The following is a 54,712-nucleotide window of genomic DNA, read 5'->3' as shown; positions in this document are numbered from 1 at the left end:
TCGGCGGCGTCCGCGGCGAGCCGGTAGCCGACGCGGGGCAGGGTGTGGATGAGCTTGACCGGGAAGTCGCCGTCGACGCTGCGCCGCAGCTCGTAGATGTGGGAGCGCAGCATGTCGCCGTCGGGCGGTTCGTCGCCCCACAGCGCCTCCTCCAGGCGCTGGCGGGTCACCGCGGCTGGACTGGCGAGCATCAGCACCTCGAGGAGCTTCCGGCAGGCCGGGTACAGGTGCAGGCGCCGGCCGGCCCGGCGCACCTCGAGCGAGCCGAGGTCGAAGCGCAGGTCGGCCACTTCCAGCACGCGGGCGCGGTGCCGGCCGCCGGCCCGCGCCACCAGCGCCTCCAGGCGCACCTCCAGCTCCGGCAGGGCGAAGGGCTTGGTCAGGTAGTCGTCCGCGCCGGCGCGGAAGCCGGCGATCTTGTCCGGCAGTTCGTCGCGGGCGGTCAGCATGAGCACGGGCACGGTCGAGCCGGCCTCGCGCAGGCGGTGCAGCACCGCGCGGCCGTCGAGCCGCGGCAGCATCCAGTCGAGCACGACGGCGTCGTAGCGCTGCGCGAGCGCCAGGTGCAGGCCGGTCTGCCCGTCCGGCGCGGCATCGAGCGCGACGCCGCGCGCCTCGAAGTAATCGAGCAGGTTGGCGACCAGGGCGCGGTTGTCTTCGACGATCAGCAGGCGCATCGGGAAGCAGAGGCGAAGGGGCGGCAGCATGCCATGCCGTGGGGCGGTCAGCGCGCGCCCTGCCGCTCCGAGTAGCGGTCGACGAGGGCGTCGCGGTGCCCGCGGGTGAGCAGGGTGAACTTCAGCAGTTCCTCCATCACGTCGACGATGCGCTCGTAGTACGGCGACGGGCGCATCCGACCCTGTGCGTCGAACTCCTGCCAGGCCTTGGCGACGGAGGACTGGTTGGGGATGGTGAACATGCGCATCCAGCGGCCGAGGAGGCGCAGGGCGTTGACCGCGTTGAACGACTGCGAGCCGCCGGAGACCTGCATCACCGCGAGCACGCGGCCCTGGGTCGGGCGGATGCCCTGGCTCTCCAGCGGCAGCCAGTCGATCTGCGCCTTCATGACGCCGGTGAGCGTGCCGTGGCGCTCCGGCGAGCACCACACCTGCGCCTCCGACCATGCCGACAGCGCGCGCAGTTCCTCGACCGCCGGATGCGCCGCCGCATCCGGATGGTCGGGCAGCGGCAGGTCCACCGGGTCGTAGATGCGCGTGTCCGCGCCGAGATGGCGCAGGATGCGCGCGGCTTCCTCCACCGCCAGCCGCGAGAACGAGCGCGTCCGCAGCGAGCCGTACAGCAGCAGGATGCGCGGCGGCGTGGCGCCGGCCGGGACCGAATCCGGCGGCAGCCGCGCCCGGTCGAGCGCGGGAAGGTGGTCCGGGTCGGGGAGCGTCCGCAGCGGCATCAGGCGCGCGCCTCCGCGGCATGCCAGCGCGTGCCGAGCCGGCGCGCGACGTGGACGAGCGCGATCAGCACCGGCACCTCGACCAGCGGGCCGATGACGGTGGCGAAGGCAACCGGGGAAGCCAGGCCGAAGGCGACGATGGCCACGGCGATCGCGAGCTCGAAGTTGTTGCTGGCGGCGGTGAAGGCGATGGCCGTGGTGCGCGGGTGGTCGGTCTGGATCCAGCGCCCCATCGCGAAGCTCAGCACGAACATCGCCACGAAGTAGATCGCCAGCGGCAGCGCGATCCGCAGCGCGTCGAGCGGCAGGCGCAGGACCTCGCCGCCCTTCAGCGCGAACATCGCGGCGATGGTGAAGAGCAGCGCGACCAGGGTCACCGGCGCGATCTTCGGCAGGAAGCGCTCCGCGTACCAGGTCTCTCCCTTGCGGGCGACGAGCGTGCGTCGGGTGAGGAAGCCGGCGAGGAAGGGCAGACCGAGATACACCAGCACTGCCTGCGCGATGGTGCCCACGCCGACGTCGATGATGCCTGCCTCCAGCCCGAGCACCGGCGGCAGCACGCTCAGGAAGAACCAGGCGTACGCACCGAAGAACAGGATCTGGAAGATCGAGTTGAAGGCGACCAGCCCCGCGACGTACTCGTTGTCGCCGCCGGCCAGTTCGTTCCACACCAGGACCATGGCGATGCAGCGTGCGAGTCCGATGAGGATGACGCCGGTCATGTACTCCGGCTGGTCGCGCAGGAAGACCACCGCCAACACGAACATCAGCACCGGGCCGATCAGCCAGTTCTGCACCAGGCTCAGCAGCAGCACGCGCCGGTCGGCGAACACCCGCGGCAGGGCCTCGTAGCGCACCCGCGCCAGCGGCGGGTACATCATCAGGATCAGGCCGGCGGCGATGAGCAGGTTGGTGCCGCCGACGGAGACGGCGTCGAGCGCGGCAGGCAGGCCCTCGACGGCGCTGCCGAGCAGGGCGCCCAGCGTCATCGCGAGCAGGATCCACAGGGTCAGCCAGCGGTCGAGGACGCCGAGGCGGCGCGGGGCGGCGATGGCGGACACGTCAGCCGGCCCGCCCGATGGCAGCGAGTTCCTGCTGGAGCGCGTCGCGCTCCAGGCTGGCGACCGGCAGCGCCGTGAACAGGCCGATGCGCGTCCTGAGCTGGCGCAGCGCGGTGGCGAACGCGGCGCGCTTCGCCTCGTCGCTGCCCTCGACCGCGGCAGGGTCGGGGATGCCCCAGTGCGCCGTCATCGGATGGCCGGGCCAGTAGGGACAGGTCTCGCCGGCCGCGTTGTCGCAGACGGTGAAGATGAAGTCCATCGGCGGTGCCGCTTCGCCCTCGAACTCGTCCCAGGATTTCGAGCGCAGCCCCGCCGTCGGCAGGCACGCGCGTTCCAGCGTCTCGATGGCGAGCGGATGCACCTGGCCCCTGGGCTGGCTGCCCGCGGAGAAGGCGCGGAAGCGGCCGTGGCCATCGGCGTTGAGGATGGCCTCGGCGAGGATGGAGCGGGCGGAGTTGCCCGTGCACAGGAACAGGACGTTGAACGCGCGCTCGGTCATCGTTCGCTCGTGGGGCAGCAGGGGAGGAGGTCGGCCACCACCGGCGCGCAGACCTCGGCGCGACCACGGCAGCAGTCCTTGAGCAGGTAGAGGGTCAGTGCGCGCAGCGTGCCCAGCTCTGCGCGGTAGACGATCGAGCGGCCGTCCCGCGTCGCCGCGACCAGCTTCGCGGCGGCCAGCACGGCGAGATGCGCCGACAGGGTGTTCTGCGGCACCGCGAGCCGGCGCGCGACCTCGCCGGCCGGCAGGCCGTCCGGCGCGTGCTCGACGAGCAGGCGGAAGGCGGAGAGCCGTGTCGGCTGCGCGAGGGCGCCGAGCACGTCGATGGCGGTCTTCGAATCCATATATCCAGAATTAACGAAATAATCGACGCGCGCAAGTGCGGGAGCGACGCTCCCGCCCCCGTGCCGTGCGCCGCTCAGGACTGCGGCACGCCCGTCATGTGGACCAGCTCCCAGATGTGGCCGTCGGGATCGACGAAGCCGTGTCCGTACATGAAGCCGTGGTCCTTGGGCTCGCCGTGCGCGCGGCCGCCGGCGTCGATGGCCCTGGCGACCAGCCGGTCGATCTCCTCCCGGCTGTCGGCGGACAGGCAGACCAGCACTTCGCTGTGCGTGCGCGTGTCCGCGATGCGGCGTTCGCCGATGAAGCCTTGGAAGAAGGGCTCGACCAGCAGCATCGCGAAGAGGTTCTCGCCGACGATCATGCAGGTCGCGTTCTCGTTAGTGAAGGCGGGGTCGAAGGCGTAGCCCAGGGCGCCGAAGAAGCGGACCGAGCGGTCGAGATCGCGGACGGGCAGGTTGACGAAGATCTGCTTGTGCATGCGGACGGGTTCCGGTGGGGAGTCGGCTCCTGGTCGAGCGGGCGGCCCGGGTTTCGACATCGAGGACGCGGCCTTCGCGCCGCGGATGGCACTTGGGCGGCGGGCGCGCGGGGCGATGCACGTCGGCCCGCCGGCACGCTGGCATCCGACGCGGCAACGCTGGTATTCATACGCGCCCCGTGGGCGCCGCGCCCACGGAACCGGGATCGAGGCCCATGAGCTACATCGTCGTCTCCAGCTACGAACGCGTCGACACCGGCGGCCTGCAGAAGGAGGGCGAGGCCGTCGCGCTCTTCTCGCGCGAGGAAGCCGCCATCGAGCACCACGCGCGGCGCATGGCCGCGCTCGAACGCGCCGCCCGCAGCGCGCGCGAGGGCGCGGAGGGGCAGGCGCTGCCGGACCACATCGTCTGGGCCGCGGTCATCGAGATGCCGCTCGAGGTCGACAGCGTCGACCAGGCGCTGGAGGACCTCGAGACCATCATCGAGGAGGCCGAGGACGTCGAGGCCGACTTCGGCACCTTCATCATCGACTACGCCGGCACCCGCTTCACCGCCGCCGGCGAGACGCCCTATTCGCGCAAGGACGCCATCGAGTCGCTGCTGGCCTGGCTGACCTGAGGGCCGAAGCCCTCCTGGATCGCGGTGGCCGGCCTGGGCCGCACCCCCTGTCTCTGTGGGAGCGGCTTCAGCCGCGACAGCCCCGCGGCATCGTTCCGGACAAGGCCGAAGCCGCCCCCTGCAGGGGCGGCCTGTGCCGCGTCCCCCCGGATCAGCGCTCCCGCGACGCGCCGGCGATGTACTCCTTGCTGAAGTCGTCCGTCCGCAGCGCCTCGACGCGCTCGGCGTCGTACTCGGCCACGAGGTCCGCCTGCGCCTGGTCCAGCACGCCCTTGGCGACCGCGTCGGCGAGGCGTGCCTGCAGGTCGTCGCCCTGCACCTGGCCGCGCGCCGCCGCCTTGAGGAAGGTCTCGTAGGCCGGCTCGGCGCGCAGGCAGAGCTGGAAGGCCCGTTCCAGCTGGGCGTGCGGATCGGCGGGGTCCTGCGGGCGGTAGACCAGGTGCGAGATGCGCTCGCGGAACTCGGTCTGCTCCAGCATGGCGTCGGCGAGCGCGGCGTTGTCGCGGTCGGAGACGGGCAGGTAGGGGTTGCCGGTCGGGAAGATCACCAGCCGCAGCAGGGCCGCCGCCGGACGCGAGGGCAGGTTGCGGATGAAGCCGTCGAAGGCCACGCCGATCTCGTTCAGGCAGTCGTCCAGCGCCCAGCGCATGGCCACCACCTCGTCCTCGCGGGCGCCGTTGGCGTGGAAATGGTGGAGCACGGCCGAGCCGATGTAGAGCCGGCTCAGCACGTCGCCCAGGCGCGCCGAGAGGCGCTCGCGGCGCTTCAGGCTGCCGCCCAGCACGCCCATGGCGACGTCGGCCGCGAAGGCCAGTGCCGCCGACATGCGTTCCAGCTCGCGGAAGTAGTACGCGGACGGGCCCTCGACCGGCGCCTTCGCCAACCCCGTGCCGAACAGGCCGAAGGTGAAGGCGCGCACCGCGCGGTTGATCGTGGTGCCGATGTGGCGGAACAGCAGGTCGTCGAACTTCGGCAGGTCGTCGGCATGCGCCGCCGCCATCTCCTCCAGGACGAAGGCATGGCAGCGGATCGCGCCCTGGCCGAAGATCATCAGGCTGCGGCCGAGGATGTTCGCGCCCTCGACGGTGATCGCGATCGGCACCGCCTGGTAGGGCACGGCGATGGGGTTGCGCGGGCCGCGCTGCACGCCCTTGCCGCTCAGCACGTCCATGGCGTCGCGCAGCACGTCGCGCATCATCTCGGTCATGTGGTACTTGGCGATGGTGGTCACCACCGACGGGGTGCAGTGGTCGACCGCGGAGGCGGTGAGCGCGCGCATCGACTCCAGCATGTAGGCGTAGCCGGCGATGCGGCCGGTGGCCTCCTGCACGCCCTCGAAGCGGCCGACGGGGGTGCGGAACTGCCGGCGGATGCGTGCGTAGGCGCCGACGAAGCGGTAGCTGGCCTGGCCCGCCGCGGTGGCCAGGGCCGGCAGCGAGATGCCGCGCCCGGCCGAGAGGCATTCCACCAGCATGCGCCAGCCCTGGCCGGCCATCGGCAGCCCGCCGATGATCCAGTCCAGCGGGATGAAGACGTCCCTGCCCTGGATCGGGCCGTTCATGAAGGCCGAGCCCGGATAGTGGCGGCGCCCGATGCTGATGCCGTCGTGGTCCGCCGGGACCAGCGCGCAGGTGATGCCGTAGTCGCGCTTGCCGCCTTCGATCAGCCCGTCCGGGTCGCTGAGCTTGAACGCCACGCCGATGACGGTCGCCACCGGCGCCAGGGTGATCCAGCGCTTGGAGAAGTTCAGCCGCACGCCGAGGACCTCGCGGCCCTCGTGCATGCCGCGGCAGATCACGCCGGTGTCGGGCATGGCGGTGGCGTCGGAGCCCACCTCGGGCCCGGTGAGCCCGAAGCAGGGGATCTCGGTGCCCGCGGCGAGGCCGGGCAGCCAGCGCTGCTTTTGTTCCGGCGTGCCGTACTTCATCAGCAGCTCGCCGGGGCCCAGCGAGTTCGGGACCATCACGGTCACCGCCAGCGCGTTGGAGCGCGTGGCGAGCTTGGTGACCACGCAGGACTGCGCCAGCGCCGAAAAGCCCAGGCCGCCGTGCTCCTTGTGGATCAGCATCGAGAAGAAGCGCTTCTCGCGCAGGTAGTCCCACACCGCGTCGGGCAGGTCGTGGCGCTCGAACTCGACGTTCCAGTCGTCGACCATGGCGCACACGGTCTCGACCTCGTTCTCGAGGAAGGAACGCTCCTCCGGCGTCAGCTCGGTGTACCGGAAGGACAGCAGCTTCGACCAGTCCGGGCGCCCGCGGAACATCTCCGCCTCCCACCAGGGCTCGCCCGCCTCGATGGCCTCGCGCTCGGTGGCGCTCATCTCCGGCAGCACCTGCTTGAACCATCCCAGCGCCGGCCGGGTGACGACGGCCTGGCGCAGCGGCCGGACCGCCAGCAACGCCAGCACCGCGAGCGGGATGCCCAGCAGCACCGCGCCGAGCGGGCCGATCAGGCCGGTCGCCAGCAGGAGGATCCAGGCGGCGGCGAAGGCGCCGACCCAGCCGAGCAGGGGAACGCCCACGAAGGCGAGGACCCAGGCGAGGACGAGGAGGGCGAGGACGACGAACAGGGCGGTCATGCGGGGCTCCGGACGGGCGCGCGACGCAGCGCCGCGCGCGGGGCGACGGGAAGCATAGGGCCGTACGCAGCGGTACGGTAGGGCCGCGGACACGCCGCGGCGGAATCCGTCAGACGGCGGGGGTGGCGCGGATGCCGACTTCGCTCACCCACGGCAGCGCCTGCTCGCGCTCGGTCGTGTCGAAGGCGCGCATCTCGATCCGCGGCAGCACCGGGTTGGTCATGCGGATCAGGGTGCGCAGCCAGTCCTTCGGGGTGACGACGGCCACGCGCGGGAAACGGCTGAGCTCGCCGAGCTTGCCCAGCGAGTACTTCAGGTCCTTGGCGATGGCGTGGGCGGTGATGTCCTCGAAGCCCTCCAGGTCGACGTAGATGCCGATGCGGTCGTGCGCGTCGAGCTTGGCGTCGATGGCGGCGATGATCCGGTCGTAGTCGTTGCTGGTCGCGCAGCCGGTGACCTTCATGGCGATCACGTGGTCGGCGGCGGGCAGGATCTCGATCATGCGCGTGTCCTCGCGGAAGGGGCAGGGCGCATCCTGCGGGGAGGCCGGTCGTTGCCGCGTCATCGCCGGGCGACGGCCTCGGGCGGCCGCGCACGGCAGCGGGATTCATGGCGCATGTGCGACCATTGCCCGTCCACGTTCCACGAACCGCCCGGAGTCATCGATGAAGCGTTCCAAGGCCGCCGTCCTGCTCGCCATGGGCACCGCGCCCGTCCTGCTCGTCGCCTGCCAGCCCAGCGCCGAGGAGCAGCTGCGCGAGGGCCTCTACACCTCGATCGAGGCCTGCACCGCCGACGGCAACGAGCTCAACGCCTGCCGCGACGCGATGGGCCAGGCCCAGGCCGCCGCGGTCGAGGCCAGCCCGCAGTTCGCCAGCCAGGCCGAGTGCGAGGCCAACTTCGGCGAGGGGCAGTGCGAGGAGCGCCGCACCCAGACCGGGCATTCCTTCTTCGGGCCCTTCGTGGCCGGCTTCTTCCTGTCGCAGATGATGCGCGGCGGCCAGGCCGCCGGGCTGGCGCAGGGCAGCCCGGTCTACCGCGACGCCCAGGGCCGCTTCGCGCGCCCTGCCGCGCCGAACGGCGGGATCTACCGGCCGGGCGCCGGCGGCCCGGCGGGCTTCACCCAGGTCACCTCCACCCCGAACAGGGCGGTGACCACCGCGCGCGGCGGCTTCGGCTCCACCAGCGCCAACCGCGGCGCCGCCAGCTGACGCGTGCGCCGGATCGCCATCCCCGAGCGCCCGGACTGGCGCCGCACGGCCGAGGAATACGGCTTCCGCTTCCACACCATCGACGGCGAGCCGTACTGGGAGGAGCGGGCCTTCTACGCCTTCACCCTGGAGCAGGTCGAGAAGGACATCGAGGACCCCACCGCCGAGCTGCACGCGATGGCGATGGACCTGGTGGACGGCATCGTGACCAGCGAGTCGGCGCTGCGCCGGCTCGCGATTCCGGAGAACTACTGGGACTGGATCCTGCGCAGCTGGCGCGCGCGCCAGCCGCACCTGTACGGGCGCATGGACTTCGCCTACTCGGGCACCGGTCCCGCCCGGCTGCTGGAGCTCAACTACGACACGCCGACCTCGCTGTTCGAGGCGGCGTTCTTCCAGTGGGAATGGCTGGAGGACGTGCGCCGCCGCAGCCTGCTGCCGATGGGCGCGGACCAGTACAACGCGATCCAGGAGGCGCTGGTGGAGGCCTTCGCCACCATCGCGCCCAGCCTGCCGCGTCCCTTCTACCTGTCGAGCGTCTCCACCTCCGAGGAGGACGCCGGCACCGTCGCCTACCTGCGCGACTGCGCCCTCCAGGCCGGCCTGGACTGCGACACGATCGCGATGGAGGACATCGGCCTCGGCGACAACGGCGGCTTCACGGACCTCCAGGACACCGTGATCGGCACGCTGTTCAAGCTGTATCCGCTCGAGGACCTGTTCGTCGAAGAGTTCGGCAAGCACCTGCCGTTCTCCGGCATCCAGCTGATCGAGCCGCCGTGGAAGGCGGTGCTGAGCAACAAGGGCATCCTGCCGCTGCTCTGGGAGGCGCATCCGCGCCATCCCAACCTGCTGGAGGCGCACTTCGACGACGGCAGCGGCTCGCTCTCCCCGGGCTGGGTCCGCAAGCCGCTGCTCTCGCGGGAGGGCGCCAACGTCGAGCTGCGTCGTCCGGACGGCAGCGGCGAGACCAGCGACGGCCCCTATGCGGGCGGTCGCTGGATCCGCCAGGCCTATGCGCCGCTGCCGGAGTTCGACGGCAACCACGCCCTGGTGGGCAGCTGGGTGGTCGGCGACCGCGCCTGCGGCATGGGCATCCGCGAGGACGCCTCCGCCATCACCCGCGACACCGCCCGCTTCGTCCCGCACGCCATCGTCGACCCGGACTGGGTCCCCGGCGCCGAACCGCCCCCGCCGCCTCCCGCACCGCCCCGCGGCGGCCGCGACGACGTGCTGGTGGCGTAGGGCACAGGGCACGGGCACGGGGCACAGGGCACAGGGCATCACTGTTTGCCCCAAGCCCCAAGCCCCAAGCCCTAATAAGCCCCGAGCCCCGAGCCCCGAACTCCAAGCCCCAAGCCCCAAGCCCTAACCCCTAACCCCCAAGCCTCGCCCACACGTGGATCATGCCGTCGAAGATGTCCGGCATGGCCTGTTCGAGTTCTTCCCAGGCGTCGAGGTCGCGCAGGCTGACGTGGGGGGCGAAGTGGGCGCGGAAGGCGCCGCGCTGGGCGGCGCTGGCCTCGATGCCGAGCAGGTCCATGTCGGCGGCGGCGACCAGTTCCGCGATCGACGCCAGGTCGAAGGCGTGTTCCCGGGCGGGGAACAGCAGATGCCGGCAGGCGCTCGTCGAATGGAAGTCGGCGAGCGCGACGACGCCGCGTGCGGGCGCGTCCTGCGGCAGGGCGAGCAGGCGTTGCCGGAGGGCGCGCAGGCTGTCGGGCGCCGCGGTGAACCCGCCCTCGGCCGCGATCGCGCGTGCGGCGAGCACCGGGCGCCGGCCCTCCCTGCTGAACAGCGCGAGCCGGAGCAGGCCGTCGGGTTCGAGCAGGCCGCGCAGGATGCGCAGCCCGCGCAGCGGGTCGTCCAGGTAGTGCAGCACGCCGCAGGCCTCGATGAGGTCGTAGCGCACCTTCCAGCCGCCCATCTCGAGGATGTCCGCCTGCGCGAAGTTCAGGTTCGGCAGCGCCAGTGCGCTCGCGGCCCGCGCCGCCCGTCCCAGGCTCGGCAGGCTGAGGTCGATGCCCAGCACGTCCATGTCGGGGACCAGCGATGCGAGCTCGATGGGATGGCGGCCCGTCCCGCAGCCGGCGACCAGCGCCTTCCGGCGCCGCGCGACACTCTCGTCCACGGTGCCGACCATGCCCAGCCGCCCCGCGACGTAGGCGGCGAAGCTGCGGGGCGTGCGGCGCGGCGCGGCCGCTTCCGGCGGATGCGGCCCGGCCTCGAATTCCGTGCGGACCGCCTGCGACGTCGCGTCGCGGATGGCGGTGAGGCGGGGGATGCGGGCGAGCTGGCTGCCGAGCTGCTGCCGGTTGCGGATGTGCAGGTCCAGCAGCGCGCGGAGCTCCGCGGGCCAGGCGTGTGCGCGGAGCAGCAGGCCGGCGGGGTCGAGTTCGCCGAGTTCGCCGTAGGCGGCCAGTGCGCAGACCCATTCCGGCGGCACCACGGCACCCGACGCGAGCGCCTCGTGCAGGCGTGCCGAAAGCGTGCCGAGCAGCGTGCTCTCGCCGGCCGAGCGGGCGTAGACGAAGCCGTTGAGGTGGCATTGCCGCGCGAGCGCGATGCGGAACGCGAGGTCGGGCAGGCGCAGGCCGGCGACGCTCGACGGTGCGCTGGTCGCGACGAGCAGGCGGTGGCGCAGCAGCGTGAGCACGCGCTCCACGTCGGGATCGGGGACGACGGTGGAGACCAGCAGCGCGTGCAGCACCGGGTCGCGCTGCAGCGGGTCGATGTCCGGCGCCGCCGCGAACGCGTCCGGGCCGGCGTTGGCCGCGCGCAGGCAGGCGGCGAAGTGCGGCCGGTCGCGCAGCACCCGCAGCAGCAGCGGTGCGATCACTTCGGGGGCGCCCCAGCACTCGCGGAGCGCACGGACCAGCAGGTCCTCCAGCGCGGGCGGCTGGCCCTCGGGAGCGATCCGCAGCTCCAGCACCAGCTGCACGAAGTACTCGCCCGCGCCGGCGGGCGCCTCGGGATCCGCGAGCAGGCGCCGGAAGCCCTCGATGCCGTCGGCCGTGTGCCCCAGCTTCAGCAGGACGCCCGCGTAGCGCGTGGCGGTGGCGAGGTCGTCTGGCAGCGCGATGCAGGCGGCGCGATAGCTCTGCAGGGCGTCCTGCAGGCGTCCCTGGGTCTCCAGGAGCAGGGCGTGCTCGCGGAGCAGGCCGGCCTCCTCGGGACGCATCGGCGCATCGCGCCCGGCGGCGTCGCGCGCCTGCTCCACGGCCAGCATGCGCAGGCAGTAGGCCTGTCCTTCGCGCGCGTTGTCGTTGGTCGGGTCGAGCGCGAGCACCCGCTCGAACAGGCTCTGCGCCTCGGCGAAGCGGAGCTGCGAAAGGACCGTCGCTGCGAGATTCTGCAGAACCGAGACGCGCGTGGGCGCCAGCACCGCGGCCTCCCGGTACAGCGCCTCCGCCGTTTCGAGATTGCCGGCGTTGTGGTGTTCGAGGGCCCGTTCGAAGAGCCCGCGCGCGCGTTCCATGTCGTCCATGCCGCACGCCCCCTGTCGCGTGTTCCGGTCAGCCGCACATGATATCGGTGCCGGTCGCCGGATCTGAACCGGACGAGCCGGACCGGCCGCCGCGGCGGGTCAGGGGTCGAGCTCCGGGTAGTGCCGGAAGATCCCGTTCTCGTCGAGCGGGAGCCGGCGGTCGGAGGCGAGATAGGCGGAGATCCGCGGCCGCCGCGCCACCGCCTCCGCCAGCGCGAGGACGTGCGGCAGCCGGGGCGCCAGCCGGTCCAGGGTCCTGGGGAAGGCGTAGCGCAGCCCTTCCACCGTGTGGAAGAGGGAGAGGTCGGCGTAGGAGAGGCGCGCGCCGACCAGGTGGCCCGTGCCGCGCGGATTGCCGGCCAGCACGCGCTCGAAGTAGCCGAGGAACTTCGGAATGCGCTGGGTGCGGAATTCCTCCGCGCGTCGCAGCGCCTCGTCCTTCTGGTCCTCGTAGTAGGCACCGATGCCGACCGGGTGATGCACGTCGTGCGCCTCGGCGACGAGGTCGGCGATGGTCAGTTGCAGCTGATGCGTCCACAGCGCGTCGCGCGGGTTCTTCGCCACCAGCCCGAGGCGCGGGCCGAGGAACTGCAGGATGGCCGCCACCTGGGCGATCACCTGCGATCCCGCGCGCAGCACCGGCGGCGCGAAGGGCGGGCGCGCTCCGCCGTCCTCCCCGAGCAGGGCCTCGACTGCCGGGAGCCCCCCGGCTTCGGGGTCGTTGCCGACGTCGACGTAGTCGGCGCCGCCTTCCTCCAGTGCAAGGCGAACGAATTCCCCGCGACCGGGGATGTCGGGCCAGTAGAAGAGTTCGTAGCGCATGCGGACCTCAGGGTTTGGGAATGCGCAGGGTCTTGCTCACCATCAGGGTGCCCGAGAGCGCGAACAGCAGGGCGAACGGGTGCAGCTCGCCGGGGCCGAGGCGGACCGCGCCGAACCACAGGGCGTCGCCGAAGTGCCCCAGCCAGACGGCGACGCCGACGAGCAGCGCGAGCAACACGCTGCTCGGGATGGGCGTGCCCTCGAAGTAGGTCACCTTGCCGGTGTCGGCGGACATGGCTTCGGCGGTGATGTTGTAGCGCGCCAGGCGGCTCACGCCGCAGCACACGAAGTAGATCAGGATCGCGCCGTCCCACAGTCCGTGCATGCCCGCGCCCCAGGCCAGGGCGGCCGGCGCCACGCCGAAGGAGACGACATCGGCCAGCGAGTCCAGCTCGCGTCCCAGCGGCGACTGCGCATGGCGCCAGCGCGCGACGCGGCCGTCGAGCACGTCGAACACCAGGGCGAGCGGGATCAGCAGGGCGGCGGCCAGCAGGCCGCGGCGCGGGTCGTTGTCGAGCGACCACAGCACCGCCAGTACCGCACCCATGCCGCAGGCGGCGTTGGCCAGGGTGAACCAGTCGGCCAGGTGGAAGCCCCTGAGCATGGTGAAGTGGCGGCGCGGGCGGGGCTCGCTCATGCGTTCGGTCCGGTGGGGATGGCCGGCGCAGCTTAAGGCCTGTCGCGCGCCGTCGAGGTGAGTGCGGCGCGGAGGGCGCCGGGACCTGCGCTCCGGCGCAGCCCGGCCGCGCGGCGGGACATCTCCCCGGCTGCGGGCGGAGCGGTCAGTCGATGCGCATGCCGCGCATGCGCTGCACCTGGTCGGCGGACACCGCAGTGCCGCGATTGCCCCAGGCGCCGCGCACGTAGGTCACCACGGCGGCCACGTCGGCGTCGCTGAGCGTGTGCGCGAACGGCGGCATGGAGTGGGGCCGCGGGTTCAGCGCAGTGGTCGGCGGCACGCCGCCGTAGAGCACCAGGCGCACCGCGTTGACCGGGTCGTTGACAGTCAGCGCGGGGTTGCCGGCGAGTGCCGGGTAGTCCATGCCTCGCCCGCGCCCGTCGCTGCCGTGGCACTGCGCGCAGTGGTCCTCGTACAGGGTGCGGCCGTTGCCCGCCATCGCGGTGGTGCTGCGCTCGCTGACGAGATCCCGGCTGCCGGGGCGGGCGCGGTCGGGCACGTCCTTGATGTAGGTGGCGATGGCCTCGGCGTCCGCCGCATCGAGGTGCTGGAGGCTGGTGAAGATCACCTCGGCCATCGGCCCCGACGCCGCCGCCTGCAGCGACACGCCGCTGCGCAGGTAATGGGCGAGGTCGTCCACCGGGAAGCGCTCCAGGGTCGAGCGGGTCAGCGGCGGCGCATACCAGCCCTGGCCGGGAATGATGCCGCCGGCGAGATAGCGCTCCCCCGGCAGCGAGGCGAAGCGGCCGCGCTCGCTGTGGCACATGTCGCAATGGGCCAGCCCGTCCACGAGGTAGCGGCCGCGGTTCCAGCTCTCGCTGCGGTCGGGCACCTCGCCGGGCGTGCGCGGGCGGTGGTAGAGCATGCGCCAGCCGAGCAGCACCGGGCGCCAGCTCGCCGGCCAGTCCAGGCGGTTGGCCGGGGCCTCCGCCCGCACCGGCTCCAGGCTGTGCAGGTAGGCGAACAGGGCGTCGAGGTCGGCGTCCTCAAGCAGCGCGAAGTTCGCGTAGGGGAACACCGGGTAGAGCATGCCGGTGCGGCTGACGCCGTGGCGCATCGCGTGCCGGAATTCCTCCAGCGACCAGTCGCCCAGGCCGGTGTCCGGGTCGGGCGTCAGGTTGGTCGAGAACACCGTGCCCCAGTCCGTCGGGAAGGCGCGGCCGCCGGTGTAGGGCGCGCCGCCGCGGGGCGTATGGCAGGTGTCGCAGTTGCCCACGCGGGCGAGGTAGCGCCCGCGCTCGATGCTCGCGGCATCGGTGGGCGCCGGCGTGCCGGTGCCGGTGGGGACCCGCAGCGGTTCGAGGCCGCCCTGGCGGAAGAACAGGAACAGGCCGACGCACAGGACGAGCACCACGACCGGAACGAAGGCGGGGAGGAGGAGCAGCCACAGGGGGCGGCGGCGCGTCGCGGCGCTCACGGTGCGGCCTCCGCCGGCATCAGGCTGCCGCAGGCCATGGGCGGTTCCAGGCTGCCCGCGGCCGCCGGTCGCGTGCCCGGCACGTGCGGCTGCCGGGCCAGCCAGTTGGCGACGGCGGAGATGTCCTCCAGCGAGAGCGCGTGCGCGATCTCCGCCATGCAGTCCGGTTCCAGGCCGCGGCGCAGCCCGTTGCGCCAGCCGCCCATCTGCGCGATGACGTAGTCGGCGGGCAGCCCGACCAGGGCGGGGATGCCCGGCTCGATGCCGGCGAGGTCCGCGCCGTGGCAGGCGGTGCAGGCCGGCACGCCGGCGGTGCCGTCGCCTTCGTGGACCAGGCGCTCGGCCCGGGCGCGGGTCGCGGGCGCCAGCGGCGCCGTGGCGGCCGGATGGGAGACCGGCGCCTGTGCAGCGTAGAAGTCCGCGATCTCGCGCAGCCAGGCGTCGTCCATGTACTGCACGAGGTAGGTCATGCTGGGGTAGTGCCGGCGCCCGTCGCGGAAGCCGCGCAACTGCTCGAACAGGTAGTCGGCCGGCTTGCCCGCGATGTGCGGGTAGTACACGCGGCCGCCGATGCCCTCGCCGTTCTCGCCGTGGCAGGCGGCGCAGCTCGCGAGGCGCTCGCGCATGGCGTCCTCGTCCAGCGTCTGCGCGAGCGCCGGCGCTCCCGCGCACAGCATCAGGAGTGGAATCAGCGATCGGACCAGCGAAGCGTGCATGCGTGGGAGCCGCGAGGGAAACGGACGAGTCTAGAGCGTGTCGTGCGCGCCGGGACCCGCGCGGCGATGCTGGCGCACCGCCGCGGGCAGGCGGGTGAATGCCGGCTCAGCCGGGGCCGATGCCGTGCGGCTCGATGAGCCCGGTGGCGATGCCGGCGACGACCAGCAGGATCAGCGCCACCGACAGCGCGATGCGCCGGGTCAGCGCGTCCACCGTGCGCGTGCTGCCGCCCTTGTCCGCGAACATGTAGTACAGGCCGGCGCCGAGGTTGTAGACGATCAGGAGGAAGAAGCCGGCGATGAAGAGCGTCTTCATGCAACAGGTGCCCTTGCGTTGGAGGAGGGAGCCGCCGCCAGGAAACGACGGCGGACGGCGAGGCCGAGCGCCAGCACCAGCAGGAAGAGGCCGTAGGCGAGCGAGCACGCCAGCACCTGCTTCCAGATCGCGCCGGCGCCGGGGTCGGCGTTGCGCAGCGCCCAGTGCATGCCGAGGAAGGCCATCAGGACCGCCACCGCGAGGCAGGCGGCGTCGAAGGCGCGCCGGCCCGCCGTGCGCGGTCGGCGGGGAAAGGCGTGGAACAGCGCGCCGAGCAGCACGAACCAGGGCAGGAACAGCAGCAGGGAGAGATTGGCCTCGACGAGCGGATGCATGGCGATGGTGCCGGCGGACGGTGCCGCGTAGGCTAGGGTGTCCATAGCAGATGTTCGAGGCTCAGATTCCGTGCATAAAACCGGATCAGTCGGGCTGCCTGCGGCGGCCGGGCGGCCGCGATGAAGCGCTACGAGGCGCTGGCCGCGGACATCGCGGCGTCCATCGGCCGCGGCACGCTGCGGCCCGGCGACCGGCTGCCCTCGGTGCGGCAGGCCAGCGCCAGCCGCGGGGTCAGCCCGGCCACGGTGTTCGAGGCCTACTACCTGCTCGAAGCGCGGGGCCTGGTCGAGGCGCGGCCGCGTTCCGGCTACTACGTGGCGCGGCGCGCGAGCGCGGCCGCGCTGGAACCGCAGCAGCGTTCGCAGCCGGACGGCGAGGCGCGTCCCGTCGCCATCAGCGAACTGGTGTTCGAGGTGGTCGCCTCCACCATGTCGCGCGCGGTGGTGCCGCTGGGGTCGGCGTTCCCGAGCCCCCGGCTGTTCCCGCTGGCGCGGCTGGGACGCGCCACCGCCGCGGCGGTGACCCATCTCGACCCCTGGAGCACGGTCGACGACCTGACCCCCGGCAACGCCGCGCTGCGCCACCAGATCGCGCTGCGCTACCTGCTCGACGGGGCGCAGGTCGGTCCCGACGAGATCCTCGTGACCAACGGCGCCATGGAGGCGCTCAACCTGTGCCTGGCCGCGGTCTGCGCGCCCGGCGACACGGTGCTGGTGGAGTCGCCCTGCTTCTACGCCTGCCTGCAGGCCCTGGAGCGCCTCGGGCTGAAGGCGGTGGAAGTGGCGACCGACCCGCGCGAGGGCATCGACCTCGATGCGCTGGACGCCGCCATCGTCCGCCACGCGCCGCGTGCCTGCTGGCTGATGACGCGCTTCCAGAACCCGCTCGGCAGCAGCATGGACGAGGCCAAGGCGCGCGCCCTGGTCGCGCTGGTCTCGCGCCACCGCCTGCCGTTGATCGAGGACGACGTCTACGGCGAGCTCTATTCGGGCAGCCGCCGCCCGCCGGCGGCCAAGGCCTTCGACCGCGAGGGCTGGGTCATGCACTGCAGTTCGTTCTCCAAGACCCTCGCGCCGGGCTACCGCATCGGTTGGGTCGCGCCGGGCCGCTTCCTGCACGCGGTCGCGCGTCACAAGCTCGCCCTGTCGCTGGCGACCAGCGTGCCGGCACAGCTCGGGCTGGCGCGCTATCTCGAGCGCGGCAGCTACGAGCGCCACCTGCGCGGTCTGCGGCGCACGCTCCAGGCGCAGCGCGAGGCCTACATCGAGGCCATCGGGCGCGCCTTCCCGGCAGGAACGCGGGTATCGCGTCCGGCCGGCGGCTACTTCCTGTGGGTGGAGATGCCCGCCCGGGTGGATGCGCTCGACCTGCACCGCGAGCTCATGGCCGAGGGCGTCAGCCTCGCCCCGGGGCCGATGTTCTCCGCCTCGCGCAGCTTCGCCCACCACCTGCGCATCAATGCCGGGCATCCGCTCGATGCGCCCGCGGCGGCGGCCGTGCAGCGGCTCGGACGCGCGGTGGCGCGCCGCGCGCGGGCGTCCACGGCGCGATGACGCGCCGCCACCGAGGCTGCGCCGCATGCCCGCACGCCGCTTCCTCCTCGCTCTCGCCGCCCCGCTGGTCCTCGTCGCCTGCAGCCGCGCGCCCGCGGACGAGCAGGCCTCCGTCGACGAGGTGGCCCCGGTGCTGGTGGTGACCCGGGTCCCGGAGGCCGGGATCAGCATCGCGCATCCCGAGAACGTGCCGGCCCGCCGCGCGGCGCCCGGCGCGCCGGCGAGCGCCGCCCAGCCCCTGCTCGCGCTGCGCCTGCCGGGCGGCGACGAGGCGGTGCGGGCCGAGCTGCGCATCGGCACGGCGCGGGGGAACGCGGAGGTGGCGCGCTGCACCGAGGATCCCGAGACCCTGCACGCGGGCACGCGCACCACCGAGGTGCTCGGCGGCGTCGAGTTCGTGCGTTTCGACAGCGGCGAGACGAACGACGGCGAGTCGCGCTTCGTGCGCGGCTACCGCGCCGTGCGCGACCGCACCTGCTACGCCATCGACCTCGTGGTGACGGGCGACGCCGAGACGCTGGCGCCCGGCTTCGCCCGCGCGCGGGCGGTGGAGCGCCTGCACGCATTGCTGGAGGGCCTGCGCTTCGACGGCGTCGCGCAGGAGGTGGTGGCGGCCCAGTAGCCGGCGGCGTCGCCGGCGTTGCATGCGCCGCCGCGAATCCGCCTAATGCGCCGTTCCTCCAGCGGCAGGGCGCGGCATGACCACACACGTTCTCCTCACCGGCGGCACCCGCGGCATCGGCGCGGCCATCGCGCGGCGGCTGGCGCGCGAGGACGTGCGCCTGGTCGCCACCGGCAGCGCCGACGGCGACCTCGCCGATCCCGCGACGCCCGCGCGGCTGTGGGCCTCTGCGCAGGCGCGCCTGGACGGACGCATCGACGTGCTCGTCAACAACGCCGGCGTGTTCGAGGCGGCGCCGATCGACCTGCCGGACGCCGAATGGTCCGCGCGCTGGGCCCGCACCCTGCAGGTGAACCTGGTCGCCAGCGCTGAGCTGTGCAGGCTCGCGGTGGCGCACTTCCTCGCGCGCGGTGCCGGCGGGCGCATCGTCAACGTCGCCAGCCGGGCGGCGCATCGCGGCGACGGCCCCGACCACTGGCACTACGCCGCGTCCAAGGGCGGCATGCTCGCGATGACGCGCACCATTGCCCGCGGCTATGCGCGGCAGGGCGTGCTGGCCTTCGCCGTCTGCCCGGGATTCACCGTGACCGGCCCGGCCGAGGACTACCTCGCCAGTCGCGGCGGCGAACGCCTGCTGGCCGACATTCCGCTCGGCCGTGTCGCCGAGCCGGAGGAGGTGGCCGAGGTCGCGGTCTTCGCCGCCCTGTCCGCGCCGCCTTCCATGACCGGCGCCACGCTCGACGTCAACGGCGCCAGCTACGTGCGCTGAAGGCGCTCAGCGCCGCGCGAAGCGCAGCAGCAGCCAGCAGGCCAGCGCCAGCAGGTTGATGCCCAGCACGGTGGTCGAATGGCCGCCGGTCGCCAGGCGCCAGGCCTGCGACGGAACGCTCCAGTCGATGTCGGCAGTGACGCGGCGCCCGAAGATCACGGTCAAGGGCGCCGCCGCGCCGGTGTGCCAGGCGTAGCTCAGCCAGGAGGTGCCGATGACGGGGATCTGCAGTCCCTGCACGATGCGCGACAGCGTCACGCCCATGGCGGCGCCCTCGATCAGCATCACGCCCGCCACGAGGGCGAAGACCGACATCAGCAGGCCGATCACCAGCATCAGCAGGCCGATGCCGCCGTGGCCGCCGGCGAGCAGGCGCAGCAGCAGGGTCGCGAAGCCATAGAAGCCGCCGGCGATCTGCAGGACGGCGACGATTCGGAACAGCAGGGACATGGACGGCACCGCGGCGAAAGCGCGCGATTGTGGCCGTGCCGCGGCGCGCGCTCAAGGCGGCCGCGCCGGATCCTGTCCCGGAGTCCCACGGCCCACCTGCCGCGAAGCGGGCGCCGCGAGGCCTCGGCCGGGCCTCAGCCGGCGACCGGGCGTGCGTGCGCGGTGTCGTGCGCGTGCGCCGGGCGCCGGGGCGCCGGCGGCACCAGCAGCGCGAACAGCAGGCCGGCGGCCACGCCGCCCATCGACATCCAGAACGTGCAGCCCCAGTCGCGCGTGGCGCCGACCAGCAGCGCGACCGGCGCGAGCTGGTTGACCAGCGGATTGGCCAGGAAGATGGCGAGCCCGCCCGCGAGCGCGAACAGCGGAATGCGCGCCGCGGCCGGTGCGCGTCGCGCGATCAGCGCGGCGACGACGAAGGCCACCAGCAGGGCGGGCAGCACCACGTAGCCGCCGTAGGTCGGGAAGAAGCCGCTGAACAGGTCGCGCCCCATGGTCTGCCAGCGCACGGAGGCGACGTCCGCGCCCATGGAGGCCAGGGCGGACAGGTTGTAGTGCGTCTGCACGAGCGAGCCCCACACCACGGCGAGGACGACGGCGAGGATGAAGGCCGGGACCACGCCCCGGACGACGGAGGCTTTCACTGGGCGATCTCCTGATGCGTGTTCGACTGGCCGACGTTTGCGGCGGTATCGGCGGCGATGCCGTTACCGATCTTCCACGTCCCGGATGGAGCCAAGGTGATGACTCGATTCCTGCTGACCCTTTCGTTGACGGCCCTGTTCGCCATCGCATCGGTGGCGCGTGCCGAGTACCGGGTGGAAACCGTGGCCGAGGGACTCGAGCACCCGTGGTCGCTGGCCTTCCTCCCCGACGGACGGATGCTCGTCACCGAGCGTCCCGGCCGGCTGCGCGTGATCGAGAACGGGCAGCTCCGCGAGGCTCCGGTCGAAGGCGTGCCTCCGGTCCTCGACGCGCAGCAGTCCGGCCTGCTCGAAGTGCTGCCCGCGCCGGACTTCGCCGAGACCGGCACGCTGTTTCTGAGCTACGTGCACGGCGACAGGCGGGCCAACCACACCCGGCTGGCGCGCGCGCGCTTCGACGGCGAACGCCTGCACGACGTGCAGCCGATCTTCACCACCATGCCGGCCAAGTCCGGCGCCGTGCACGGCGGCGGCCGGCTGCTCCTGCTGTCAGACGGCACCCTGCTGATGAGCATGGGCGACGGGTTCTTCTTCCGCGAGGAATCGCAGAAGCTCGACAGCCACATCGGCACCGTCGTGCGGATCAACACCGACGGCAGCGTGCCGGAGGACAACCCCTTCGTCGGGCGCGCCGACGTGCTTCCGGAGATCTACAGCTACGGCCACCGGCACATCCAGGCGCTGGTGTACGACCCGGCGACCCAGCGCATCTACTCGCACGAGCACGGTCCGCGCGGCGGCGACGAGCTCAACGTCCTCCAGCCCGGCGGCAACTACGGCTGGCCGCTGGTCAGCGAGGGGCGAGACTACAGCCGCGCGCTGATCACGCCGTTCACCCGCATGCCGGGGATGATCGATCCCCTCCTGGTCTGGACGCCCTCGATCGCGCCGGCGGGCATGGCGCTGTACGACGGCGACCTGTTCCCGCAGTGGCGGGGCGACCTGTTCGTCGCGGCGCTGGCGGAGAAGACCATCCGCCGCGTGTCCATGTCGGAGGACGGCACGCCCGGCGAGCAGGAGATCATGCTCGCCGACCTCGGCGAACGCATGCGCGACGTGCGCGTGGGGCCCGACGGCGCGCTCTACGTGCTCACCGACGAGGAGGACGGGCGGCTGCTGCGCATCGTGCCGCGCTGAGCGGGCCCGGAACGACGCCGCCCGCTGCGCAGGCAGCGGGCGGCGGGGGATCGCGGGCGGGCCTCGCGCCCGCGCGGACGCGGTAGCGGCTCAGCCGCCGGCCCGGACCTCGGCGATGTAGGCGTCCACTTCGCGCTCCAGCAGGGGCAGGGGCACCACGCCGGTCAGCAGCACCCGGTTGTGGAACTGGCGCGGATCGAAGCGCTCGCCGAGCGCATCGCGCGCCTTGTCGCGCAGGCGGATGATCTCGAGCTGGCCGATCTTGTAGGACGTGGCCTGGCCCGGCATCACCACGTAGCGGTCGACCTCGGAGGGCGGGATGCCGTAGTCGATCGCCTGCTGGCGGGTCCAGCGCATGGCGTGCAGGCCGGTGTCCACGACCAGGCGGCGCGCTCGGAACAGCTCGGCGTCGAGCTGGCCGAGCAGGCCCTCCGGGTCGCCTTCGTACCAGCCTTCCTCGGCGGCGAGCCGCTCGGAGTACAGCGCCCAGCCCTCGCTGAAGGCCGAGATGCCGCCGAGCGCGCGGGTCTGGCGGAACTTCGGCAGCTCGGTGTTCTCGACCGACAGCGCGATCTGGAAGTGATGGCCGGGGACGGTCTCGTGGTAGGTGAGGGTGCGCAGCCCGAACTTCGTCAGCCGGTTGGGGCGCAGCGGCATCTGGAACACGCCCGGGCGCGACCCGTCGAGCGGCGGCGCGGTGTAGCTCGCGGCGGCCGCGGCCCAGCGGTATTCCGGATACGGGCGGGCGATGACGTCGCTCTTCGGCACGATGTCGAACAGCGCCTCGGAGCGCGCCTTGGCGTCGACGATCATGGTGTCGATGTCGGCCATGATGGCCGCGCGGCCGGCATCGTCGTCGGAGTAGGCGAGGTCGCGGCTGAGCTGGGTCACGCGGTCCCTGACGCTGCCCTCGGTGCGGCCGAGCGAGCGCAGGATGGCGTCCATCTCGCCCTCGATGCGCGCGACCTCGTCCAGGCCGATCTGGTGGATCTGCTCGGGCGTGAGGTCGGTGGAGGTGAAGCGGCGCAGCTGGTGCCGGTAGTAGGCGTCGCCGCCCGGCAGGCGCCACGCGCCGGCGTCGTCGGTGGCCTGCGCGCGCTGGCCGTCGAGCATGGCGATGGCCCGCTCCCACGCGGGATAGACCTGCTCTCCGACGATGCGCGTGGCCTCGGCGACGAAGCCCGCGCGCTGCGCGTCGTCGACGCCGTCGGCGTCGCCCAGCTTGTCGTCGAGCGTGGTCACCAGCGGGTTCTGCGCCGGCGGCGTGGAGATGAAGTGCTGCATCTGCGCGATCGTCTGGTCGAGGATGAAGCGCGGCGGCAGGATGCCCTTCGCGGCCATGTCCTCGGCGCGCTCCACCGCCTCGCCCATGCGCTGCTCGAACTGGCCCAGGCGCGCGATGTAGTTGTCCGCGTCCTGCACGCTGGCGAGCGGGTGGATCACCGTCATCAGGTTGGGCAGGCCGACGTTGACCCCGCTCATCTGCTGCAGCGGGAAGCTGTAGTCGCGGAACTCCGCGCCCTCGACGATGCCTTCCAGCAGCCACTGCATGAGCTCGGCCGAGACGCGCTCGGTGTCGCTCATCGCGGCGCGGTCGAAGCGCGCCAGCTGCGCTAGGCCTTCGCGGGCCAGGGCCACCGTCTCGTCGTGGAACTCGCGGGTCTGCGGCGTCAGCTCGCGGTCCAGGCGCGCCTGCAGCTCCCCTTCGAAGAAGCGGCTGCCGGTCGAAGCCGACGGCTGGCGCTGCATCCAGGTGTCGGTGAAGCTCGCGAAGAACGCGCTGACCGAGCCGGGTTGTTCCGCACCGGCGGCCGCCGTCGTCGTCTCGCCCGCGCGTGGCGGCGCGGAGGTCCCGCCGCAGCCGGCGAGCAGGGCGGCCGACAGGCCGAGGGCAAGGGGGAGGGCGCGGAAGCGGAGGTTCGGATGCACGGGCGTGAGGTCCTCGAGACGGGCGAAACCCGATTCTAGGCACATCGCCCGCGCGGGCTGCTGCCCCATCGGTCACGGTGCGAGGGCGAGGAGTGAGTGGAGAGGAGTGGGGAACGCCCTGCACGCTCGAGCGCCCGGCTCGTTCCCCCGCCTGCGGGGAAGGCCGGGATGGGAACGAGCGCGCGCAGCGCGCTGCGTCCCTCGGCGGCAGCCAGGAGCAAGCGCTTCCGCGCTCTGGGCGGGGCCTGCTTTCGTGCTGGGAAACGTAGGCAGGACCGCTCCCGCCGGCTCGCGGGCCGGGCCGCCTGCAGGTGCCCTGCGCGTCGCGGCGCGGGCGGCGGCCGAACTCGTTTCGCCCGGGCAACCGTCGCCTGTGTCCCGCCGGCGCCTGCGATGCCCGGCCCGTTTCAAGGCGGGATGCGGAGCAAGCGCAACGGCGCACAGCGCCTCGTGCCGCCCCTCCGCTGCTGCCCGCGGAGGGACGGGGCGAGACGCGCATGGCGAGAAGCGGGAAGCAAGGTCAGGCAGCCGCGCCTTCCCTCGCCTCTCGTTCCTCATCCCTCATTCCGCGCCCATCGCCGTTACGGCGAGTCGCCCTGCACGCGGAACGGGACGTTGGCGTAGGCCGCGTGTCCCTGGCCGTCGTGCGCCTCGACGAACAGCCGGTAGTGGCCGGGCTGCGCGGGCGCAGTCAGTTCGACCGTGCCGGGCGCGGTCTCGGTGAAGCGGACAGCGACGTCGGGCGGGACCTCCTCCGGGTCGCCGCCGACCGAGGTGGCGGTGCTCTCCTCGAGCACGCGCCAGCGGAAGGTCAGTGGGTCGCCGTCGGGATCGATCGCCTCGATGCGCGCGGTGTAGGTCCGGCCCGGGTGCAGGGTCACGCTCTCGGTCGCGGTGCGGCCGTCCAGCGTGGGCAGGCCCACCTGCGGGCTGCGGTTGGACGGCCACTCGCCCGTCCACAGGTACTGCATGGCGTCCACGCGCGGCGTCGCCTCGCCGGTCGGCAGGAACAGCCCGTACCAGGTCGGCGTGCGCTCCTGCTTCTGGCCCCAGAGAAAGACGTAGCTGCCCAGGCCCTGGCGGCGGTCCGCGGCGATGGTGCCGCGATAGCGCTCCACCAGCAGCTCCGCCTTGCGCGTGGCGGTGTCCTCCACCGCGGCGCCCCACTGCGTCAGCGGGCTTTCCCAGTGGCCGGTCGGGCCCCACTCGGTGACGACGTAGGGACCGGTCCAGTCGCTGGCGGCCAGCTTGGCGGGCAGGGTGTCCAGGTCGCCGTAGAGCTGGATGCCGAGCAGGTCCAGCGACGGCGCGCGGGCCTTGATCTCGGCGATCAGGGCCGGGTCGAAGCCGGCCAGGGTGGTCATCACGGGATGGTTGGGATCGACCTCGTGGATCATCCGCACGATGCCCTCGACCGCATCCCATACCGCGGGGTTGGTCGACTCCAGGTTCAGTTCGTTGCCCGCGACCCACACCAGCAGGGCGGGGTGGTCCCTGTAGGCCATCACTTCGCCGCGGATGCGCTCCAGTTGCGCCGCGACCGCGGCCGGGTCGTCGTAGTCGAAGCCGTGGCGCTCGCGCGCCACCTCGATGCCCATGGCCACCCTCAGCCCGAGGCGCTGCGCGGTGTCGAGCAGCGCGCGCGTCTCCTCGACGGTGGCGCCCGGGCCCCAGGTGCGGATGGAGTTGCCGCCGCGTGCGGCCAGTTCCTCCATGCGGCTCGTGCCGCCGGCGCCCTTGACGTAGAACGGCGCGCCGTCGACGAGCAGGCGCCATGCGCCGTCGTCGTCCTGCGCGAGGCGCACCACCGAGGGCGCGCTCTCCGGCGTTGCGGCCGTCGGTACGGCGAAGGCGACGGGCGCGCACAGCGCGAGGGCGACGAACAGCAGGGACATCGGGCGCATCGAATTCCTCCGGAACGGCAGCCATCTCATGATGGCAGGAGAGCGGCGAGGATGCTCCGTCGCCGGCTATCCTTCCCGACTCGAGCGGGCGTGCCGCAGATGGGGAGACGTGGGATGACGCGATGGATCCTGGCTGTACTGCTGTCGATAGGTCCGGGAGTACCAGGAGCCGTCGGTAGCGATCTTGCGAGCAGAGAGTCGGTATACGAACTGCTCGAACTGACGGAGGCCAGGAACCTCCTGGACTCGACGATGGCGCAGATGGAGGGATATCTGGAGGCTGCCACGGCGCAGGCGCTTGCCGGCCGGGAGCCCTCCGTCGACGAGAAGGCGATACTGAAGGCGCAGCATGCGAGGCTGCTGCAGGTCTTCGGCGAGATCATGAGCTGGGAAGCTCTGGAGCCCCTGTACGTGGAAATGTACGAGGAGACCTTCACCCAGGAAGAGATTGAGGGTCTGCTCGAGTTCTATCGGAGCGACCTGGGACGTGCGATGGTGACGAAGATGCCCGGGCTCATGCATCGGACCGTGTCGCTGGTGCAGGAACGCATGGCCGCTGCCCAGCCGCGGCTACAGGAGATGCAGGCGGAGATGATGAAAGACATCTCGAGGATGCTCGAGCTGCGGAACGCGCCGCCCGTCCTTCAACAGGATTAGTCGGGAAGGGTACGTATCGGCGTTTCACCAACGCGTGCGCGAGGTGAAGGCGGCCGCTTGGCAGCCGCCTTGGCGCATTTCCCGTGCAGAGCGGCGGGTCCCCCGCCCACCGCCGTGCCGTCAGGCCCGACGCCCGCCGTTCCCGGCGGTGGTGCCGGGGCGGGCGATGGGGACGTCAGAACACGACCTGGACGTTTGCCGCAGGCATCTCATCGACGAGGACGTTGCAGTCACGCCCTACTTCCACGGCGGAGAAGGTGAGCGCCGCCGCGCGTATTTCTTCTTCCGTCGCGTCAGGAAGAGCGCGCCTTGCGAACGCGATCCTGTCGGCCGGCGGCTCGTCGGGCCTCTCCAGTTGCGGGGTGCAGGTCAGCGAGATCTGGTGCCTGCGATAGGTGCCCGATACCGATTCGGCGACCTCGTCGTCGATTCCCCTCAGAACCTGCCGGCGGGAGACGAGCAGCCTGTACACGTCGTGGCTGAAAAAGCCCTGTGTGACGCAGAGCGAGGCGGGCGTCGAGCGTCCCCGGAGTTCGAGCGAGAGGTCGGCGCAGACCTCCTGGCGTATCACTGCGCGCAACGGCTCCGCAGAGGTCGCGTCGGGAGACGAAAGTGCGAGCAGAGCGCCCAGGCATGCAGCCGCTTGTGTCTTCTTCATGGCGTTTCCGTGTGAGTGAGGTTTCTTCCTGTTCCGGTCGCCTGGCCGCAGCGGTCGGAGACGGGCGTGCCGCGCCTCGTTCGGCGCGAAGCCGTGCGGGAACGCCGTGTGGATCGTCGCGTTCATGGGACCCCGTCATCGTCGATCGCGCCTCCGGTGTCCGAGCCGGCAATGGCGAAACGCCAGGAGGAGAGGACACGCAGTGCCCATGACCGACGCGCGGATTAAAGCAGTCGATGCGGCTTGCGGGGAGTAGGGACTATCCCGACGCCGGCGGCTCAGTCCCCCGTGCCTGGCGGGGTGCGGCGGTACACGTTGTCGAAGCGCACGTTCAGGCCGCCGCAGAGGGCGTTGTCGTGCACGACGAGGAGGTCGGCGCCCACGCGCTCCATCCAGAGCGTGCAGCCGTTGCCGTCGCCGGGCTCGTCGATGCGCACGCGGTTGCGCTCGGGCCGGCCGGTGCCGTGCACCTCGCCCACGTTGACGTTGCCGGCGATGCCGTGCCACGTCGCCGCGCCCGTCACCGCGATGCGTCCGTCGTCGAGGTTGCGCACCTGCAGCGATGCCGTGTCGTGGAACGTGCTCCAGTCGCCCTCGAAGTCGTCCGGCGTCGTGGCCGGTTCGACCGCGATGCGCGCGGCGGGCAGCCAGCCGACGAAGGCGCGGTCGGTGCCGGAGTACCACACGCAGGTCCATTCGCCGTGCGCGTGCGCCAGCAGCACCGCGTCGCCCGGAACCAGGTAGGCCCGCTCGCGGCAGCCATCGCCGTGCGGGCATTCGCCTGCCGGCCAGTCGCGATGGAAGTGCACGCGTGGACCCGGGCCGATCGTGCCCATGCGGAAGCCGCCCTCGTACTCCGGGAACAGGCCGTTGCGACACGGCGGCGCGTCCTCCGTGCGTGCGGGCGCGGCGATGGCTGCGCAGGCGAGGAGAAGGACGGGCAGCAGGCGCATGGGCGGGACGTCCAGGTCAGGGATCGTCGTGCGAGGCGCAGCCGTCGCCCGCGAGGGGCAGCCAGCCGATCGTGCCCTCGTCGAACACGGGCAGCTCGGTGCAGGTCCGGGTCGTGTCGCCGACGACGCCCTGCACCGTGCGCGCGGTCTCGCTGCGGATGCGGATTGGCGCGCTCCCCGGGGCGGCCTCCTGCCAGACGTCGATGCGGATGCGCGACGGGTCGAGCATGCCTTCCGGCGTGGTCGGCGTGCAGTGGGCCGCGACGTCCGGGTCGAGCGTCGGGCGGCCGGCAACGTCGCGGAGTGCGCCCTGCCAGACGATGCGACCGTCGGCGTAGTCGGGTGCGACGTAGCACCCGCGCAGCTCGCCATCGACGCGTACCGGCATCATGTAGCTCTCGTCGCCGTCCACGTGCTCGAGCTCGCCGTCGCGCCACCGGAAGATGTCGACCCCGTGCCTGCAGCAGCCGTCGCGCCAGGTGTGCCAGACCAGGCGGCGCGCGGCGTCGAAGTTCGGCGTGGTGACCTGCAGCAGCGAAGCCGGCGCGCGTGCGAACCGGCCGGTCGCGGGATCGTACAGCCAGGCGTCCATCGGGATGTTCGGCCCGGCCGGCAGGAACTGCGCGATGGCGATGTCCGGCCAGCCGTCGAAGTCCATGTCCACGATTTCCGGAGTGAAGATCCCGCAGCTCCCGGTCGATTCGGTCTCCAGCGCCTGCACCCGCTCGCCGTCGCGGTAGAGCCGTATCCCTGTCACCGTCGGCAGGTTGCCGCAGCCCTGCGTGTCGTCCGGCAGCGCATCCGCGACCAGGCGGATCTCGAAGGGGAAGGGCGGTGCGTCGTCCGGTGCGACCGGCTCAGGGCGAGCGGCAGGACGCGGCGGCCGTCGGGGCTGCGCCAGGCGCCGTGCGGCAGGCCGTCGATCGCATCGAGTTCCCAGTGGCCGGTGGCGGCGGCCTCCGTGCGGGCAGCGCCGGCATCCTCTTCGCTCAGCACCGCGCCGCCGTCGACGGCGCGTCCGCGGAGGTAGAGGCGCCAGCGGGAGGCCTCGGTGCAGGGGGCGTAGCAGTAGCTCCCGCGGAGGAGGTCGGCGACGCGTTCCAGCTGCACCTCGACCGTGCGGCTGCCGAGCGTGCCGACGTAGCTGCGCGACCAGACCGGGAACTCGACGCCGTCCGCCGGCGCCTCGCCCGCGCGGCCGACGGCCGGTGCCGCCAGCAGCACGGCGAGGAAGGCGGGCAGCACCCGCCGGCGGGAACCCGCGGGGCCTCCGGGCGAAACGGTAGGCGACATGCACGTCCTTGGTTGCGGCCGTCGCGGGTGCGCCGGCGGGCGGAAGTATGCGCGCCGGCGGCGGTGCGGTCAGTCGGCCTTCGGTCGCCAGATGCGGCGCGTGCGGGCGCCGAGGGCGCCGAGGGCGTCGAGCCGTTCGCGCCAGACGAGATCGGCGACGACGCCCGCGCCCGCGCACGCCGCCAGCAGCACGGCGACCGCGGGCTGTCCCAACAGCCAGGGCACGCAGGCGAAGGCAAGCAGGGCGCGGGCGAGCAGCCCGAAGCGGCGTCGCGAACGCGGCGCCGCCATGAACGCCCAACCCGCGATCGCCGCGGAGGCCAGGGCGAAGGCGGTGCCGCCGGGGGCGACGCCGCGCTGGTGGAGGACGACTGCGGCGAGCGCGGAGGTCAGGCAGAGCGCGGCGAGCAGGCCGCGCTCCAGCGCGGCGCCGAGGCGGGAGGGTGCGGGTTCCAGGATGACGGGCACGGACGGGTTCCTTTTCCGATGGGTGCGATGCGTCGCCGCGACGCCCACGCGGGGCGCCGCGGTCGTGGGCTCAGCCCTGGGCGTCCTCGTCGTCGCCCATCACGACCTTGCGCTGCATGGCGTCGAGGTAGGCGTCGGCTTCCGCGACCGAGGTGAAGATCTCGTTCAGCGGCACGGCCTTGACGAGGTCGAAGACCTTCTGGATCTGCGGCTGGGGATTGACCACGACCACCTTGCCGCCGCGCGCGGAGAGCGCCTTGCGCGCCTTGAAGATCGAGCGGATGCCGGCGCTGCTGATGTACTCCAGCTCGGCGAGGTCGAGCACCAGGGACCGGGTGGCGCCCGCAAGCAGCGGCGCGAGCCTGTCGTCGAGGGCCTGGTAGGTGTGCGTGTCGAGGCGGCCTTGCAGGGCCACGTGCCGGATCTGGTCGCCGGTAGACAGGATGCGGATGTCCAGGCTCATGCGGGTTGCTCCATGGGGATTTTCAGTTTCACGCGCAGCAGGTTCTGGTCGCCTGCGCGCTCGTAGTGCAGTTCCTCGGCGAGCTGGCGGATCAGGTACAGCCCGAGGCCGCCGACCGGGCGGTCGAGGATGTCCGCGTCGAGGTCGGGCTCCTCGCTCTCCAGCGGGTTGAACGGCGCGCCGCCGTCGCGGAACTCCAGGCTCAGCACGCCGTCGTCGATCGACAGCTTGACCGACAGCTCCTGGCCTTCGCCAGCGCCGCCGTGCTCGATCGCGTTGCTCGCGAGTTCCTCGACGATCAGGCGCACGTCGCCGCGCACGCCGGGATCGACGCTGTGGCGCTCCAGGACCGCGTCGAGCGAGGTGTTGAGGTCGTCCAGCCGGGCGTACTCGCCCGGGACGATGAGGCTGATCAGCATGGTGCGTCTCCGTTGTCCGTCGCATCGGCGTTCCGGCGGATCGCCAGGATGGTGATGTCGTCCGACTGCGGCGCGCCGGCGGCGAAGGCATGGACCGCCGCCAGCAGGTGCCCGCAGTTCTCGTCGGCCGCGCGGTCGGCCCGCAGCGCCGCCTGGAGGCGGTCGTCCCCGAAGGCCTCGTCGTCCGCGTCGAAGGCTTCGGTGACGCCGTCGGTCCAGGCGATCAGGCTGTCGCCGGGGCCGAGCCGGCCGCGCCAGAGCGGGAAGTCCTCGTGGACCTCGAAGCCGAGCGGAGGGCCGCTGCCGAATTCGAGGCGCTCCGCGCGGCCGTCCGCGCGCAGCAGCAGCGGCGCTTCGTGGCCGGCGCTGGCGAGCATGCAGTCGCCGTTGCGCAGGTCGATGCAGCCGATCAGGGTGGTGATGAACATGCACGCGTCGTTGCCTTCGGCCAGCAGTTGCGAGGCGGTCGCCAGCACGTCCCGGGGCGAGGCCGCGCCCCACGAGGCGGTCTTCAGGATGGCGTCGCTGCGCGCCATGAACAGCGCGGCGGGGATGCCCTTGTCGGACACGTCGCCGATGCCGAACCAGAACACGTCCTCGTCGACATGGTAGCCGTAGAAGTCGCCCCCGACCTCCTTGGCCGGCTCGATGGCGGCGTGGACGTCCAGCACGAGTCCGGCGGGATGGACGATGCGCCGCGGCGGCGGGACCATCGAGCGCTGGATCTCGCGGGCGATCGACAGCTCGCTCGCCAGCTTCTGCCGCGCGGCGCTCATGGTCTCGATCTCCACGAGCTGGCGCTGGATGGAGGTGCGGGCGTCGTCCAGCGTGCGCGCCAGGTAGCCGACCTCGTCGTCGCGCCCGGTGTGCGGGACCGGGCGCTCGTACTCGCCGTTGTCCAGGTGGACGGCGGAGACGGTGAGATCCTCCACCGGGCGGCTGATGCGGTAGGCGAGCCGGTGCAGGGCCAGCAGGCTGAGCAGCGCCGCGAGGGCGCCGGCGGCGATCACCATCGCCAGCACCTGGTACAGGCGGCCGAGGATGCTCGCGTAGGAGACCGACATGATGACGCTGCCGCCGCTGACGCCGTTGGGTTCGACCGCGGTGAAGTAGCGCGTGCCGTCGCGCGGGTCGGTGTGGGAATACGAGAAGGTCTCGCGCCGACCGATCGGTCCGGTCAGGGGCCCGAGGTCGTCGCGGCCGGCCCGCTCGATGTAGTCGTTCAGGGTGTGCGTCAGGGCGATGCCCGGCTCGGGGTGGATGGCGATGAGCCCTTCCGGCGCCACCACCGCCACCTGCCACCCCGGCTGGGCGGCGTGGACGCCCGCGAGCGCTCGCATGCCGTCCAGGGTGAAGTCCATGCTGACCATGCCGCGCGGCCGGCCGTCGTCCGTCCCGCTCCGGAGCGGCTGGTTGTAGGTGATGGCCCAGATCCCCCCGGCGGTCTCGTTGAGGTAGGGCTCCGACCACCATCCGTCGGAGGAGGCCAGCGTCCGTCGGTACCAGTCCTGCGATGCGTAGTCGTAGCCGGTGGCGATGAAGTCGCGGTCGCGGCCGGTCTCCGAGACGTAGTAGGCGAAGAGGCGTTCGCCGGGCAGCGTCGGCTCCAGCGCCAGCATCGCGCCGGTGGCGCCGGGCGTGGCGTCGATCATCGCGCGCACCATGGACACCAGCTGGTCCGGTGCGAGCCGGGTGTTGTCGATGGTGTCGGCGATGCCGTTGCAGGTGACCGCGACCATGCGCAGCGCGTTGCCGATGCGCTGGGCGGCCTCCCGCGTTTCCTCGCGGATGTTCCGCTTCGTCTCCTCCAGGACCAGGTCGCGCGCGAAGCCCGCCGCGATCAGCAGGGCGAGCAGCAGCAGCGCCATGGTGATGGCGCCGGTCCAGAGGGTGATGCGGGTGCGCAGGCTGTGCCGCCAGGGCACCGTGATACCCGACCCCGGCGCCGCCTGCTTGCCGTGGATCCGAAACTCCTTCGGCATGCGTTCTCCTGATGCCCGGCGGGGATGATAGGGCGTCCGTGTGTCAGCCGGCGGCCGCGGCAGGCGGAGCGCCGCGCGGTCCTGGGTTCGTGTTCCCGCCCGGAAGGGACGGCGGGCTTTCTGACGTACGCGTTGCCGCGGCGCTCCGCGCGGCCGCCGGCAGGGTCGCGATGCTGCGATGGAGCCGCGCCTTGGCTGCGGCCGGGGTGGCCACGCCAGGTGTCAGTGGCCCCGCCGGGCATATCGGGAGCGGGTGGATGCGGTCCTCCGCGAGGGATGCTCCCTCGGCCGCGGGGCGTTGCCGCGGCGCTCGTCGTCAGTCTTGCAGCGCCGCCGCAGTGACGGGCACGCCCTGGCGGCGCAGGGTGGCGCCGATGCCGTCGAGGCTCCGCCTCGCCTCTCCGTGGAGCAGGTCCGGGTCGCCGTCGAACAGGTAGTCCTGGAAGGTGGCGCCGTTGGCGTCCGTGGCGCGCGGGTCGGCGCCGGCCTCGAGCAGGCGCAGGGTCATCGGCAGGTCGTTGATCGCGGCCGCCTGGTGCAGCGGCGTGGTGCCGTTGCGGTCCGCGGCGTCGAGACGCGCCCCGGCTTCGAGAAGGCGTTCGACGTTGCGCGGCAGGCGCGCCCGCAGTGCGTCGATCAGCGGCGGTGCGCCGGTGACCGTGTTCGGCTGGTCGGGCGACATGCCGTGGGCGAGGAGGGCGTCCAGCCACCAGGTCTCGCGGCCCATCGCCGCCAGGTGCAGCGCGGTCTGGCCGTCGCCGTTGCCGCGCGCGGGGTCCGCGCCCAGCGCCAGCAGCCTGCGGAAGGTCGTGCGGTCGTCGCGCAGCATCGCCCATTGCAGGAGCGGCAGGCCGTCGTCGTCCACCGCGTTCGGGTTGGCGCCGCCGGCGATCAGCTCTCGGGCGAGCGCCTCGTCGCCGTCGTGCAGTGCACGGGCGAGCGGGGCGGCGGTCGGGTTGCCGAAGGAGGTGCTGTCGGTCATGTCGGGAGTCTGCCGTGCGCATCCGGTGCCCATCACCAGTGCGAGCGCGAGCCCCAGGCCCGCGCGTCCGGGTGCGCATCGGCGGCGGACGGGCATGGCGAAGGCGGGGCGCATGTGCTCACCCTACACGGGGCGCGCGGGCGGGTGCGAGTGGCTTCAGCGTCCGAAGGGATTGAACTGGCCGAGCCAGCGCACGCCGTCGCCGATCGCCTCGCCGGTGCGGCGGACGCCGTTGCCGACGGTGTCGACCGCACGCTGGGCGCCGCTCCCCACGGCGTCCAGCACGGCTTCGGCGCCATTGCCGAGCCGGTCGGCGCGCTCCGAGACCCACTCGCCTGCGCGGGCGGAGGCGTCGCCGATGGCGCTGCCGGCGTTCTCCACGGCTTCCGCCAGCGGCCGGGTGGCGTCGCCGATGCCGAGGCGGTCGCCGACGTCGCGGAGCATGCTGCCGCCGAAGTCGGCCGTGTTCCGCAGGCCCTCGCCGGCGGTGCCGATGACCGTGTCGGCCACGTTGCCCACCGTGTCGATGCCCGCGTCGAGCACGTGGCCCGCGACGCGCGCGCTGCCCTCGACCACGTCGCCGCGCGCGAACGCGGTCTCCGCGACCTGGGCGATCTCGTCGCGCGTCTCGCGGAGGGTGCCCAGCACGTTGCCGCCCAGCTCGGCGCCCTGGCGGATGCCCGTGCTGAGCTGGTTGAACTGCAGCGTGCCGAGGTTGCCGGCGGTATCCCCGAGCAGGTTCCCGCCCACGCCGATGACCGTCTCCAGGCCGTCGCCGGCGAGGCCCAGCCCGGTGTCGATCAGGTACGCGGCACCGTCGGCCACGGTGCTGGCGGTCCGGCCGGTGGCCTCGAGGATGGCCGACGTCAGCGGCGACAGCGGGTTCGGGTTGGCGATGCGCACGAGCTGGCCCCCCACCACCAGTGCGCGCTCCAGGCCGTTGCCGATGCCGCTGATCACGCTGCCGAGGCCGCTGCCCGCGGCATCGAGACCATCGTCGACCGCGCTCCCCACGCGCTCCGGCAGGGTCGGGCGCAGTGCGGGATCCCAGGCGCGGTTGTCGCGCAGCGCGTCCACGTAGGGCGCGCCGTCCCCGCCGCCGCCGTGGAGGTCGATCGGATTGAAGGCCGAGCCCTCCGGGCGCGCGACCCGCAGCTCGCGGCCGACGGCCTCCGGCGGCGAGCCCACGAACGGCAGGCCGGGGATGTCCTGCTGCACCCCCGTCAGGACCTCTCCGTCGACGACGTAGCGGCGGATCTGGCCGCTGTCGGCGGCGGCCTCGCGCACCGCGTTCGGGTTGAAGCCCAGCGAGCGCAGTGTCTCGTCGCTCAGGCCCGCCGCATTGAAGGTGATGCCGGTGGCGCCGGTGGCGAGGGCGGCCGCCGAGGCCAGTCCGCCGCCGAGCGAGTGCCCGGTGACGATGACGTTGCCGTCGCCGAAGACCCGTTCCGCACGCTGCGCGAGCGCGATGGCGTCGCTGTACTGGCCGCTCTCGAAGCCCAGCCCCTGCAGTGCGTTGTGGCGGCCGTCGCCCGAGGGCCCGAGGCCCCAGTCGTCGGTGCCGCGGAAGGCCACCACGTACTCGCCGCTGTCGTTCTGGAAGATGGCGGCGTCGAATCCGTTGCGCGTGCTCAGCAGGGCCGGGTCGATGGGGATCGCGTTGCCGTCGGCATCCACCAGATGCCGGCCGTCCTCGCTCGGCTGCAGCCGCGTCCAGCCCGCCTCCTGGAGCGCCTGCTCGGTCTGCGGGTTGTCGGCCGCGTAGACGTCGTTCGCCATCAAGGACGCGGCGTAGTCCAGCTCCCGGTCCGGCACCGTTCCCGCGGCCCGCCCGCTGAAACCGCCGTCGCCCTGCGGCCAGCCCGCAGCCTGGTTGGCCGCGCGGAACAGCGACGACGCCGCCGATAGGGACGGGGTGACGAAGGGCGAGACCGCATTCACGGAGGACATGGCGCGAGATCCGGAGGTCTGGATGTCGGCACCGTACGGTGCCCATGTCGCAGCCGGGAAGCTGGTGCTTACCCTAGGCGGCGACCTCCGCACGCAGTTGCGCGCAAATATTCATGAGTGGACTCGGCGTCATGGTGGCTTCGCGGCCCGGGCTGCATGCATACGGCGGAGGGCAGGGTCGGCGCGAAACACCGACCGCATCGGGTCCCGCTCACTGCGTGCCCGCGGTCGATCGGATCCGAGAAGCGCGCATGTGGCGCATCACGGGCGGGTCCTTCCGGATCCCTGCCGGTCGCTTCTCACGACCCCGATGCGCACGTCAGGCCGGGGTCGCGTCCGGGGCTGTCCGCGCGTCGCCGCTGGCAAGCAGCTTGGGGCGTCGGAAAAGAAAGAGGATGGCGCCGAGAGGGATCGATGCCTGCAGGATGCTGGGCGCCCACTCCGACCATGTGGCACCAGCGGCGAGCAACTGCACGGTCAGGAAGTTCACGCCCACCTCGCCAGTCGCCAGATCCGCAGAGAATCCTCCCAGGCCGAGGAGGATGAAGATGATCCAGGGCCACTTGCGCCCGCGCAGGCGGCTCCGTATGCAGAGCGTGAGGGCTGCGAGCACCAGAACCGGCGCGAGCGCGGTGCCGGCGACGACGAGGTAGGTCTTCCAGCTCCATGCCTCGGGGCGCGCGCGGCTCGCGTCCTGAAGCGACGTCGCCCGCGGCTGCACATGCAGGCCGAGCAGGACGTCGTCGCGCGTCTGCACGATCACGAGGAGCCAACTGCTTCCGAAGTCGTACTGGTAGGTCAGCGTGAGGGACGGGCTGGTGCCGATCGAGCGGTGGGCGCCGACCAGTTCCACCGTGAGTGGGGCGGACGAGGGCACGAGACGCGCCATCGCCGCGAGTGCAGCGGTCGCCTGCGGCCCGCGCAGCGGAGCATCCAGGCGGCGTTCGATCGGCTCGAGATCCCCTTCCTGCAACAGCGCGACGTAGCGCTGCGCGGTGGCCTGTTCCGCTTCGGTCGCGATGCGCTGGAGCAGGTCCCGCTCGCTACAGGCGGTCAGGAGCACTGCAAGGAAGGCGATCAGCAAGGCACGGAGCATGGGCGGGCGATTCCGGATGTCGAAGGGCGAGCGCACGGGCTCGGAAGGTGGGGACAGTGGCTGCGTCCATCGCTGCGTGGCGGGGCGCTGCACGCCTGGACGCTCGTAGGCCGATGGCCTCTCGCGTCCTCCGGGCGAAACGCGACGTCACGCCGCTGGCTCGACCGTCGCTACGGGCGGGTGGTGGGTCCGCGTCATCACCAGCCTGCCCATCGCCCGCGTCATCCCCACATACAGCAGCCGCGCCTCGGCCGCGGGGTCGGCGTCGGGCGGGAGGGGCTGGTCGAGTCCCATCAGGTACACGGTCTCGAACTCCAGGCCCTTGCTGGAGTGCAGGGTCACGAGCTTCACGCTCGGCGGGCCGTCGAACAGGGCGCCCTTGTCCTTTCCCGTCGCGCAGCGGTAGGGCACGCGCAGGCGGGCGAGCTGCTTCTCGATCTCGCGGCCGTGGGTCCAGCGGTTGCGATAGAGCACGGCCATCCGGTCCGGGTTCTCGCCGTCGTCGAGCGCGTCACGGATGCGGCTGGCGACGACCTCGGCCTCGTGGCGGACGGAGTCGCAGTCGATCACCTCGGGTTCGGGGCCGCGGCGGCCGGCGCTCTCCGGCGGAATCACGTGCGGGCTGTCCTCGTCGCCGTCGCCGCCATCCAGGAGGTCGCCGGCGAAGGCGCGCGCGGCGGCCAGGATCTCCTGCGTGTTGCGATAGTTGAGCCGGAGGACGGTGGTGCGGCCCTTGGCCTGGATGCCGACGCTCGCGAAGCTGAACTTCCGCCGCTTCGGCGATGCGTAGATGGACTGGGCGTCGTCGTAGAGGACGAGGAGCGAGTTGGTCTCCGGGTCCACCATCTGCGCCACGAGGTGCAGCCAGTCGGGCTCGAAGTCGTGGCCCTCGTCGATGAGCACCGCACCGTACTGGCCACGCGGAATGGCCTTGGCTTCCACGCCGTCGATGACGGCCTGCACCTGGGCGGCGAAGTAGGCATCGTCGGGGTTGGGCGGGCGCTTCGGGCCGCGGACGGCGTAGGTGCGCAGCATGTCGCCGCACCAGGCGTGGAAAGTGCGCACGCTGACCTGCGCCTGCAGGCCGCGCGCGTCGATCAACTGGGCCAGGCGCGCGGCCAGCGTGCGGTTGTAGCAGAGCACCAGGATGGGCTTGTGCAGGCTGCGTGCGAGGTGCAGGCAGCGATAGCCGAGGATCATGGTCTTGCCGCTGCCGGCCACGCCGTGGATGACCCGGTGGCCGTCGCCCAGGCTGCGGGCGAGCTGTTCCTGCTGGAGGTCCATCACCCGGACGAGGTCGGGGATGGCGACCGGCTGCTCCTGGGCGAGCTGGTCGTCGGCGAAGATGTCGCCCTGCGTGGGCGAGGTGACGCGGATCTCGGGGAACAGGTGCCAGCGGATGCGATCGATCTGCGGAAGCGTCAACGGCTCGCGGAACTGGATGGGGAACATGGCCCACAGCCGCTCCTGGAAGGCTTCCGCGTCGGTGCTCTCGAGCATTTCGTCGCGGCAGATGGCCATGTGCGGAGGGATGACGTGCTCCAGCTCCATCTCGTCGAACTGGGCGCGGGTGATGCCGGTCAGCGCCACGCCGTGGCCCATCGGTACGCGCAGCTTGCCGGCCCAGCGGTGGCCTTCGGGCTGGCGCAGCGCCGGGTCGCGTTCGAGCACGGTCTGCAGCTCCAGCATGTACTGGCGTGCCTGCAGTACCGGGTTGAGCGTCGTGACCAGCCCGCGCTCGGTGAGCAGCTCCGCACTGGTGCGGTCGATGCGGTGCAGGGTGTCGGGCTTCCAGTCCTTGACCTCGAGCACCAGCAGGCCGCGCTGGGGGTGCAGTACCACCACATCGGCCTCGCGCCGGCGCGGGCCGATGTTCACGCTCACCCAGACCAGGTAGTCGTCTTCGAGTTTCTCGTCGAGGCGCGTCGCGAAGCGACGCTCGCCTGCCTGCATGCGCGTGGGCCAGCTGTTCCGTCCCGGAATCGTCGTCGCCATCCACTCCCCCAAGTGGTTCCCGTCCGTGGCGCAGCGGAGTAGGGCACAACCGCGAGGGGTTGCGCAATCGGGAGCGGCCCTACAACCGGCGAGCGGACCGCACCGGAGGCTCATGCCGCGCGGCGGGCATGGAGAAAGCGCCCCTGCGCGTTCATCCGGGCGGCGGTGACGGCGGCGAGCCGCGGGTCTACGTGCGGAGCAGGGCGATGTGGGCCGCACCCGCGGTGTACGGCTAGGCCCGTGCCCTCAGGTCGGGGGATCCTTCTGGCGGGTGCGCGAGACGGCGCTGACGATGCCGATGCCCAGGAGCACGATCACGCCGACGACGATCCACTGCGTCGACAGGCCGGCGAGGTGCGCGCCGTAGGCGAGGCCGCCGATCAGGACCAGCATTCCTGCGATGTAGAGTCCGAAGGAGGACATGGACGGAGCTCCTGCCGCGAGGGCGTGTGGATGGTGGCCGGAGCGTGCACAGGCCGCCGTGGAAGCGGCGTTGGCGCGACGGGCGGAACGGGCCCCGCGGGAACGGTGCGTGCGGCCGCTTCCGTCCCTCGCACGGCCGGGCTGAACATGGCCCGGGACCGGCACCGCGGCCTCACAGCCGGCTGCCGCCAAACCGGATACCCTGTCGCCGCGCCACCCCGCCCCCCACCAGCCGGGCAATCGGACACACAAGGAGAAGTTAAATGGCAACGAAGAAAGCGAGCGGGTCGAAGTCGAGCGGATCGAACGCGCAGGGCGGGCTCGCCCGGCCGGTGAAGCCGTCGGCGGACCTGGCGAAGATCACCGGCCCGGACCCGCTGCCGCGCAGCGAGGTCGTCAGCAAGATGTGGGACTACATCAAGAAGAACGATCTCCAGAACCCGCAGAACAAGCGCGAGATCATCTCCGACGACACCCTGCGTCCGATCTTCGGCGCGGACAAGGTCACCATGTTCGAGATGAACAAGCTGCTTTCCAAGCACCTCAGCTGATCTGCGACACCGCCTCGCGGGCCACGCCTGGCGTGGTACCGCGGGGCGCGGCCCTGCCGCCGCTTCGTTTCCCGCAGCCGGGCGGCTCTTCATCGGGGCCGGCGGGTGCGAGGTCAGGGCGTTCCAGCCTCGCGGCACCGTCGTCGCTCCCCCTGTTCCGGATTCCCTGCCCCGTGGCCCGACCCGTCCGTGGGCTCAGGCCGCGCTCGCCGGCTGGGTGAGCCGGGCGAGGCACTCGGCGAGGTCCGAGGCCCGGAAGGGCTTGGCCAGGCGCGGCAGGTCCGCGGCGATGCCCTCGCTCTCGGCGTATCCGGAGACGATCAGCACCGCCAGTTCCGGCCGGGCGCTGCGCAGGCGTCGGGCGAGGTCGGTGCCGTTCATGCCCGGCATCAGGTGGTCGGTCACCAGCACGTCGGGTCGCAGCCCTTCCGCCACGCGCCGCAGGGCGGCCTCGGCCGAGGCCGCCTCGACCACGACGTAGCCGAGGTCGGACAGCATGTTGGCGGTGCTGAGCCGCACCAGGTCCTCGTCGTCGACGAGCAGGGCGATGCCGGCGAAGCTGCGGTGCTCCGCTTCCGCCGCGGCGGAGGCCTCCTCGACGGGGGACGCAGCGCGCGGCAGCCACAGCTCGATGTTGGTGCCGACCGCGAGCCGGCTCTGGATGGTCAGGGCGCCGCCGAGCTGCGAGACCAGGCCGTGCACCATCGACAGGCCGAGCCCGGTGCCGCGGCCGACCCCCTTGGTGGAGAAGAACGGCTCGATGGCGCGGGCCTGGGTCTCGGCGTCCATGCCGATGCCCGTGTCGGCCACCGACAGCCGCACGTACTCGCCCGGCGGCAGCCGGCTGCGATGCCCCGGGCCGACCTGGGCGCGCGTCACCGAGATGCTCAGCGTGCCGCCCGCCGGCATCGCGTCGCGCGCGTTGACGCCGAGATTGAGCACGGCCATCTCCAGCTGGTTGGCATCCACCTGCGCGGGCGGCACGCCGTCGGCCACGTCGACCTCCACGCGGATCTGCGGCCCCGAGGTGCTGGCGATCAGGGTCGCCATGCCGCCGACCAGGCGCCCGACATCGACCGGCGCGGTCTGCAGCGGCTGCCGGCGCGCGAAGGCGAGCAGGCGATGAACCAGGGTCTTGGCGCGGTCCGCCGCCTGCAGGGCGGCGCCGATCAGGCGCTGGTCGCGCTCGCCGCCGACGCCCTTGCGCTGGAGCATGTCGAGGCTGCCGATGATCGGGGTCAGCAGGTTGTTGAAGTCGTGCGCGACGCCGCCGGTGAGCTGGCCCATGGCCTCCAGTTTCTGCGCCTGGCGCAGGGCGTCCTCGGCCTCGCGGCGCTCGGTGGTCTCCACCGCCTCCGGCACGATCGCGGTGACCGCGCCGTTCTCGTCGACGATGGGGCGCATGGAGAAGTCGAACCAGCGCCAGCCGGCCGGCAGCTTGACGAAGATCTCCTGGCGGTAGGTCCGGCCCGCGGCCACCCGGCCGACGGCCTCGCGGATGGTCTCGGGCATGCCCGGGGTTCCACTGAACCAGGGCGCTTCCCAGACCCGCAGGCCCACCACGTCCTCCCTGTGCGCCTCGATCGGGCGCAGGGCCGTGGCGTTGACGTCGAGGATCGTGCCGTCCGGCGCCAGCAGGCCCTGGAAGGTGTAGCTGGTCTCGAAGGCGGCGCGCATCCGGGCCTGGTTGGCGCGCAGCTCGCCGGTGCGTGCCGCCACCTGCTGTTCGAGCGTTTCGTTGAGCGCGCGCAGCGCCTGCTCGGCCTGCTTGCGCTCGGTGTTGTCGAGGTAGACCGTGGTGGCGGTGAGGGCGTGGCCGTCGATGTCGCGGAACACCTGGCCGCGGCCGTAGAGCCAGCGGACCTCGCCGTCGGGCCGCACGATGCGCATGTCGACCTCGAAGAAGGTCTGCCCGGCCTTCAGGATCGCCTCGCGCTCGGCGATGATCCGGTCGCGGTCCTCCGGGTGGTACTGCGCGCGCAGGTCGGCCAGGGTCAGGCGCCGCCCGGGCGGGTGGCCGAGCATCTCGGCGAAGGCCTCGGAATGCCGGATCGTGCCGTTCACCGCGTCGAAGGTGACCTCGCCCATGCGTCCGGCCTGCAGGGCCAGGCGCAGGCGCATCTCGCTGTCGCGGCGCTCGGTCTCGGCACGCACGCGTTCCAGCGCGTCCCAGATGCGGGCGGCGACCAGCTCGATCAGCGCGATCTCCTCCGGCAGCCAATGGTGCGGATGGGAGACGTTGACGTAGAGCGTCGCGCGCAGCACCCCGTCGCGGATCATCGGCACCGACACGAAGGCGCGCGTGTCCACCCTGCGCCAGGTCTCGTGGACCTGGGCGGGGTCGGCCAGGACGTCGTCGCAGAAGTCGGTGAGGCCGCGCCGCTGGCGCGCGATGCTCTCCGGCCCGAACTCGGACAGCGCGAAGCTGCCCAGCAGGGGCGGGACCCCGTCGGCGTAGCAGGCGTCGAGCAGCACGGTCTCGCCGTCGGCCTGGACCTGCGCGTAGCCGACCCGCTGCGCACCGAGGTGCAGCGCCAGCGCCTCGACGGCGGCGTCGATCAGCGCCCGCGGCGAGGCGAGGTGGCGGAGCCGGTCCTCGAGCATCACCCGGAACGCCTGCCGGCGCTCGCTCAGCACCTTGGCGGTGGTCTCGGCCACGGCGCAGAAGATGCCGGCGATGCGTCCCTCCTCGTCGCGCACCGGCGAGTAGGAGAAGGTGAACCAGGCCCGCTCCGGGAGGCCGCTGCGCTCGATCACCAGCGGCAGGTCCTCGCGATAGATCGCCTCGCCGGTCAGCGCCGCGTCCACCAGCGGGCCGACGTCCTCCCACACCTCGGCCCAGACCTCGCGGAAGGGCCGGCCGAGCGCGCCGGGGTGCTTGGCGCCGAGGATCACGCCGTAGGCGTCGTTGTACAGCAGGCCCAGCTCCGGGCCCCAGGCCAGGAACATCGGGAACTTCGACTGCAGCACGAGCCCGGCCAGGGTCTGCAGCGCCGGCTGCCAGGCATCGGGCGGCCCGAGAGGCGAGCCCGACCAGTCCTGCGTGCGCAGCTGCGCGCCCACCTGCCCGCCGACGCTGGCGACGTCCGTGGCAGCCGGGCCATGCCAAGGGCGTTCGAGCACGAGTGGAAGCTCCCGGTTCGGAGTGAAGGTGACCACGCAGCCTAGCGTGTTTTTCGGCAGGCGCCGGTGAAGTCCGCGTGGTGATTCCGCCGCCCCGCGCAGCGCGCGCTCCGGCGGCTCGTGACCCCGCGGCGACGGCGTCGCCGGCATGCTCCGGCGGACCCCAGATCCAGGAGCGCGCGCATGGTCCCGTCCCGTACCGTCCTCATCACCGGCGCCTCCAGCGGCTTCGGGCGCGGCGTCGCCCTGCGGCTCGCGGAGCAGGGCTTCAACCTCGTGCTGGCCGCGCGCCGCGGGCACCTGCTCGAGGAGATCGCCCGCGAATGCGGCGGCGACGTGCTGACGATGACGGTCGACGTGGGCGAGCCCGCCGACATGGAGAAGCTCGGCCGCGCCGCGCTGGCGAAGTTCCCCCGCATCGATGTGTGGATCAACAACGCCGGGGTCGCCGCCCTGGGTCCTTTCGACGCCATCCCGCTGCGCGACCACCAGCGCGTGCTGCAGACCACCCTCGGCGGCGTGGTCAACGGCAGCCACGTCGCGCTGCGGCACTTCAGGCGCATGCAGTCCGGGACGCTGATCAACGTCGCCTCCATGCTCGGGCGCACCCCCGCGCCGTACTACGCGTCCTACTGCGCGGCGAAGTACGGCGTGGTCGGGCTCAGCGATGCGCTCCGCCAGGAGGTGCGCGCCGCCGGGCTGGACCGCGTGCGGGTCTGCACGGTGCTGCCGATGGCGGCGGACACGCCATTCTTCGACCACGCGGCCAACTACACCGGGCACAGCCTGCGGGCCTATCCGCTGGCGGATGCCGACGAGGTGGTCGACGCCATCGTCGGCCTGGTGGCGCGCCCGCAGGACGAGGTCACGGTCGGCCTGACCGCGACCGCCGCGGTGGCGGCCGAGCGCTTCCTGCCGAGCATCGCGCACGCCGTGAGCGGGGCGCTCCAGCACGGCCTGCAGATGGAGGAGGCCCCGCCCGCGGATGTCAGCGAGGGCAACCTGCACGCACCGCTGGCCATCGGCACCGGCGTGCACGGCACCATCCGCGCTCGGATCCAGGCGGAGGAGGGGAGGTAGGAAGGCGAGAAGTGAGGCATGAGGAGTGAGGAGCGAGGAGTGCGGAACCTCCCCGCTCACTCCGGAGGCTCACTCCCTCGGCTTCGGTACGTCGAGGTTGGTGCGGCGCTGGGTGCCGCCGTGGAAGTTCTCCTTGCGCGTCTTGGGCGTCTGCTGGGTGTTGCGGTCGCCGGAGGAGTGGTCGTACTCCGCCGGGGCGTCCTCGGTGGGGCCTGCGGAGGGCGGGCGCTTCTTCTCGTCGTTCATGGCGGTTCTCGCAGTGGTCACAGGGGCGGCTCGACGGTCTGCTGGTAGGTGCCGACCAGCGTGCCCTTGGCGATGACGTGGCCCGCCGCGGCGGCGAGCACGGTGTCGCGGTCGGCGCCCGGCGGGGCATCCAGGCGCTCGACGTCGAGGGCGAACACCTGGAAGTGGTAGCGGTGCGGCAGGTCCCCGACCGGCGGGCGCGGGCCGTAGTAGCCGGGCATGCCGCGGCTGGTGGCGCCCTGCAGCATGCCTTCCGGCTCGGTCAGGCGTTCCTGTTCCTGCAGGCCCTGCGGCAGCCGGGTGACGTGCGCGGGGATGTTCCATGCGACCCAGTGCACGTAGGGCGTCACCGATCTGGCGTCGGGGTCTTCCATGATCAGCATGTAGGAGCGCGCACCCTCCACCGGCGTCCAGGCCAGCGCGGGCGAGACGCCTTCCGCGTATTCGCTGAAGCGCTGGTGCAGGGGCCCGTCGGGCTGGAAGTCGTGCGAGGAGACCTGGATCGTCGCGCCGCCGTCGCCGCGCATGGCCGTCTCCTCGCGCTCCGACGCCAGCGGCACGCCGCTGCCGCGCTGCGCCTGGGCCTGCATGGCGGTCGCCGGCGGCGACAGGCTGCCGGCCTGGCGTCCGCCCGCCTCGTAGCGGATGCGGTAGATGCTGCCGTTGCCGTCGTCGCTCATCAGCAGGGCGCCGTCCGGCGCCACCGCGAGACCGACCGGGCGTGCGAAGTGCGTGCGCCCGCCGTCGGTGAGGAAGCCGGTCACGAAGGGCTCGATGGCCTGCGGCTCGCCCCGCTCGAAGCGGATGCGCACGATCTCGTAGCCCGAGGGCGGGCGTCGGTTCCAGGACCCGCGCATGGCCACGAAGGCGTCGCCGGTGTACTCCTCGGGGAAGTTGCCGCCGGGGTAGAAGACCATCTGCATCGGCGCGGCGTGCGCGGTGTAGCCCATCACCATGGGCTCGCTCATGTCGCGCCACTGCTCCTTGGTGATCCCGCCGTCCGGCGTGGTCCACGGCGTGATCGTGCCGCTGCCGCCGACGTGCGGCCAGCCGTAACGCTTGCCCTTCTCGATGCGGTTGAGCTCCTCGGGGTGCTCGTCGTCGCCGAGGAAGTCGGTGTTGTGGTCCATGCCCCACAGTTCGCCGGTGGCGGGGTGCCAGCCGAAGCCGACCATGTTGCGCAGGCCGGAGGCGAAGATCGAACGCTGCCTGCCGTCGGCCGAGACGCGCAGGAGGGTGGCGTTCTCGGGGTTCGATTCGTTGCAGGCGTTGCAGGTCGAACCGGCGCTGTAGTAGAGCCAGCCGTCCGGGCCGAAGGCCATGGTCCGGTTGGGGTGCTGGCCGGCGTCGGGGAAGTCGCCGGCCAGCAGTTCCAGCTGGCCGAGCGTGCCGTCGGGCTGGATCTCGCCCGCGTAGAGTTCGGTCGCCGTCGCGATGTAGAGCCTGCCGTCGTGGATGGCGAGGCCGTGCGCGCCGGGGCGGTTGGCGACGGCGATGGGCGTGCCGTCCGCGCGGCCGTCGCCGTCCTCGTCCTTGAGCAGCAGCACGTCGCCCTGGTCGCGCCGGCTGACGTACACGTGGCCGGCGGGAGAGACCGCGAGGATCCGCGGATTGCGCAGGCCGGTGGCGAACGGTTCCACGGTGAAGCCCGGCGGCACCTGCAGGCGGGCGATGCGCTGCGGCGTCGGGTCCACCTTGTCCGGCTTGACCACGTTGGCGGCGATGCGGGCGTCGGTACCGTCGCCCTGCTGGGCGGCGACGGTGCCGGCCGCGAGGGCCAGGAGCAGGGCGGGGAGGGGGCGACGGGCGGGCATGGCGGTCGGTCCTTCGGCGCGGGCCTGCCATGACGCAACGCCGCGCGTCGCCGCATCGTGAGGGCGGTTCAGGCTCCCCGCACGGGCACCGCGCCGGCGTTCCGGGGCCGGATCGTCCACAATCGCCAGCCATGTTCCGACTGCCTGCACTTCTTCTGCTGCTCGCCTCGGCCGCCGCGCCCGCCGCCGGGCTCCGCTTCGCCGACGCACACCTGCACTACGTCGACTTCTTCCAGGAGACCGAGGGCATGGACGCCCTGTTCGAAGCCATGGACGCCGCGCGCGTGGACGAGGCGGTGCTGATGGGCGTCCCCGTCGCCAAGAAGTGGGACGAGGACGAGCCGAAGCGCCCGCGCTACTACGAGGGCGACGACGCGCCGCTGTACTGGTACTCCGCCACCGATGCCCTGCTGGCCGAGGCGGTGCGCGCCCTGCCGCCGGCGCGGCGCGCGCGGCTGCATCCCTTCCTCAGCGGCTTCAACCCCAACGACAAGAACGCCGACGCGCACGTCGCGCGCATGCTCGACCTGTACCCGGACGTGTTCGTCGGCATCGGCGAGGTGTTCACCCGCCACGACACGCTCACCGCGCTGACCCAGGGGCGCACGCCGCGCATCGACAGCGAGGCGATGCAGCGCGTCTACCGGCTGGCCGCGGAGCGCGGCCTGCCGGTGCTGGTGCATGCCAACCTCACCAGCGTGCGCGAGCGCGAACCGCTGTACCTCGGCGAGGTCGAGGCGGCGCTGGCCGCGCACCCGCGCACCACCTTCATCTGGGCGCATGCCGGCACCTCGGCGGCGATCAACCGCAGGCAGGGCGAGATGCCCTACCTGTTGCCGGTGCTGCGCCGGCTGATGGATGCGCACGACAACCTGGTGATCGACCTGTCCTGGTCGGTGCTCGACCACGTGCTCGACGACGAGGGCGCGCCGCGGCCGGAGTGGCTCGAACTGGTGCAGGCGCACCCTCGGCGCTTCGTGCTGGGGTCGGACGTGGTCGGCCGTTTCGGCAGCCTCGGCGACAAGTTCGAGGCCTTCGCGCCGCTGCTCGACGCCCTGCCGCCGGACGTCGCGCGCGGGCTGGCGCGGGACAACCTGCGTGCGCTGCTCGCACGCGGGGCGCCCGCGGGCGACTGAGCCGCCGGGCGGCGGAAGTCAGGCCGAGAACTGCAGCCGCGCCAGGTCCGCGTACAGCCCGCCCTGGGCGATCAGCTCGTCGTGGCGGCCCTGCGCGACGATGCGGCCCTGGTCCATCACCACGATGCGGTCGACCCGCTTGACCGTCGCCAGCCGGTGCGCGATGACCAGGGTGGTGCGGCCCCGCATCAGCGTGTCCAGGGCGTCCTGCACCAGCCGCTCGCTCTGCGCGTCGAGGGCGCTGGTGGCCTCGTCGAGCAGCAGCACCGGCGCGTCGCGCAGCACGGCGCGGGCGATCGCCACGCGCTGCTGCTGGCCGCCGGACAGGCGCACGCCACGCTCGCCGAGGTAGGTCGCGTAGCCCTCGGGCATGGCTTCGATGAACTCGTCCGCCGCGGCCGCGCGCGCGGCGGCGCGCACTGCCTCGTCGCTGGCGTCGATGCGCCCGAAGCGCAGGTTCTCGGCGGCGGAGGCGCCGAACAGCACCGGGTCCTGCGGCACCAGCGCGAAGGCGCCGCGCAGGTCCGGGAGGGCGAGCGTGCGCAGGTCGTGCCCGTCGAGGCTCACCATGCCGCTCTGCGGATCGTAGAAGCGCAGCAGAAGCTGGAACACCGTGGACTTGCCGGCGCCCGACGGCCCCACCAGGGCCACGGTCTCGCCCGGGCGCACGCGCAGGTCGAAGTCCGCCAGCGCCGGCCGGTCCGGGCGCGTCGGGTAGTGGAACGTCACGCCGTCGAAGGCCAGTTCCCCGCGGACCGGCTGCGCCAGTGCCTCCGGCGCTTCGGGCGAGCGGATGCGCGCCGGCGAGTCCAGCAGCTCGCCGATGCGGCCGAGCGCACCGGCGGTGCGCAGCAGTTCGCCCCAGACCTCCGAGAGGCCGCCGACGGAGCCGGCGGCGATGACCGCATAGAGCACGAACTGGCCGAGCACGCCTGCGTCCATGCTGCCGTCGAGCACCGCGTGGGCACCGGCCCACAGCACCAGGGTGATGGCGCCGAAGGACAGCAGGATCACCAGGGCGGTGAGGATCGCGGTCATGCGGATGCGGCGCAGCGCGGTCGCCAGTGAGGCGCGCACCGCGTCCAGGTAGCGCGCGCTGGCGCGCGGCTCGCCCGCGTAGGCCTGCACGGTGTGGATGGCGCTGAGCGACTCGCTGGCCACCGCGGTGGCGTCGGCGATGCGGTCCTGGCTCTCGCGCGAGAGCCGCTCGACCCGCCGGCCGAGGACGACGATGGGCAGGATCACCGCCGGGATCACCAGGGCGGTGAGGCCGGCCAGGCGCGGGCTGGTGACCAGCAGCATCACGCCCGAACCGAGCAGGGTCACGCCCGAGCGCAGGGCCAGCGAGAGCGTGGAGCCGACCATGCTCTGCACGCGCTCGGTGTCGGCGGACAGACGCGAGACCAGCTCGCCCGAGCGCGTGGTCTCGTAGAAGGTCTGGTCGAGCAGCAGCAGGTGGTCGTAGAGGTGGGTGCGCAGGTCCGCGGCGACCCGCTCGCCGAGCAGGGTCACGCAGAAGTAGCGCGCCGCGCCGGCGAAGGCGAGCAGGCAGGCCACGCCGAACAGCGCCATGAAACCGGTGTTGAGCAGCGCCGGGTCGGTCTGCCCGAAGCCGCGGTCGATCATGAAGCGCGCCGCCACCGGCAGCGCCAGGGTCGCAGCGGAGGACAGGGCCAGGAACACCAGCCAGCCCGCGATCAGCGCGCGGTGGCGGCGCGCGAAGGGCAGCAGGCGGCGGTAGGCGGAGAGCTTGCCGCGCGGGGCGTCGTCGGCGGCCGCCGCGCCGCGGCGTCGGCCGCCCCGGCGTGGCGCGGGTTCGGATTGGGACACGGACTGTCTGCGGTCGGGCGCCGCGGCACGCGCTGGGCGCCGGCGACGCGGGTGGCGGGAGGAAGCGGCAGGAAACCTGCGGCCGCGCATCCTAGCCGGGGAGGGCGGGGTTTGTCGTCGGGAGGCGCGGGAAACGAGCGGAACGGCCGGCGGCCTGTCCTCGTTCCTCACTCCTCATGTCTCACTCCTGACCTCTCACTCCTGCTTCGGGCCCAGCGCGGCCGCCACGATCTCCCGCGCTTCCGCCTGGATGGCCGCGAGGTGCTCGGCGTTGCGGAAGCTCTCCGCGTAGATCTTGTAGATGTCCTCGGTGCCCGACGGACGGGCGGCGAACCAGCCGTGCCCGGTGACCACCTTGACGCCGCCCAGCGCCGCCCCGTTGCCGGGGGCGTGGGTGAGGGTGGCGACGATGCGGTCGCCGGCGAGGGTGTCGGCGCGCACGGCATCGGCGCTGAGCCGGCCGATGGCCTGGCGCTCGGCGTGCGAGGCGGGCGCGTCCACGCGGGCGAAGAACGCCCGGCCGAGGCGCGCTTCCAGGTCGCGGTAGAGCTCGCCGGGGTCGCGTCCGCGGCGCGCGGTGATCTCCGCCGCGAGCAGGCCGAGCGCGATGCCGTCCTTGTCGGTGGTCCAGGTGCCGCCGTCGCGGCGGAGCAGGGTGGCGCCGGCGCTCTCCTCGCCGGTGAAGCCGAGGCTGCCGTCGAGCAGGCCCTGCACGAACCACTTGAAGCCCGCCGGCACCTCGACCAGGCGACGGCCGAGGTCCGCGGCGACGCGGTCGATCATGGCGCTGGAGACGGCGGTCTTGCCGATGCCCACGTCCTGGCCCCACTGCGCCCGTTCGCGGAACAGGTAGTCCACGCACACCGCGAGGTAGTGGTTCGCCGGCAGCAGGCCCACGCTCGGGGCGACGATGCCGTGGCGGTCGTGGTCGGTGTCGCAGCCGAAGGCCACGTCGAAGCGCTCGCGCAGGTCCAGGAGCCCGGCCATGGCGTACGCGGAGGAGGGATCCATGCGGATCCTGCCGTCCCAGTCCAGCGGCACGAAGGGGAAGCGCGCGTCGATGCCGGTGTTGGTCACCGTCAGGTCGATGCCGTGGCGCTCGGCGATCCGTCCCCAGTAGTGGATGCCGGCGCCGCCCATGGGGTCGACGCCGAGCCGCAGCCCCGCGCCGCGGATGGCGTCGAAGTCGACGACGCTGGCCAGATCCTCCACGTAGTCGCCGAGCAGGTCCTGCCGCACCACGCGGCCGTCGCCGCCGCCGCGGCGCACGCCGTCCAGGCCGGCGGCCAGCAGCGCGTTGGCGCGCTGCTCGATCCACTTCGTGGCGTCGGCCTCGGCTGGCCCGCCGGTGGTCGGGTCGTACTTGAAGCCCCCGTCCGCCGGCGGGTTGTGCGACGGGGTGATCACGATGCCGTCGGCCAGGCCGCGCTCGCGCCCGCGGTTGTGCAGGAGGATGGCGTGCGAGACCACCGGCGTGGGCGTGTACTCGCTGTCGCGGTCCACGCGGACCTCGACGCCGTTGGCGGTCAGCACCTCGATCGCGGTGGCGGCCGCCGGTGCCGACAGCGCGTGGGAATCGCGGCCGAGGTAGAGCGGGCCGTCGATGCCCTGCTCGCGCCGGTAGTCGCAGACCGCCTGGGTCACGGCCAGGATGTGCGCCTCGTTGAAGCTCGCCCGCAGCGCGGAGCCGCGGTGCCCGGAGGTCCCGAACGCGATCCGCTGCTCCGGGTCCCCGGCGTCCGGCCGTGTGCCCGCATAGGCATCGGCGAGCGCCTGGAGGTCGACCAGGTCGGCGGGGGCGGGCAGGGTTCCTGCGCGGGGGTGCGTGCTCATGGGGCGAAGCGGCTCCTTCCAAGGGTAGCCGGCAAGCCTACCCCGTCGCAGGTGAAGCCGCCGGTTGCGCGGAAGCGGAGCGGAAGAACGTGAAAATCACGTGACGGAAGCGGCCCTAGGCGATTGTTGCGCAACCCGTTTTCTATTTTTTCGCGCGTGTCATAATCCGCCGGCTCCGGGCCTGCCGCCCTCGCCGCAGGCCCGTTCCCCGAACAGGACTCCATGACAGGCTCACCCGCCTACGGCCAGTTCCGCACACGCATGATCATGCTCGCCGTCGCGGTGGTGCTGATCGTGACCCTGCCGTTCTGGATGACCCGTGCGGGAACGCAGCGCGCCCTCGACGCCGCGGCCTGGGTCTCGCATACCTCGGAAGTCAGCAGCCTGCTCAACGAGCTGCTGTTCCTGTCCCGCGACACGGAAGCCCTGGTCTACCGCAAGCGCCTCGGCATCGAGGTCGACAGCGACGTCGCCGTCTTCGAGAACAACCGCGAGGCCGTCGAGGCCGCCATCGACAGGCTGGCGCAGATGACCCGGGACGATCCCGTCCAGCAGGGGCGGATCGGCGAACTGCGCGCGGCCATGCAGGGCCGCCTGCGCCTCCAAGGCGAGGCCACGACCGCCTATGCCGCCGGCGCGATGGCGGCCGGCGACGCCGCCATGGTCACCGGCCAGCGGCAGTTCCGCATCCGCGAGATCGCCGACCAGATCGTGGACGACGAGCGGGCCAAGCTCACCGAGCGCCAGGAGATCGCCGCGCGCGACGCCCGGCAGCTGGGCTACATCAACCTCGGCGCCATGCTCGCCCAGCTCGTCCTGCTGGGCCTGGTCCTCCTGGTCTCCGAACGCGAATTCCGCCAGCGCCTTGTCGCCGAGCGCACGTCGAAGCGTGCCGCCGCCCAGGCCCAGGCGATCTTCGAGACCGCGCGCGAGCCGATCGCGCTGATCGACGCCGACCTGAACCTGGTCCTGCACAACGACGCCTTCTCCGAACTGTACGGGCTGGAGGACGCCGAGCGCGACAGCGCGCTCCCCATCGCAGAGGTCGGCAACGGGGTCTGGGCCGATCCGGTGCTGACCCAGCGCCTGAAGGAGGTCGTCGCCCGCGACCGCGAACTCTGGGACTACGAGCAGCGCTTCCGCGACGTGGACGGCAACGACCGGGTCATCCTGCTCAACGCCCGGCGCATGCGCCTGCCCGACAGCCAGGACCGCGCGGTGCTGATCACGGCCAGCGACGTGACCGTGCTCAAGCGCGCCGAGGACTCGATCCGCGACCTCAACCGCCAGCTCACCGGCCGCGTCGACCAGGTCACCGAGGTCAACCGGGAGCTGGAGGCCTTCAGTTACTCCGTCTCCCACGACCTGCGCGCGCCGCTGCGGCACATCGGCGGCTTCGCCGACAAGCTCAAGCGCCACCTGGGCGAGGCGGTGGACGAGAAGACCGCGCACTACCTCCGGGTCATCAGCGACTCGTCCGCGCGCATGGCCACCCTGATCGACGACCTGCTGGTCTATTCGCGGCTTGGCCGCGGCGCCATGCGCCTGCAGCCGGTGGACATGCAGGCGGTGGTCGAGGAGACCCGCGCGATCGTCATGGCCGACGCCGGCGAGCGCGACATCCGCTGGCGCATCCAGCCGCTGCCCGTGGTCATGGGCGACGAGAACATGATGCGCGCGGTCTGGCAGAACCTGCTCGGCAACGCCGTGAAGTACAGTGCCAAGCGCGAGGTCGCCGAGATCGAGGTGAGCTACCGCAAGCTCGACGACGGCACCCTCCAGTTCTCGGTCAAGGACAACGGCGCGGGCTTCGACATGGCCTACGCCGACAAGCTGTTCGGCGTCTTCCAGCGCCTGCACAAGGCGAGCGAGTATCCCGGCACCGGAATCGGGCTCGCGAGCGTCCGCCGCATCCTCGCCCGCCACGGCGGCCGGATCGAGGCCGAGGCCGCTCCCGACGCCGGCGCGACCTTCCGCTTCACCCTTCCCACCTCAACCACCTGAGGCCAGCACCACAATGAGCAAGACCATCCGTACCATCCTGCTGGCCGAGGACAGCCCCGCCGACGCCGAGATGGCGATCGACGCGCTGCGCGAAGCCAACCTGGTCAACCCCATCACCCACGTCGAGGACGGCGTCGAGGCGCTCGACTGGCTGTTCTCCCGCGGCAACTTCGCCGACCGCGGCAGCGAGCCGCCGGCGGTGGTCCTGCTCGACATCAAGATGCCGCGCATGGACGGCCTCGAGGTCCTGCGCCAGATGCGCGAGGACGAGCGCCTGCGCAAGGTGCCGGTGGTGATCCTGTCCTCGTCCCGCGAGGAGAGCGACCTGGCGCGCAGCTGGGACCTCGGCGTCAACGCCTACGTGGTGAAGCCGGTCGACGTCGACCAGTTCTTCCGCGCCGTGCAGACGCTCGGCCAGTTCTGGGCCGTCCTCAACGAAAGCCCCATCGAGATCTGACCTTGCCACTGCGACGCCGTCTCGCCGAGGTCCATTCCGGCCCCATCCGCGTCCTCCACCTGGAGGACGACCCGCAGGATGCGGAGCTGGTCGAGGACCTCCTGCGCGAGGAGAACCTCGACATCGAGGTCCGGCATGCGGACGATGAGGTCGGGCTGCGGGAGGCCCTGGCCGAGTTCAAGCCCGACATCGTCCTCTCGGACCTGTCGATGCCCGGCTTCAGCGGACATCGCGCGCTCGCCATCGTGCGCGAGAGCGCCCCGTCGCTGCCGTTCCTGTTCGTCTCGGGAACCATGGGCGAGGAGGCGGCCATCGAGGCGCTGCGCCAGGGCGCGACCGACTACATCCTCAAGAGCCAGCCCGCGCGGCTGGCGCCGGCCACCATCCGGGCCCTGGTCGAGGCCGCGGACCAGCGCGCGCGCGACCAGGCCGAACAGGAACTGGTGCGCTCGCAGCGCTACGAGAGCCTGGCCCTGCTGGCCGGCGGCCTGTCGCACGACCTGCGCAACATCCTGCAGCCGCTCCTGATCGCGGCGCCGATGATCGCCGAGCGCGCCGGCACCGACCAGGGCGTGGTCAAGTTCGCACGCATGATCGAGACCTGCGCCAAGCGCGGCATGGACATGGTCGCGTCGATGCTCTCCTTCGCCCGTGGCGCCCGTCAGATCAACCCCAGCCTGCCCGTCGGGCAGCTGTTCCGCGCCACCGAGCTGCTGCTGCAGGGCACCCGGCCGCGCAGCATGGCGCTCAGCGTGCAGTTGAGCGACGACGGGCTCGCCGTGGCCGCGAACGAGACCGAGCTGCAGCAGTGCCTGCTCAACCTCTGCCTCAACGCCATCCAGGCGATGCCGCCCGACGGCACGCTGACGCTGGCCGCGGACGTGGCGGAGCTGGAGCAGGCCGACATCAACGCGGACGAGCCGGCCGTGCCGGGCCGTTACCTCCGCCTGTCGGTGATCGACACCGGTGTCGGCATGAGCGAGGAGGTGCGCGCGCGGCTGTTCACGCCGTTCTTCACCACCAAGGAAGGCGGCACCGGGCTCGGCCTGCTGTCGTGCCGGCGCATCGTCGACAACCACCAGGGCGTGATGCGCGTGCACAGCACGCCGGGCGTGGGCACCCGCTTCGAGATCTACCTGCCGATGGCCCAGGCCGCCACCGAGCGCGAGCGGCAGGACTACGACGGTCGCGGCCGCCATGTGCTGGTGGTCAGCGAGGAGGCCGGCCGCCTGTCGATCGTCGCGGACGGCCTGCGGCTGCACAACTACCGCTGCACGCTGGCGCGCAGCGGCGCCGCGGCGCTGGTCTATCTGGACGACGTGCCGAGCGCCGAGGTGGAGAGCGAGGGCGCCGAACAAGGCCTGCCGCATGCGGTCGTGCTCGACGGCGAGATGCGCCTGCTGCCCGTCGCGCGCGTGCTCACCGAGCTGCGGTACCGCAACTATGCGGGGCTGGTGGTGCTGGCGGGGGCCGAGGACGTGCCGGAGGCCGCCCGTGCCGGGCTGCAACTGGTCGAGGTCGGCCAGACCGGCTCGCTGCCGGATCTCCTCGCCGCGCTGGACCGCCTCGGCAGCCCGCAGGACACCCGGAACTGACCGGCGTCTGCCGCGCGACGTGCCGGCCCGCCAGCGCCTGGGCCGGCCAGCGGGACGGAAAACGCCCGACGCGGTGTGTCTGCGCGCGCCGCGCCGTCGACCTGCTGGTCGTGCGGCGGTGTCAGCGATCCGCCCGCAGGTCGGCCTCGGCCGCATCGGCCAGGGCCTCGATGCGATGGGCGTCGGAGCGGGGGAGGTTGCCCGTCCGCGCGGCCTGGACCACGGCCTCGGCCTCGGCGGCGTGGGGCGAATCCGACGTGAAGTGCGCGGCCAGCGGCTCCAGCGAGTCCTGCAGGTCGCGGTAGCCCACGTCGATGCCCTTGCGCATCTCGGAGGCGTGGAAGCGGGCGAGTTCGATGGCGTCGCGTAGATCCATGGCACCTGCCTGGTCGGGGGACTGCGCCGAGTATTCCGGCGCGGGTGCATCGTGGGCGTGGAGGCCGGGTGGGAAGTGAGGGATGAGGAACGAGAGGCGCGTGCGATTCGCTCGTCTCCGCGACCCACGCCTCGCGCAACGCGCTTCGCGTTCACCCCCATCCCGGGTTTCCCCCGCAGGCGGGGGAAGGAGTGGATCGCGCGAGCGTGGAGTCTTCCGTTCCGCCGTCGGCACGAAGCACCGCTCTTACCCCCTCCCCCGCGGACAGCGGGGGAGGGTTGGGGAGGGGG

General features: G+C 72.4%; 53 protein-coding genes (2 of these 53 running past the window's edge). 14 read left to right on the top strand and 39 right to left on the bottom strand.

What is annotated here, in order from left to right:
- On the bottom strand, position 1 holds a 1-nt sliver of the coding sequence (locus ACFO3Q_RS16365) for a sensor histidine kinase (protein ID WP_377005891.1). It extends 1,298 nt beyond the left edge of the window; only 1 of the gene's 1,299 nt is visible here; its start codon straddles the left edge of the window (only 1 of its three bases is visible, at position 1); its stop codon lies beyond the left edge, outside the window.
- On the bottom strand, positions 1-677 hold the 5' portion of the coding sequence (locus ACFO3Q_RS16360) for a response regulator transcription factor (RefSeq protein ID WP_377005902.1). 16 nt of this gene lie to the left of the window's left edge; only the first 677 of its 693 coding nucleotides appear in the window; its start codon is at positions 675-677; its stop codon lies off the left edge, out of view. Before ACFO3Q_RS16360 ends, ACFO3Q_RS16365 begins: the two co-directional genes overlap by 17 nt.
- Positions 678-724: 47 nt before the next feature.
- Positions 725-1,408 (bottom strand): arsenical resistance protein ArsH, encoded by a 684-nt coding sequence (arsH, locus tag ACFO3Q_RS16355; RefSeq protein ID WP_377005889.1) that lies wholly within the window; start codon positions 1,406-1,408, stop codon positions 725-727.
- Positions 1,408-2,469, bottom strand: coding sequence for an ACR3 family arsenite efflux transporter (gene arsB, locus ACFO3Q_RS16350; protein WP_465251336.1), 1,062 nt, complete (start codon positions 2,467-2,469; stop codon positions 1,408-1,410). Before arsB ends, arsH begins: the two co-directional genes overlap by 1 nt.
- A 1-nt stretch (position 2,470) precedes the next feature.
- Positions 2,471-2,968: an arsenate reductase ArsC gene (locus tag ACFO3Q_RS16345; RefSeq protein ID WP_377005887.1), complete on the bottom strand. Its 498-nt coding sequence runs from the start codon at positions 2,966-2,968 to the stop codon at positions 2,471-2,473.
- A complete protein-coding gene (locus ACFO3Q_RS16340) occupies positions 2,965-3,312 on the bottom strand; it encodes a metalloregulator ArsR/SmtB family transcription factor (protein WP_377005885.1) in 348 nt (115 codons plus the stop codon). Before ACFO3Q_RS16340 ends, ACFO3Q_RS16345 begins: the two co-directional genes overlap by 4 nt.
- 74 nt (positions 3,313-3,386) lie before the next feature.
- Positions 3,387-3,791 (bottom strand): VOC family protein, encoded by a 405-nt coding sequence (locus tag ACFO3Q_RS16335; protein WP_377005883.1) that lies wholly within the window; start codon positions 3,789-3,791, stop codon positions 3,387-3,389.
- 215 nt (positions 3,792-4,006) lie between these two features.
- Between ACFO3Q_RS16335 and ACFO3Q_RS16330 the strand changes: the two genes are divergently transcribed.
- Positions 4,007-4,411 carry a hypothetical protein gene (locus tag ACFO3Q_RS16330; protein ID WP_377005881.1) on the top strand — a complete coding sequence of 135 codons (405 nt, stop codon included), beginning with the start codon at positions 4,007-4,009 and terminating at the stop codon, positions 4,409-4,411.
- Positions 4,412-4,562: 151 nt separating this feature from the next.
- On the opposite strand, the gene ACFO3Q_RS16325 is transcribed toward ACFO3Q_RS16330, so the two are convergent.
- Positions 4,563-6,989, bottom strand: coding sequence for an acyl-CoA dehydrogenase (locus ACFO3Q_RS16325; RefSeq protein ID WP_377005879.1), 2,427 nt, complete (start codon positions 6,987-6,989; stop codon positions 4,563-4,565).
- Positions 6,990-7,098: 109 nt separating this feature from the next.
- Positions 7,099-7,491, bottom strand: coding sequence for a SpoIIAA family protein (locus ACFO3Q_RS16320; RefSeq protein ID WP_377005877.1), 393 nt, complete (start codon positions 7,489-7,491; stop codon positions 7,099-7,101).
- Between the two features lie 163 nt (positions 7,492-7,654).
- Between ACFO3Q_RS16320 and ACFO3Q_RS16315 the strand changes: the two genes are divergently transcribed.
- Positions 7,655-8,200, top strand: a complete 546-nt coding sequence (locus tag ACFO3Q_RS16315; RefSeq protein ID WP_377005876.1) for a DUF1190 domain-containing protein — start codon at positions 7,655-7,657, stop codon at positions 8,198-8,200.
- Positions 8,201-8,203: 3 nt separating this feature from the next.
- Positions 8,204-9,445 (top strand): glutathionylspermidine synthase family protein, encoded by a 1,242-nt coding sequence (locus tag ACFO3Q_RS16310; RefSeq protein ID WP_377005874.1) that lies wholly within the window; start codon positions 8,204-8,206, stop codon positions 9,443-9,445.
- Between the two features lie 130 nt (positions 9,446-9,575).
- Here the strand turns inward: ACFO3Q_RS16310 and ACFO3Q_RS16305 are convergent, their stop codons facing one another.
- The 7 genes from ACFO3Q_RS16305 to ACFO3Q_RS16275 form a co-directional block, all read right to left on the bottom strand.
- Complete coding sequence (locus ACFO3Q_RS16305) at positions 9,576-11,687, bottom strand: methyltransferase (protein ID WP_377005872.1); 2,112 nt, start codon at positions 11,685-11,687, stop codon at positions 9,576-9,578.
- A gap of 99 nt (positions 11,688-11,786) precedes the next feature.
- Complete coding sequence (locus ACFO3Q_RS16300) at positions 11,787-12,509, bottom strand: glutathione S-transferase (RefSeq protein WP_377005870.1); 723 nt, start codon at positions 12,507-12,509, stop codon at positions 11,787-11,789.
- A 7-nt stretch (positions 12,510-12,516) separates the two neighbouring features.
- Positions 12,517-13,146: a CDP-diacylglycerol--serine O-phosphatidyltransferase gene (gene pssA / locus ACFO3Q_RS16295; protein ID WP_377005868.1), complete on the bottom strand. Its 630-nt coding sequence runs from the start codon at positions 13,144-13,146 to the stop codon at positions 12,517-12,519.
- A 145-nt stretch (positions 13,147-13,291) separates the two neighbouring features.
- A complete protein-coding gene (locus ACFO3Q_RS16290; protein WP_377005867.1) occupies positions 13,292-14,605 on the bottom strand; it encodes a c-type cytochrome in 1,314 nt (437 codons plus the stop codon).
- Complete coding sequence (locus ACFO3Q_RS16285) at positions 14,602-15,321, bottom strand: c-type cytochrome (protein ID WP_377005865.1); 720 nt, start codon at positions 15,319-15,321, stop codon at positions 14,602-14,604. Before ACFO3Q_RS16285 ends, ACFO3Q_RS16290 begins: the two co-directional genes overlap by 4 nt.
- Positions 15,322-15,427: 106 nt before the next feature.
- A complete protein-coding gene (locus ACFO3Q_RS16280; protein WP_377005863.1) occupies positions 15,428-15,637 on the bottom strand; it encodes a twin transmembrane helix small protein in 210 nt (69 codons plus the stop codon).
- Positions 15,634-15,972: a hypothetical protein gene (locus ACFO3Q_RS16275; RefSeq protein ID WP_377005899.1), complete on the bottom strand. Its 339-nt coding sequence runs from the start codon at positions 15,970-15,972 to the stop codon at positions 15,634-15,636. The genes ACFO3Q_RS16280 and ACFO3Q_RS16275 overlap by 4 nt, the downstream gene beginning before the upstream one ends.
- A 120-nt stretch (positions 15,973-16,092) precedes the next feature.
- Here ACFO3Q_RS16275 and ACFO3Q_RS16270 point away from each other — a divergent pair, with 120 nt between their 5' ends.
- The 3 genes from ACFO3Q_RS16270 to ACFO3Q_RS16260 all read left to right on the top strand — a co-directional run bounded on the left by ACFO3Q_RS16270 (position 16,093) and on the right by ACFO3Q_RS16260 (position 18,917).
- The gene (locus tag ACFO3Q_RS16270; RefSeq protein ID WP_377005861.1) at positions 16,093-17,526 is read left to right on the top strand and encodes an aminotransferase-like domain-containing protein; all 1,434 of its coding nucleotides are present in this window, start codon (positions 16,093-16,095) and stop codon (positions 17,524-17,526) included.
- Between the two features lie 25 nt (positions 17,527-17,551).
- The gene (locus tag ACFO3Q_RS16265; protein ID WP_377005860.1) at positions 17,552-18,148 is read left to right on the top strand and encodes a hypothetical protein; all 597 of its coding nucleotides are present in this window, start codon (positions 17,552-17,554) and stop codon (positions 18,146-18,148) included.
- 76 nt (positions 18,149-18,224) lie between these two features.
- Complete coding sequence (locus ACFO3Q_RS16260; RefSeq protein WP_377005858.1) at positions 18,225-18,917, top strand: SDR family NAD(P)-dependent oxidoreductase; 693 nt, start codon at positions 18,225-18,227, stop codon at positions 18,915-18,917.
- 6 nt (positions 18,918-18,923) lie between these two features.
- On the opposite strand, the gene ACFO3Q_RS16255 is transcribed toward ACFO3Q_RS16260, so the two are convergent.
- A complete protein-coding gene (locus ACFO3Q_RS16255) occupies positions 18,924-19,367 on the bottom strand; it encodes a hypothetical protein (RefSeq protein WP_377005856.1) in 444 nt (147 codons plus the stop codon).
- Between the two features lie 134 nt (positions 19,368-19,501).
- Complete coding sequence (locus ACFO3Q_RS16250; protein WP_377005854.1) at positions 19,502-20,008, bottom strand: hypothetical protein; 507 nt, start codon at positions 20,006-20,008, stop codon at positions 19,502-19,504.
- A gap of 99 nt (positions 20,009-20,107) precedes the next feature.
- Here ACFO3Q_RS16250 and ACFO3Q_RS16245 point away from each other — a divergent pair, with 99 nt between their 5' ends.
- Positions 20,108-21,205, top strand: coding sequence for a PQQ-dependent sugar dehydrogenase (locus ACFO3Q_RS16245; protein WP_377005852.1), 1,098 nt, complete (start codon positions 20,108-20,110; stop codon positions 21,203-21,205).
- 90 nt (positions 21,206-21,295) lie between these two features.
- Here the strand turns inward: ACFO3Q_RS16245 and ACFO3Q_RS16240 are convergent, their stop codons facing one another.
- Positions 21,296-23,134 carry a DUF885 domain-containing protein gene (locus tag ACFO3Q_RS16240; protein ID WP_377005850.1) on the bottom strand — a complete coding sequence of 613 codons (1,839 nt, stop codon included), beginning with the start codon at positions 23,132-23,134 and terminating at the stop codon, positions 21,296-21,298.
- A gap of 581 nt (positions 23,135-23,715) precedes the next feature.
- Positions 23,716-25,029: a hypothetical protein gene (locus ACFO3Q_RS16235; RefSeq protein ID WP_377005897.1), complete on the bottom strand. Its 1,314-nt coding sequence runs from the start codon at positions 25,027-25,029 to the stop codon at positions 23,716-23,718.
- Between the two features lie 123 nt (positions 25,030-25,152).
- Here ACFO3Q_RS16235 and ACFO3Q_RS16230 point away from each other — a divergent pair, with 123 nt between their 5' ends.
- Positions 25,153-25,695, top strand: coding sequence for a DUF2059 domain-containing protein (locus tag ACFO3Q_RS16230; protein WP_377005848.1), 543 nt, complete (start codon positions 25,153-25,155; stop codon positions 25,693-25,695).
- A gap of 175 nt (positions 25,696-25,870) precedes the next feature.
- Here the strand turns inward: ACFO3Q_RS16230 and ACFO3Q_RS16225 are convergent, their stop codons facing one another.
- From ACFO3Q_RS16225 to ACFO3Q_RS16165, 13 genes are all read right to left on the bottom strand, one after another.
- A complete protein-coding gene (locus ACFO3Q_RS16225) occupies positions 25,871-26,479 on the bottom strand; it encodes a hypothetical protein (RefSeq protein ID WP_377005846.1) in 609 nt (202 codons plus the stop codon).
- Positions 26,480-26,631: 152 nt separating this feature from the next.
- Positions 26,632-27,306, bottom strand: coding sequence for a hypothetical protein (locus ACFO3Q_RS16220; protein WP_377005843.1), 675 nt, complete (start codon positions 27,304-27,306; stop codon positions 26,632-26,634).
- Between the two features lie 16 nt (positions 27,307-27,322).
- On the bottom strand, positions 27,323-28,063 hold the full coding sequence (locus tag ACFO3Q_RS16215; RefSeq protein ID WP_377005841.1) for an XAC2610-related protein: 741 nt from the start codon (positions 28,061-28,063) through the stop codon (positions 27,323-27,325).
- The gene (locus ACFO3Q_RS16210) at positions 28,060-28,599 is read right to left on the bottom strand and encodes a hypothetical protein (RefSeq protein WP_377005839.1); all 540 of its coding nucleotides are present in this window, start codon (positions 28,597-28,599) and stop codon (positions 28,060-28,062) included. The genes ACFO3Q_RS16215 and ACFO3Q_RS16210 overlap by 4 nt, the downstream gene beginning before the upstream one ends.
- A 69-nt stretch (positions 28,600-28,668) precedes the next feature.
- On the bottom strand, positions 28,669-29,067 hold the full coding sequence (locus tag ACFO3Q_RS16205) for a hypothetical protein (protein ID WP_377005838.1): 399 nt from the start codon (positions 29,065-29,067) through the stop codon (positions 28,669-28,671).
- Between the two features lie 70 nt (positions 29,068-29,137).
- A complete protein-coding gene (locus ACFO3Q_RS16200) occupies positions 29,138-29,530 on the bottom strand; it encodes an STAS domain-containing protein (RefSeq protein WP_377005836.1) in 393 nt (130 codons plus the stop codon).
- Positions 29,527-29,949, bottom strand: a complete 423-nt coding sequence (locus ACFO3Q_RS16195) for an ATP-binding protein (RefSeq protein ID WP_377005834.1) — start codon at positions 29,947-29,949, stop codon at positions 29,527-29,529. Before ACFO3Q_RS16195 ends, ACFO3Q_RS16200 begins: the two co-directional genes overlap by 4 nt.
- Entirely contained in the window at positions 29,943-31,931 is a 1,989-nt protein-coding gene (locus ACFO3Q_RS16190) for a SpoIIE family protein phosphatase (RefSeq protein WP_377005832.1), read from the bottom strand. Before ACFO3Q_RS16190 ends, ACFO3Q_RS16195 begins: the two co-directional genes overlap by 7 nt.
- A 316-nt stretch (positions 31,932-32,247) precedes the next feature.
- On the bottom strand, positions 32,248-32,913 hold the full coding sequence (locus ACFO3Q_RS16185; RefSeq protein WP_377005830.1) for an ankyrin repeat domain-containing protein: 666 nt from the start codon (positions 32,911-32,913) through the stop codon (positions 32,248-32,250).
- Positions 32,914-33,069: 156 nt separating this feature from the next.
- The gene (locus ACFO3Q_RS16180) at positions 33,070-34,863 is read right to left on the bottom strand and encodes a Tle-like phospholipase domain-containing protein (RefSeq protein ID WP_377005828.1); all 1,794 of its coding nucleotides are present in this window, start codon (positions 34,861-34,863) and stop codon (positions 33,070-33,072) included.
- A gap of 319 nt (positions 34,864-35,182) precedes the next feature.
- Entirely contained in the window at positions 35,183-35,947 is a 765-nt protein-coding gene (locus ACFO3Q_RS16175) for a hypothetical protein (protein ID WP_377005826.1), read from the bottom strand.
- A 159-nt stretch (positions 35,948-36,106) separates the two neighbouring features.
- The gene (locus ACFO3Q_RS16170) at positions 36,107-37,954 is read right to left on the bottom strand and encodes a 3'-5' exonuclease (RefSeq protein ID WP_377005824.1); all 1,848 of its coding nucleotides are present in this window, start codon (positions 37,952-37,954) and stop codon (positions 36,107-36,109) included.
- 246 nt (positions 37,955-38,200) lie between these two features.
- The gene (locus tag ACFO3Q_RS16165) at positions 38,201-38,377 is read right to left on the bottom strand and encodes a hypothetical protein (protein WP_377005822.1); all 177 of its coding nucleotides are present in this window, start codon (positions 38,375-38,377) and stop codon (positions 38,201-38,203) included.
- A gap of 263 nt (positions 38,378-38,640) precedes the next feature.
- On the opposite strand from ACFO3Q_RS16165, the gene ACFO3Q_RS16160 reads away from it, so the two are divergent.
- Positions 38,641-38,928 carry an SWIB/MDM2 domain-containing protein gene (locus tag ACFO3Q_RS16160; RefSeq protein ID WP_377005820.1) on the top strand — a complete coding sequence of 96 codons (288 nt, stop codon included), beginning with the start codon at positions 38,641-38,643 and terminating at the stop codon, positions 38,926-38,928.
- 195 nt (positions 38,929-39,123) lie between these two features.
- Here the strand turns inward: ACFO3Q_RS16160 and ACFO3Q_RS16155 are convergent, their stop codons facing one another.
- Positions 39,124-42,051, bottom strand: coding sequence for a PAS domain-containing protein (locus ACFO3Q_RS16155; RefSeq protein ID WP_377005818.1), 2,928 nt, complete (start codon positions 42,049-42,051; stop codon positions 39,124-39,126).
- A gap of 183 nt (positions 42,052-42,234) precedes the next feature.
- Here ACFO3Q_RS16155 and ACFO3Q_RS16150 point away from each other — a divergent pair, with 183 nt between their 5' ends.
- The gene (locus ACFO3Q_RS16150) at positions 42,235-43,131 is read left to right on the top strand and encodes an SDR family NAD(P)-dependent oxidoreductase (protein WP_377005816.1); all 897 of its coding nucleotides are present in this window, start codon (positions 42,235-42,237) and stop codon (positions 43,129-43,131) included.
- A 69-nt stretch (positions 43,132-43,200) separates the two neighbouring features.
- On the opposite strand, the gene ACFO3Q_RS16145 is transcribed toward ACFO3Q_RS16150, so the two are convergent.
- Together ACFO3Q_RS16145 and ACFO3Q_RS16140 are read right to left on the bottom strand one after the other, a co-directional pair.
- Positions 43,201-43,377 carry a hypothetical protein gene (locus ACFO3Q_RS16145; RefSeq protein WP_377005814.1) on the bottom strand — a complete coding sequence of 59 codons (177 nt, stop codon included), beginning with the start codon at positions 43,375-43,377 and terminating at the stop codon, positions 43,201-43,203.
- A gap of 17 nt (positions 43,378-43,394) precedes the next feature.
- Positions 43,395-45,191, bottom strand: a complete 1,797-nt coding sequence (locus ACFO3Q_RS16140) for a YbhB/YbcL family Raf kinase inhibitor-like protein (RefSeq protein ID WP_377005812.1) — start codon at positions 45,189-45,191, stop codon at positions 43,395-43,397.
- Between the two features lie 131 nt (positions 45,192-45,322).
- Between ACFO3Q_RS16140 and ACFO3Q_RS16135 the strand changes: the two genes are divergently transcribed.
- The gene (locus tag ACFO3Q_RS16135; protein ID WP_377005810.1) at positions 45,323-46,327 is read left to right on the top strand and encodes an amidohydrolase family protein; all 1,005 of its coding nucleotides are present in this window, start codon (positions 45,323-45,325) and stop codon (positions 46,325-46,327) included.
- Between the two features lie 18 nt (positions 46,328-46,345).
- Here the strand turns inward: ACFO3Q_RS16135 and ACFO3Q_RS16130 are convergent, their stop codons facing one another.
- Positions 46,346-48,157 (bottom strand): ABC transporter transmembrane domain-containing protein, encoded by a 1,812-nt coding sequence (locus ACFO3Q_RS16130; RefSeq protein WP_377005808.1) that lies wholly within the window; start codon positions 48,155-48,157, stop codon positions 46,346-46,348.
- A 195-nt stretch (positions 48,158-48,352) separates the two neighbouring features.
- Complete coding sequence (gene pgm / locus ACFO3Q_RS16125; protein WP_377005806.1) at positions 48,353-49,990, bottom strand: phosphoglucomutase (alpha-D-glucose-1,6-bisphosphate-dependent); 1,638 nt, start codon at positions 49,988-49,990, stop codon at positions 48,353-48,355.
- A 222-nt stretch (positions 49,991-50,212) separates the two neighbouring features.
- On the opposite strand from pgm, the gene ACFO3Q_RS16120 reads away from it, so the two are divergent.
- From ACFO3Q_RS16120 to ACFO3Q_RS16110, 3 genes are read left to right on the top strand one after another with little or no spacing between them, the layout of a single operon-like run.
- The gene (locus ACFO3Q_RS16120) at positions 50,213-51,994 is read left to right on the top strand and encodes a sensor histidine kinase (RefSeq protein ID WP_377005804.1); all 1,782 of its coding nucleotides are present in this window, start codon (positions 50,213-50,215) and stop codon (positions 51,992-51,994) included.
- Positions 51,995-52,007: 13 nt separating this feature from the next.
- Positions 52,008-52,451: a response regulator gene (locus tag ACFO3Q_RS16115; RefSeq protein WP_377005802.1), complete on the top strand. Its 444-nt coding sequence runs from the start codon at positions 52,008-52,010 to the stop codon at positions 52,449-52,451.
- A gap of 2 nt (positions 52,452-52,453) precedes the next feature.
- Positions 52,454-54,046, top strand: coding sequence for a hybrid sensor histidine kinase/response regulator (locus tag ACFO3Q_RS16110; protein WP_377005800.1), 1,593 nt, complete (start codon positions 52,454-52,456; stop codon positions 54,044-54,046).
- A gap of 121 nt (positions 54,047-54,167) precedes the next feature.
- Here ACFO3Q_RS16110 and ACFO3Q_RS16105 read toward each other — a convergent pair whose 3' ends face one another.
- Positions 54,168-54,422 (bottom strand): hypothetical protein, encoded by a 255-nt coding sequence (locus tag ACFO3Q_RS16105; RefSeq protein ID WP_377005798.1) that lies wholly within the window; start codon positions 54,420-54,422, stop codon positions 54,168-54,170.
- Positions 54,423-54,712 lie beyond the last annotated feature (290 nt).

This window comes from Coralloluteibacterium thermophilum, from assembly GCF_042654365.1.
GTDB classification, from domain to species: Bacteria; Pseudomonadota; Gammaproteobacteria; order Xanthomonadales; family Xanthomonadaceae; genus Coralloluteibacterium; species Coralloluteibacterium thermophilum.
The sequence above is the reverse complement of the archived record's forward strand: the minus strand, read 5'-3'. Positions and strand labels throughout refer to the sequence as shown.

What these genes read in the sequence shown, in the direction of transcription:
- pssA (WP_377005868.1), bottom strand. Translation starts at nt 13,146, where the DNA reads ATGAGCGAGCCCCGCCCGCGCCGCCACTTCACCATGCTCAGGGGCTTC.
- ACFO3Q_RS16315 (WP_377005876.1), top strand. Translation starts at nt 7,655, where the DNA reads ATGAAGCGTTCCAAGGCCGCCGTCCTGCTCGCCATGGGCACCGCGCCC.
- ACFO3Q_RS16270 (WP_377005861.1), top strand. Translation starts at nt 16,093, where the DNA reads ATGAAGCGCTACGAGGCGCTGGCCGCGGACATCGCGGCGTCCATCGGC.
- ACFO3Q_RS16345 (WP_377005887.1), bottom strand. Translation starts at nt 2,968, where the DNA reads ATGACCGAGCGCGCGTTCAACGTCCTGTTCCTGTGCACGGGCAACTCC.
- ACFO3Q_RS16335 (WP_377005883.1), bottom strand. Translation starts at nt 3,791, where the DNA reads ATGCACAAGCAGATCTTCGTCAACCTGCCCGTCCGCGATCTCGACCGC.
- ACFO3Q_RS16165 (WP_377005822.1), bottom strand. Translation starts at nt 38,377, where the DNA reads ATGTCCTCCTTCGGACTCTACATCGCAGGAATGCTGGTCCTGATCGGC.
- ACFO3Q_RS16325 (WP_377005879.1), bottom strand. Translation starts at nt 6,989, where the DNA reads ATGACCGCCCTGTTCGTCGTCCTCGCCCTCCTCGTCCTCGCCTGGGTC.
- ACFO3Q_RS16195 (WP_377005834.1), bottom strand. Translation starts at nt 29,949, where the DNA reads ATGCTGATCAGCCTCATCGTCCCGGGCGAGTACGCCCGGCTGGACGAC.
- ACFO3Q_RS16235 (WP_377005897.1), bottom strand. Translation starts at nt 25,029, where the DNA reads ATGTCCCTGCTGTTCGTCGCCCTCGCGCTGTGCGCGCCCGTCGCCTTC.
- ACFO3Q_RS16340 (WP_377005885.1), bottom strand. Translation starts at nt 3,312, where the DNA reads ATGGATTCGAAGACCGCCATCGACGTGCTCGGCGCCCTCGCGCAGCCG.
- ACFO3Q_RS16225 (WP_377005846.1), bottom strand. Translation starts at nt 26,479, where the DNA reads ATGAACGCGACGATCCACACGGCGTTCCCGCACGGCTTCGCGCCGAAC.
- ACFO3Q_RS16140 (WP_377005812.1), bottom strand. Translation starts at nt 45,191, where the DNA reads ATGCCCGCCCGTCGCCCCCTCCCCGCCCTGCTCCTGGCCCTCGCGGCC.
- ACFO3Q_RS16105 (WP_377005798.1), bottom strand. Translation starts at nt 54,422, where the DNA reads ATGGATCTACGCGACGCCATCGAACTCGCCCGCTTCCACGCCTCCGAG.
- ACFO3Q_RS16145 (WP_377005814.1), bottom strand. Translation starts at nt 43,377, where the DNA reads ATGAACGACGAGAAGAAGCGCCCGCCCTCCGCAGGCCCCACCGAGGAC.
- ACFO3Q_RS16280 (WP_377005863.1), bottom strand. Translation starts at nt 15,637, where the DNA reads ATGAAGACGCTCTTCATCGCCGGCTTCTTCCTCCTGATCGTCTACAAC.
- ACFO3Q_RS16260 (WP_377005858.1), top strand. Translation starts at nt 18,225, where the DNA reads ATGACCACACACGTTCTCCTCACCGGCGGCACCCGCGGCATCGGCGCG.
- ACFO3Q_RS16230 (WP_377005848.1), top strand. Translation starts at nt 25,153, where the DNA reads ATGACGCGATGGATCCTGGCTGTACTGCTGTCGATAGGTCCGGGAGTA.
- ACFO3Q_RS16300 (WP_377005870.1), bottom strand. Translation starts at nt 12,509, where the DNA reads ATGCGCTACGAACTCTTCTACTGGCCCGACATCCCCGGTCGCGGGGAA.
- arsH (WP_377005889.1), bottom strand. Translation starts at nt 1,408, where the DNA reads ATGCCGCTGCGGACGCTCCCCGACCCGGACCACCTTCCCGCGCTCGAC.
- ACFO3Q_RS16120 (WP_377005804.1), top strand. Translation starts at nt 50,213, where the DNA reads ATGACAGGCTCACCCGCCTACGGCCAGTTCCGCACACGCATGATCATG.
- ACFO3Q_RS16210 (WP_377005839.1), bottom strand. Translation starts at nt 28,599, where the DNA reads ATGTCGCCTACCGTTTCGCCCGGAGGCCCCGCGGGTTCCCGCCGGCGG.
- ACFO3Q_RS16255 (WP_377005856.1), bottom strand. Translation starts at nt 19,367, where the DNA reads ATGTCCCTGCTGTTCCGAATCGTCGCCGTCCTGCAGATCGCCGGCGGC.
- ACFO3Q_RS16185 (WP_377005830.1), bottom strand. Translation starts at nt 32,913, where the DNA reads ATGACCGACAGCACCTCCTTCGGCAACCCGACCGCCGCCCCGCTCGCC.
- ACFO3Q_RS16275 (WP_377005899.1), bottom strand. Translation starts at nt 15,972, where the DNA reads ATGCATCCGCTCGTCGAGGCCAATCTCTCCCTGCTGCTGTTCCTGCCC.
- ACFO3Q_RS16305 (WP_377005872.1), bottom strand. Translation starts at nt 11,687, where the DNA reads ATGGACGACATGGAACGCGCGCGCGGGCTCTTCGAACGGGCCCTCGAA.
- pgm (WP_377005806.1), bottom strand. Translation starts at nt 49,990, where the DNA reads ATGAGCACGCACCCCCGCGCAGGAACCCTGCCCGCCCCCGCCGACCTG.
- ACFO3Q_RS16190 (WP_377005832.1), bottom strand. Translation starts at nt 31,931, where the DNA reads ATGCCGAAGGAGTTTCGGATCCACGGCAAGCAGGCGGCGCCGGGGTCG.
- ACFO3Q_RS16285 (WP_377005865.1), bottom strand. Translation starts at nt 15,321, where the DNA reads ATGCACGCTTCGCTGGTCCGATCGCTGATTCCACTCCTGATGCTGTGC.
- ACFO3Q_RS16170 (WP_377005824.1), bottom strand. Translation starts at nt 37,954, where the DNA reads ATGGCGACGACGATTCCGGGACGGAACAGCTGGCCCACGCGCATGCAG.
- ACFO3Q_RS16135 (WP_377005810.1), top strand. Translation starts at nt 45,323, where the DNA reads ATGTTCCGACTGCCTGCACTTCTTCTGCTGCTCGCCTCGGCCGCCGCG.
- ACFO3Q_RS16320 (WP_377005877.1), bottom strand. Translation starts at nt 7,491, where the DNA reads ATGATCGAGATCCTGCCCGCCGCCGACCACGTGATCGCCATGAAGGTC.
- ACFO3Q_RS16200 (WP_377005836.1), bottom strand. Translation starts at nt 29,530, where the DNA reads ATGAGCCTGGACATCCGCATCCTGTCTACCGGCGACCAGATCCGGCAC.
- ACFO3Q_RS16150 (WP_377005816.1), top strand. Translation starts at nt 42,235, where the DNA reads ATGGTCCCGTCCCGTACCGTCCTCATCACCGGCGCCTCCAGCGGCTTC.
- ACFO3Q_RS16220 (WP_377005843.1), bottom strand. Translation starts at nt 27,306, where the DNA reads ATGCGCCTGCTGCCCGTCCTTCTCCTCGCCTGCGCAGCCATCGCCGCG.
- ACFO3Q_RS16330 (WP_377005881.1), top strand. Translation starts at nt 4,007, where the DNA reads ATGAGCTACATCGTCGTCTCCAGCTACGAACGCGTCGACACCGGCGGC.
- ACFO3Q_RS16180 (WP_377005828.1), bottom strand. Translation starts at nt 34,863, where the DNA reads ATGTCCTCCGTGAATGCGGTCTCGCCCTTCGTCACCCCGTCCCTATCG.
- ACFO3Q_RS16245 (WP_377005852.1), top strand. Translation starts at nt 20,108, where the DNA reads ATGACTCGATTCCTGCTGACCCTTTCGTTGACGGCCCTGTTCGCCATC.
- ACFO3Q_RS16160 (WP_377005820.1), top strand. Translation starts at nt 38,641, where the DNA reads ATGGCAACGAAGAAAGCGAGCGGGTCGAAGTCGAGCGGATCGAACGCG.
- ACFO3Q_RS16115 (WP_377005802.1), top strand. Translation starts at nt 52,008, where the DNA reads ATGAGCAAGACCATCCGTACCATCCTGCTGGCCGAGGACAGCCCCGCC.
- ACFO3Q_RS16265 (WP_377005860.1), top strand. Translation starts at nt 17,552, where the DNA reads ATGCCCGCACGCCGCTTCCTCCTCGCTCTCGCCGCCCCGCTGGTCCTC.